Origin of the sequence: Porphyrobacter sp. TH134 (genome assembly GCF_002855495.1) — a bacterium.
Taxonomy (GTDB): Bacteria; Pseudomonadota; Alphaproteobacteria; order Sphingomonadales; family Sphingomonadaceae; genus Erythrobacter.
The window spans coordinates 54,670-110,339 of record NZ_PKRO01000008.1 but is presented as its reverse complement, the minus strand read 5'-3'; the positions used below and the strand labels follow the sequence as shown (position 1 = coordinate 110,339).

Below are 55,670 nucleotides of genomic sequence, written 5' to 3'. Positions count from 1 at the left end.
ATCCAGTCCAACAACTGATACTTGCTCCATCGTCACTCTCCTCTCCGACTGATCCGCAGAAATTATCCTGCGGGGTGGAGAGCCGTCCACGACATCAGTTGCAGACAGAATGCCGCCAATTTAGACAGACACATGCATTGGGCTAATCCACCAAAAATCGCATGGCTTTACGCCATCGTGGTCGTCACTGACCGGATAATCTCAATACTCTTTGGCTTTAATCCGGACGCTCGTTATGTCGGCATGGACATCGGCATAATCGGGCTAACAGTCGCGCTGCTCATTTCGGGCTCGCGGTTGGTCTGGTGCCTGTTGGCCGGCATGGCAATAATCGCCATGGGGTGGACAACCTTCCTTTTTGTTTTGGGCCGACTACCGCTGGATGAACTCAGCTTCGTTTCGATGGTTCAGATCACTTTAGGATACGGCGCTATAGGCCTGATCTTTCATTCTGGGATGCGGAAGTGGATTTGGCACGAAAGTCGCGAACCAATCGAGCAGGTGTGACGGCAGCTCTCCACCCACTTCCGGTCATCCCCGCGGCCCCACACTTATCCTGCAAGCGGACATCATAAGTCGGGCGCAGCCTAACCGTCCAATCGTCACCGCGGCGCTGGCCCCGCCAAACAAAAAGGCCGCCCCGTGAGGAGCAGCCTTTTCTCATCGCACTGCGCTGCCCCTAGAATTCAGCCTTCAGCCCGATCGCAAAGCTGGTGCCCACATCGAAGGTGTTGAGCTCGGCGCGGTTGCCGTTCACTTCCTGGAATTCGAAATTGTCGCGCCCGAAGATGTTGCGGGCCTCCAGCGACAATTCGAGCGGCAGACCGCCCAGCTTCACTTCCGAGCGCGCTACCAGATCGACCGTCAGGCCGGGGTTTTCGACCACATCGGGCAGGGCCCCGCCGCGCAGGGTCACCCGCTCGCTCGCGTAGTTGAACAGCACGGTGAACTGCTGCACCTTGTCGAGATCCTCGATCCCCAGCGACAGGTTGGCAACGTGATCCGACTGGCCCACCAGCGGCGCGCCATCGTCGAACAGCTGGCTCGCCAGCTGGCCGGTCGCCCCGGGGATCGGGGCCAGATCAGCTGCACCCACGCTGATTTCCGACTGGGTGTAGGTGTAGTTGGCGATGACGAGGAACTGCTTGGTTTCAAACAATCCGCCCCAATCAGCCAGATCGATGCCGTAAGACAGATCCAGCTCCGCGCCATACAACTGGGCCGAAGGCGCATTGGCATAGCTGGTTTCGATGATGCCCGGCGCGGTAATCAGGAAGTTTTCGATCGGGTTGTCGATTTCCTTGTAGAAACCCGCGAGGCTGACCTTTCTGGGGCCGCCCATATAATACTCTGCGCGCGCTTCGAGGTTGATGAGCTCGCTGTCCTGCAGGAACGGGTTGCCGCGGAAACGGCGGTTGCTTTCGGGATCGAAATAGGTCTGCTCCACCAGCTCGCGGAACTGCGGGCGGGCGATGGTCTGCGAGGCTGACAGGCGCAGCTGCAAATCATCGATCACCTCCCAGGTGACCGTGGCCGATGGCAGGAAATAGTCGTTGGCGATCCGTGTCGGGGTGGCAAGGTTGCCGCCGCCAAAGGTGAGGTCAGGGGCAGCGACCTGCAACCCGTCTTCATAGCGCAGGCCTGCTTCGATACTGATGCGGTCGGTCGGGCGGAAGCGGGCAAGGCCGTAGCCTGCATGCACCGTCAACGCGGCATCGAACACCGGGAAGGGCGTGGGATCGGAGACTGTGACGTTGAAGAACGGCACGCCGTCCGCATCGGTCGCCAGAACCGCACCGTTGATGATATTGCCCGGCCGGCGCAGGCCCAGCGCACGCACCAGCGTGGTAAACTCGGCCGACGAGCCGATCAGCGGGCGGATGATGAAGCTGAGCGACCGGCGGGTGGTGTCCGAATAGGCATAGCCTGCCGTCAGCGACAGCGTATCGGTGACATCGAAGGTGACGTCCGCGCCGCCGAACCACAATTCTTCGGTCAGGTCTTCAAAGCCGACCTGAATCCGCTCGGTCCCGCCAACCAGCGCGCCGACATCCACCACGAACTTGTCACCAAACGGGTCGCCCGGAATGTTGGTGCGGATATAGGGCACAATCGCGTTGTAGGGCGCTTCGCGGTCGGTGCGGGCATAGCCGCCGCGCAGATCGAGCTTGAAGGCATCGAACTTGAATTCGGCAACCAACTGCGAATCCATCAACTGGCGTTCGAACCAGCCGGTCTGCTGGGTCTGGAAGTCGAACGGGCGGGCCACATCGGTAAAGCTGTCGGTGCCGGTGGCGAGCCGCGCGGTCTTCAGGGTGTCGCGGATATACAGGTTGGTCCAGCGGATGGTGTGTTCACCAATGTCGAGGCCCAGGCCGATCAATCCGTTCACCAGCACCTTGTTGTCGGTGATGAAGTTTTGCGAATCGAACAGGATCTGGCCCGCCTGCGCATCGCCGAACTGCTGGCTGGTGACATTGCGGTTGCGCCAGGTGTTGGTGATCCCGGCGGTGGCGATCAGGCCGAGGTAGTTGCCATCGCCCACTTCGAACGAGGCGCCGCCGGTGATGTTGGCGGCAAAGTTCATCGGCAGCTCGTCATTCTTCTGCAAGGTGACGAGGTTCAGCGGCAGGATTTGCCCGGCCAGCTGGCGTTGCACATCGATAGGCGCATCGTTGACGCGCGTACCGCTGTCGATGATCCCTTGCAGCGCGGTGGGGAAATCGCGGTTGCCATTGTCGAAGCCGAAGGTGTCCCAGCGGCTGCCGAAATAGGTCAGGCCGTTCTGGAAGGTGGTCTCGGTGTCGCCGCTGCCGGTAAAGCCGATGGTGAGGAAATCCTCGGTCGGGATCGCCTTGGTGGTAAGGTTGATGACCCCGCCGCCGAACTCGCCGGGGAAGTTGGCCGAATAGGTCTTCTGCACCAGGGACGAGGCAATCACGCTGGTCGGGAAGATGTCGAGCGGGACGACGCGGCTCAAAGGCTCGGGGCTGGGGAGCGGCAGGCCGTTCAGCAGCGCGAGCGAGTAGCGATCACCCAGCCCGCGCACAAACACGCGGCCGCTGCCGACCAGCGACAGGCCGCTGACCCGCGCCAACGCGCCGGCGATATCGCCTTCGCCGGTGCGGGCGATGTCGGCTTCGGACAAGACGGTCAGCACCTGCCCGGAATTGCGCGCCGGATCGCGGTTGCGCCGTCCGGTCACGATAATCCCGCCGCCGGGGACCGAGACATCGGTCTCCTGCAAATCCTCGCCTTCGGCTTCTTCGGGAAGCGGATCGCCAGAGATGGCTTCGTCCTGCGGCGCATCCTGTGCGTGCAGCACTGAAGGCAGCGTCAGCGACGTGGTGAGAAGCAGCAGCCCTGCCAGGCGCGCGCTGTTGGGCATAGGTGAGGACCCCCTCATGAATTGTCCTGTCTGGATTCGAAAATGGGGGAGGCGCGGCGAAATTGCGGCGCCTCCCCCCGGTATCGGTGTCGGCGCGGACTTAGGCCGGGTAGACCGGCAGCGAGGTGCAGGCACCCGTCGCGCTGCCGAAGTTCTGGGTGGCCGAATTGCAGGTCCAGTTGCCGAAGATGGTGGTCAGCGCTGCGGCATTCTCGATCGCGCCGATGAAGGTGCGGGTCGGGAAGAAAGTTGAGCGCGGATTGGCGTTGAAGGCGGTCCGGGCGGTTTCGCCGGCGCCATTGACCACACCATTGGTCAGCGTGATGGCGAAAGCGAAGTTATTGTTGGTGCCGCCATTGATGCGGGCTGCTGCGTCAGCATTGGTCACGCCGCCGCCGCCGCCGCGGATCGGATCGGTCGCCGGGCAATCACCCACCACCGAATCCACGCCGATGATGGCGGCCAGGGTGGCAGGCTCATCGATCTGGAAGCAGTGGTTGGTGCCGGCATTGATGACGCCGTTGGTCAGGCCAAGCGCCGCGCCGCCGCGGGCCTGGATCACCTGCGGCGCGCCGTCGCGGGCCACGAAGGTGAAGTTGTTCACCTGGAAGCGGGTCTGCGGGATCGCATCCGACGGCGTCCGGTCGGCCACGTTGGGCGAATCGAGTTCGATCAGACGGTCGCCCGTGGTCGAACGCTGCACCGCGATCACAGTGTCGAGGTTGACGATCGCGCCGGTATCGACGTCGAGCGAATCGTCCGACGCGCCGATAATGGCCAGATTGCGGGCGTTGAACCCGCCGCCGAAGAATTCCACGCCGTCATCCGAGCTGTTGAACGAGACGAGGTTTTCAATCACCGTACCCGAACCCGCGCCGCCGGTGGTCAGCGACTGGAGTTCGTTGTTGGGCGCCAGTTCGAAGCCCGAAAAGCGGATCTGGTTGAAGCGGAACGAGCCGGAATTGTCGGTCGGGGCATTGCCGCCGAACGGAGTGGCAACCGCAGCGCCTTCAAGGCGGCCTTCGCAGGTCGGGTTGGCATTGGGCGCAGCGGCGGTGTTGAACACGCCGGTCGAACAATCGGACACCGGCGCACGGCCAAGCAGCACGACGCCGCCCCACTGCTGCTGGCTGTTGTCATTGGCCAGCCCGATGACATTGTCACGGCTGGTCCAGATGATCGGGCGATCGGCCGTGCCGTTCGACTGGATCGTGTTGCCGCGGTTCACGACAAGGTAGGAATCCTGCTGCGCGAACAGGATGACGCCCGGCTCGATCGTCAGGCTCACAGCCGATCCGGTGGTGCCGGCAAAGCCCCGGTCACTGCCCACTTCGACGCGGCCCGGAATTTCGTACACCAGACCGCGGATGTAGGGCAGGGTGTCCGTGCTGGTGAAGCGCGCGGGCAGGCGGCACACGCGATACGAGCCGGTCGGGCCGGTCAGCGTGCCGCCATCGGTCAGACCGCCGCTGGTGGCGATCGTGGGGCAGCCAGCCGCTGCGGTGACCTGCGCTTGGGTCGCGGTCGGCGAGGGCGAGGGGGCGGGCGTCGCAGGGGGATTGTTGATGATGATGTCGCCGCCAGTGCCCGGCGAGACGATTTCATCAGCGCCGCAGCCCGCAAGCGCGATCAGGCTGCTACCCAGAATCAGAGTGCGTTGAATGTTTTTCACGGGCGATGGTCCCCTCTTGAGCCGAGAATCGAGTTAGGCGCGTGGTTGATCGCGCTGAGGGGGCGCTAGGAGCCGGGCGTGACAGAATTCTTGCACCATTACAGCAATGTGTCAGTCGGATGATTATGACCGAAGAAAGACAAATATGACCATGTCGCTAGCGGCGGATTGTGGTGTCGCCCTGGTGAATGTGTCATACAAAAAACGATAAGAAACAGTGGTCTAGCCACTTAAATTACAAATAAATTACAATGTTTCAGTTTTGTTGCATTGACTACGGCTTCGGGTCATTATGCTTCCATCAAAACTGGGAGCCATGCCGATGTCCGTTACCGCTTTCGCCCTCGCGCTGATCGCCGCGACCCCGCTGGCAGGCATTCCTGCCCACGATACCGCCGCCGCTCAGCTTAACGCGCCTGACCTCGCCGTTCGGCCGCTGGCTGCGGGCCGTTCGGAGCAGGCACTGGCCGTGTTGCAGCAGGCCAGCGCGGCTGATCCGCAAGATCCGGCGGTACTTATCAACCTCGGCATTGCCTATGCGCAGGCCGGCGATGATGCCAAGGCGCGCGGCGCGTTCGAGGCGGCGTTGGCGTGCGACGAGGTGGTCGAGCTGGATACTGCCGATGGCACGGCCACCGATTCGCGCCGTCTTGCCCGCAAGGCGATCAAGATGCTGGAACGCGGCGAATTTCGCCCCTCGGTGCCGCGCGGCGAGCAGCTGACCCTGCGCGACTAACAGCCGCCAATCATACCGCCGCGGCCCAATCATCCGGCACACCTTCACACACGGGCGGATTGCACAGCGCAGTCCGCCCGTTGTCGTGCCGGCTGCACGCCTATCGCGCGGCGCGTTGTCGAAGCTGTAACAAGCCTGTCATTTAGGATAGACAAGGGGAAGCATCTGGAGGGCTGAGAGATGATTCTCGCCGCGGCTTGCCGCGTCATTATTGCTGTTGCTGCGGCCGCACTGACAACGCAGGCGAAGGCCGACGTGCTGGAATTGGGGGCTGACGGCGCGCGCTGGGTCACAGGCCCGTTGGCCGGTCAAAGCGCAGTGGCTGATCCAGCATCTGCAACCGAGGATGCTGCCTTCGATCTGGCCGGTTCCGGCGTGCCGGCGATGCCTGACCATATCATCGCCGATCCCGCCCGCCACGCCGCCGGGATCCCGCCGCGCTACGCCGCCAAGATCCACGAGCTGGCCGCGCGCTTCGACCTGTCGCCCAGCCTGCTGGAAGCGCTGGTGTGGCAGGAAAGCCGCTGGAACGAAAACGCCGTCTCGCCCGTCGGCGCGCAGGGGCTGGCGCAGTTGATGCCGGGCACCGCCCGCTATCTGGGCGTGAACCCCAAAGACCCCTTTGCCAATCTCGAAGGCGGGGCGCGCTATCTGCGCGAACAGCTCGACCGGTTCGGCGGCGATCTGGAAAAAGCGCTGGCGGCCTACAATGCCGGGCCGGGCCGGGTCGAACGGTCCGGCGGCATCCCCAATATCCGCGAGACAAGGCACTATGTTGCCGCCATCATGGGGCGGCTCGCCAACCATGCCCGCCCGCCCCTGCCATAGGTGCGCGGCGGCCACACATATGAAAGTCTGACACACACATGACGTCGCTGTTTCGCCTTCCCGCTCGTATCGTTGCTGCGCTGTCACTGGCGCTGACGCCTGCGGGCGCCTTCGCCCAAAGCGCTGATCCCGCCGGTTCGGGCCCCATCAACAACGCGCTGCTGTGGCTCCAGGGCACGCTGCTCGGGACCGTGGCGACCACGGTTGCGGTGATGGCGGTGGCCGCCATCGGCTTCATGATGCTGACGGGCCGGATGAACTGGCGCTTTGGCGCGACGGTCATCATCGGCGTGTTCATCCTGTTCGGCGCGACCACGATCGTTGCCGGCATCCAGTCTGCGGCAGGCTGAGCCGGGCGATGAGCGCGCTGATCCGCAATCCCGTGCACCGCGCGCTCACCCGCCCGCAGATGTTTGCGGGGGTGACGATGAACTTTTTCATCATCAACCTGATGGTGACGACGATCGCCTTTCTGATCCTGAAAAGCTGGTGGATCCTGCCGGTGCCAGTGGTGATGCACGCAGTCGGCTACTTCGCGTCGCTGCGCGAACCGCGCGTGTTCGACCTGTGGATCACCAAAGTCAGCAAGTGCCCGCGGGTGCCCAATTTCAAGCGCTGGGGGTGCAATTCCTATGCCCCGTAAATGGATCGGCGCCGCTGCGTGGAGCGCGAAGGAAGCCCGCGTCGGCGACCGTTTGCCCTATGCACGGCTGGTGGACGAAAACACCGTGCTGCTGCGCGATGGCAGCGTGATGAGCGCCATTCAGGTGCCGGGCCTATTGTTCGAGACCGAAGATAGCGACGCGCTCAACGCCCATGCCGCCACGCGTGAGGTGATGCTGCGCAGCACGCTCGATGCGCGCTTCGTGATGTATCACCACGTCATCCGCCGCCGGGTGGAAGTGGAGCTGGACGCTGAATTCCCCGATGCCTTGTCGCGGCATATCGATGCGCGCTGGAAGCAGCGGCTCGCGGGCGGATCGCTGTTCATCAACGACCAGTTCGTCACCCTGATCCGCCGCCCCGCGCGCGGCAAGACGGGCCTGCCGGAGCGGTTTTCCAAGTTCTTCTCACGGGCAGGCGCGGACGAGCTGGAAGCCGACCCCAAGGATATCCGCAGTCTGCGCGCCGCGATCACCGGCCTTGTCGCCAGCTTGCAGAATTACGGCGCGGCGGTGCTGGGGGACTATCAGGCGCCCGGCGCCAGCGGCACCAATTCGGAAATGCTCGAGCTGCTCTCGGCGCTCTACAATGGCGAAATGCGGCCCGTCCGCCGGCCTTCGGACGACACCGACATCGGCCACATGCTTCCCTATCGCCGCGCCTCTTTCGGCCTCGACGCGATGGAACTGCGCGGGTCAGCCGCGCCGGATTTTGCCGCGATCCTTGGCCTTAAGGATTACCCCGAGGCGACCTCGCCCGGCCTGCTCGACAACCTTTTGCGCTTGCCGTTCGAAATGGTGGTGACCGAAAGCTACGCCCCGAACGAGCGCACCACGGCCAAGGAACGCATCGACCTTGCGCTGCGCCGTTCGCGCTCGGTCGATGAAGAGGCTGCGGCCGAACGCGCCGAGATGATGGCCGCCCGTGATGCGCTGGGCAACGGGGCGGTGGGCTTTGGCGATCATCACCTGACCGTGCTGGTGCGCGAAACCACGCTCCCGCGGCTTGACGACGCCATGGCGTCCTGCGCGGCGGCACTCGCTGATACCGGCGCGATTGCGGTGCGCGAGGACACCAATCTCGAACCCGCGTTCTGGGCGCAGTTCCCCGGCAACGAGGAATATATCGTCCGCCGCGCGCTGATCTCGTCCGCCAACATGGCGGGCTTCGGCAGCTTTCATGGCTTTGCGCTGGGGCAGGCGAGCGGCAATCACTGGGGCGATGCGGTGACGCTGCTGGAGACGACCAGCGCGACGCCGTTCTTCTTCAACTTCCACCACGGCGACCTCGGCAATTTCAGCGTCATCGGGCCATCGGGTTCGGGCAAGACCGTGGTGATGAACTTCCTCGCCGCGCAGGCGCAAAAGTTCAAACCGCGCACCATCCTGTTCGACAAGGATCGCGGCGCAGAGCTGTTCATTCGCGGGATCGGCGGGCGGTACAGCCGCATCGCGCCGGGCGATCCGACCGGGTTCAATCCGCTGAGCCTGCCCGATACCCCCGCCAACCGCGCCTTCCTGCGTGACTGGCTGGCTGTGCTGCTCAAGGCCGATGGGCCGGAGGAATTCTCGACCATCAGCGCGGCGGTCGACGCGACATACGCCAATGACCCGTCCTTGCGCCGGTTGCGGCATTTCAAGGAGCTGCTGGCGGGCGCGCGCCGCCCGCAGCCGGGCGACCTGGCCGACCGGCTGGCCGCATGGATCGGGGGCGGCGAGCATGCCTGGCTGTTCGACAATGAACGCGACCGGCTGGACCTTGGGACACGCGTGCTCGGTTTCGACATGACCGCGCTGCTCGAAAACCCGCGCCTGCGCACGCCGACGATGATGTACCTGTTCCACCGCATCGACGAGCGGCTGGACGGGCAGCCGACCATGATCCTGATCGATGAAGGCTGGAAGGCGCTGGATGACGAGGTCTTCGCCGCGCGTATCCGCGACTGGCTGAAAACGCTTCGCAAGCGCAACGCGCTGGTAGGCTTTGCGACACAATCGGCGCGCGATGCCTTGGACAGCAAGATTTCCACCGCGCTGGTCGAACAGACCGCCACAATGGTGTTCATGCCCAACAGCCGCGCCCGGCCCGAGGATTATTGCGACGGATTTGGCCTGACCGACCACGAATTTGCGCTGATCCGCTCGCTGCCCGCGCACAGCCGCTGCTTCCTCGTGCGGCAACCCGATGCCAGCGTCGTCGTGCGGCTCGACCTGTCGGGCGCGCCCGAGGTGCTGACCATCCTGTCGGGCCGCGAGAGTGCAGTTCGCAGGCTCGATCTGCTGCGCGAAGCGGTGGGTGATGCGCCTTCCGCATGGTTTCCGGCGCTCACCGGCAAGCCGTGGCCCGATGGCCAGGTTGATGAAGACGGCCAAGCCATCTGGCAGGCGGCCGAATGACCACCGCCTGCGACATGGCCGCCCAGTCGATGGGCACCGGAGTTTCGGCGGCGCTGAGCGCGGTCGACTGCATTGCCAGCGGCGTTAGCGAACAAGCCTTCAACCGGTTGTTCGGCACCGAAGGGCAGCTGGCTTTCGCGCTGACGGTGCTGTTGGGGCTGTATGTCGCAGGCTTCGGCATCTCGCTGATGATGGGGCGGTCCAACCTCGGCGTGCGGGCCTTGCTGCCCAAGATGATGACGCTGGGGCTGATCCTGACCTTTGCCACCAGTTTTGTCGCGTTTTCGACCATCTTCTACAATATCTTCATCGGCGGCCCCGATCAGATTGCGGGCATCCTGACCGGTGTTCGCGGCGAAAGCGCCACCGCCGTGTTTGCGCAGAAGCTCGACGTGGTGTTCCTCGCGATCCAGAAGGCGAGCGGGGATACCAAGGATATCAGTGCGTTCTCGCCGCCTGGCATGATGTGGATCGGGGCGATGCTGCTGCTGCTCGGCACGGTCGGGCTGCTGGTGACGGCGCGGATCGCGCTGGCGCTGCTGCTGGCGCTGGGGCCGATTTTTGTGGTGCTGGCCTTGTTTGAAGGCACACGCGGCCTGTTCACCGGCTGGCTCAAGGGGCTGACGATGATGGCGCTGGCCCCGCTGTTCGCCGTGCTCGGCGGGTCGATCATGCTGGAGATGGCGGTGCCGGTGCTGGCGGCCTTGGTGGCAGTGCCTGGCCAGATCGATCAGCAGGCGGCGATGGCGTTCTTCCTGATCGGGGCGGTGCACATGGCCTTGATGCTGCTGTCGCTGAAAGTGGCGAGCACGATGGTGGCGGGCTGGCAAGTGTTCGGGCTGGTCCCTTCCAAGGAGCGTGGTCGCAGCGATTCCGGCCCGCGCAGCATCGCGGCCACGCCGCCGCTCGCCGCAGCGCCGCGCAGCACCAATATTGCGCCATCAAGCCCCGGTCTTGCGGCTCGCAGAACCGAGTTGGGCCCCGTCCAGACCGCGCTTGCTGCCAATGATACCGGGCCAGCGGGCAATGTTTCACGTGAAACCCGCATTTATGCGGCCGGCAGCGCGGGCGGGCAGGGCGCGCCGCTCAACCCAGCGACATCGCGCACCCGCGGCATCGGCAACCGCTTCCGCTCGGCCGGTGCGGCCAAGCCTGCGCCTGCCGCCAAGCCGGCGCCGCCTTCGGAGACCTACCAATGACCCGCCTTGTGCTGCTTGCAGCCCTTGCCCTCAACCTCGCTGTTCCGACGATGGCACAGGATAACCGCCTGCGAACGCTGGTCTTTGATGAAAATACTGTGGTTCGCATCGATGGCATGGTGAAGGTCCAGACCACCATCAAGTTTGCTCCGGACGAAGTGATCGAGAATGTCGCGATCGGCGATTCCGCCGCCTGGCAGGTGCAGCCCAACAAGGCGCAGTCGCTGTTGTTCGTGAAACCGCTGGAACCTGCGGCCCGCACCAATATGACGGTGGTGACCGACAAGCGCACTTATCTGTTCGATTTGGTCGCAAGTCCGCGCAATTCGGCGCTTTATGTGTTGCAGTTCCGCTATCCCGAGCTGGAAAAGGCCGCCGAGGAAGCCCGCCTCGCCGCGGCTGCCGAAGCGGAAGCGCAGGCCCTGCGCGCCGCCACCGCGCCCGAACAAAGCGCGTCTGCCACCGGCGGCGATGGCGTGACTGATCCGGCGCAGCTCAACTTTGCCTGGGCCAGCGCCGGAACGCGCGAATTGCTGCCGACCCGCGCTTATGACGATGGCGAGGCGGTGTTCCTCACTTGGCCGCAAGGGGCCGCGATCCCGGCGATCCTCGTCACCAATGATGATGGCGAGGAAGGCCCTGTCAATTTTACCGTGCGCGGGGCGACCGTGGTGGTCGACGGGGTGCCTTCGCAGCTGATCCTGCGGTCGGGCCGTGATACCGCCACGCTGACCAATACGGGGCCGATGAAGCCTGCCGCCCGCAGTGCCGGGCTTGATCCGAACACCCGCCAAAGGGAGACCAACTGATGCGTCTGGCCATGCGTTTGCCGCCCAGGAAGGGCGAGGGTGGTTCTGCCGAGGGCGATCCGCGTGAGCGCGAAAGCGCCGAAATCATCGATCTGGCCAGCCGCGCTGCGTTCCCCGCTGTCACTGACCGCAAGGCCAAGGGCGATGGGATGCAACTGGCCGCGGGTGTCGCGGTCGTCGGCCTGCTGGGCGCGGTGACGTTCTGGGCGATGAACGCCGCGCGCTCGCCCGAACCGCAAGGGATTGGTAACCCGGCGGTCGCCCCGCCGCAGGCTGCCGCGGCTGCTCCCGTCCAGCCCGTCGGTGATCCGGCGCAGCAGGCCGGCGCCGTGCCAGTGGCACCGCAGGCTGACCCGGCCCCGCTGCCGGTGCTGGCGAACAATCCCGCGATGATGACCATGCCATCGGCCAACCCCTATGCCAGCCCGCAGCTGGTCTTCGATGCGACCTCTGCGCGCAGCCTGCGCGTCGCCGAAGCGCCCGTCGGCGTGGCTCCGGGCACTCCCGGCGCCGAGGTGGCAGGCACTGGCGCTGCTGCTGCCTTCGCCAGCCGGGTCGGCGGGGTGGGCGGCGCGCCCGCGCAGGCCCGCGCGATGACCAACCCCTCGACCACGGTGACCGAAGGCACGCTGATCCCCGCGATCCTCGAAACCGCAATCAACACCGATGTGCCGGGCTATGTCCGCGCGGTGGTCAGCCAGGATGTGCGCAGCTTTGATGGCAAACGCGTGCTGGTGCCGCGGTCCTCGCGCCTGATCGGGCAGTATCAGGCCGGTGTGCAGCAGGGCCAGCGCCGTGCTTATGTGATCTGGACGCGGCTGATCCGGCCTGATGGCGTGTCGGTCAATCTCGCCTCGCCCGCGGTCGGGTTTGACGGGGCGACGGGGCTGGAAGGCGACGTCAACAGCCACTTCTTCAAGCGTTTCGGTTCGGGCCTGCTCCTGTCGGTGGTGGGCGGATTGGGGGCGCTGGCGACCGGCGGCGTGGGCGGCGTGATCGTGGCGGGCGGCGCGCAGGGCGCGGCCAATTCGGCGGTGCAATCGCAAGGCCAGATCAGCCCCACCATCCGCGTGCGCATGGGCGAACCCATCCGCGTCTTCACCGCCCGCGACCTTGATTTCAGCACGGTCGGCAATTGAAGCGATGAGCGCGGACGTTCACCGGCTGGGCGCTGCTGAGACCGAAGGCAGCGCGCCGCTGTCTGCTGAGCGCAGCGTGTATCTCGACGCCTATCTCGCCCCGTTCCGCCGCTGGCTGGAGCGCGATACGGTGACCGAAATCATGGTCAACGCGCCGGGCGAGGTCTGGATTGAAGATGCCGCCCATCCGGGGATGCAGCGCATTGAAACGCCCGAGATTGACGACCGGCTGGTGCAGCGCCTGGCCGAACAGGTCGCGCGCGTCAGCCATCAGGGGATCAACCGCGAACACCCCTTGCTGGGCGCCACCCTGCCCGACGGGGCGCGCGTGCAGTTTTGCGGGCCGCCCGCCTCGCGCCGCCATTGGGTGATGGCGATCCGCCGCCACCGCCGGCTTGATCTGCCCTTGGACGCCTATGACACAGGGCCGCTTGCCGGCGAGATGCAGTTTGATCTGCCCGATCCGCAGGCGCAGCCCATCGCCTTTCTGCGCGCGGCGATCCGCGCGCGGCGCACGATCCTGATTTCGGGCGGCACCAGCACCGGCAAGACCACCTTTCTCAACGCCATGCTCGGCGAAATCCCGCCGCAAGAACGCGTGGTGCTGGTTGAGGATACGCCTGAGCTGAAATTTCCCGGCGACAACGCGGTCGGCTTGGTCGCGGTCAAGGGCGAGCTGGGCGAGGCCAAGGTCACCGCCAACGAACTGCTGCAAGCCGCCCTGCGCCTGCGGCCTGACCGGATCGTGCTGGGCGAATTGCGCGGCGCTGAAAGCGTCAGCTTCCTGCGGGCGATCAACACCGGCCATCCCGGCAGCTTTTCGACCATCCACGCCAATTCCCTGCGCGGCGCGCTCGAACAGCTATCGCTGATGGTGATGCAGACCGGCATCGGCCTCACCCGCAGTGACACGATTGCCTATGCGGCATCCGTGATCGATGTGATCGTGCAGCTGGGCCGCGATGCCAATGGCAAGCGCGGCATCACCAGCATCGCCGAAAGCCGTGATCTGGTGTGAACTGTCCAGCCTGACATTGATGTGACAAGCCCACCTTCCTGATTTACACCGCTCGCTCAACCGAACATGGCGCGCACGGGCAACGCGCCCAAGTGCAGGCGCGAAGCGGGACAGGACAGCAATGAGTACGTCACCGATTGGCAGCGAGGAGGCTCCCGCATCACCTGCGGGCGCGGTGCAAATGGCCGAGCTTGCCCACGACGAATCCCCCTATTTCAACCGCGAACTCTCGTGGCTGCAATTCAACCAGCGCGTGCTGGCCGAGGCGTGCAATTCGGCCTACCCGCTGCTGGAACGGCTGCGGTTTCTGTCGATTTCGGGCAGCAATCTTGATGAATTCATGATGATCCGTGTTGCCGGGCTGGTGGGTCAGGTGCAGCGCGGGCTGGAAACCCCGTCGATCGACGGGCGCAGCCCCACCCAGCAATTGGCCGCGATCCGCGCCAAGCTGGTAGAACTCAGCGCGATCCAGCAGACCATCTGGCGTTCGGTGCAGGAAGGCCTGGCGGGCGCCGATATTCACATCGCTGACGAACAGCGGGTCAGCCCGGCCGCGCACAAGTGGCTGAAGGCCTATTTCCTCAACGAAATCCTGCCGATCATCACGCCGCAGGCGCTTGATCCGGCGCACCCGTTCCCCTTCGTGCAGAACGAAGGCATGGGCCTGTTGTTCACGCTGACCCGCAATGCCACGCGCGAACAGCTGATCGAAATGGTGCTGATCCCCAGCGCGCTCCCCCGGTTTGTGCGGGTGCCAGACGCCGTGACGCTGGATAGCGGGGCGCTGTATATTTCGATCGCGCGGCTGATCCAGCGCTATGCGGGTGAGCTGTTTCCCGGTTTTACCATTCAGGGCGACGGCCTGTTCCGGGTGCTGCGCGACAGCGACATCGAAATCGAGGAAGAGGCCGAAGATCTGGTGCGCACCTTCCGCAGCGCGATCCAGCGCCGCCGCCGGGGGCAGGTGATCCAGCTGGAAATCGAGGAGGATTTCGATCCCGCTGCCGAAGCCCTGCTGCTCGAACAGCTTGGCATCAACGAGGCGGCTGTTATCAAGACCGACGGCATGATCGGGATCGACGGTCTTGCCGAAATCGTGCGCGAGGACCGTCCCGATCTGAAGTTCGATGCCTATTCGCCGCGCTTTCCCGAACGCGTGCGCGAGCATGATGGCGATGCTTTCTCCGCGATCCGCGAGAAGGACATCATCATCCACCACCCTTACGAAAGCTTCGAGGTCGTCGTCGATTTCGTGCGGCAGGCTGCGGCGGACCCGGACGTGGTGGCGATCAAGCAGATGCTCTACCGGGCCGGGTCACAAAGCGCGGTCATCAATGCCCTGATCGAAGCGGCCGAGGCGGGCAAATCGGTGACCGCGGTGGTCGAGCTGAAAGCCCGGTTCGATGAGGAGCAAAACCTCAAATGGGCGAGCAAGCTCGAACGCGCGGGCGTGCAGGTGATCTACGGCTTCACCGACTGGAAGACCCATGCGAAGGTTGCCATGGTGGTGCGGCGCGAAGGTGATGGCTTTCGCACCTATTGCCACTTTGGCACCGGCAATTATCACCCGGTCACGGCCAAGGTTTACACTGATCTCAGCTTCTTTACCGCCGATCCCAAGCTGGGGCGCGATGTCGCCAAGATGTTCAACTTTGTCACCGGCTATGTCGAACCCCACGCCTTGGAACGGATCCACATCGCCCCGTTCGACCTGCGCGAGGAAATCTACACCCGCATCGATACCGAAATCGCCCATGCACAGGCCGGAAAGCCTGCGGCGATCTGGATGAAGTGCAATCAGCTGACCGATGAAGGCGTGATCGACCGGCTATACGCTGCCAGCAATGCCGGCGTGCAGGTGGAACTGGTGGTGCGCGGCATCTGCTGCCTGCGTCCCGGGATCGAAGGCATGTCGGAGAATATCCGGGTCAAGTCTGTGATCGGCCGCTTTCTGGAACACAGCCGCATCTATGCTTTTGCCAATGGCCATAGTCTGCCCAGCGCCCATGCCGCGGTGTTTATCGCGTCGGCTGACATGATGAGCCGCAATCTTGATCGCCGGGTCGAAGCCTTGATCCCTATACTCAACCGCACGGTGCACGATCAGGTGCTTCAGCAGGTGCTGCTCGCCAATATGCTGGATACCGAACAAAGCTGGTGGCTGCATCCCGACGGCAGCTATTCGCGCGTGGTGGCGCAGGGCAAGCCGTTTAACTGCCACCGCTATTTCATGACCAACCCGTCATTGTCCGGGCGCGGCGGCGCGCTGGAGGCAGGGGCGGTGCCCAAGCTGTCGTTGCGGCGGGGGGCGGCGGCATGATCTGGCGCTGGCGGCGGGAAAACCGCGAGGCGGCACTGGGCAGCGGCGCGCCCAACCGTGCGATCATCGATATCGGTTCCAACACGGTGCGTCTGGTCGTCTACGGCGGTACGATGCGCGCGCCAACCGTGCTGCTGAACGAAAAAGTGACCGCCAAGCTCGGGCGAGAAATTGCCGCGACCGGCAGGCTGGCAGACGAAGCGGTGGCGCTGGCGCTGCGGGGCCTGAAGCGGTTTGCGCTGCTGCTGACCGATCTGGGGGTCAGGGATGTCGAAACCGTGGCGACCGCTGCGGTGCGCGACGCTGCCAACGCGCCGGAGTTTCTTGCGCAGCTGACCGAGATCGGCCTGACGCCGCGGGTGATTTCGGGCGAGGAAGAAGCGCTGCTGAGCGCCCACGGCGTGATCGGCGCCTTCCCTGATGCGCGCGGGATTGTGGCGGACCTTGGCGGCGGCAGTCTTGAATTGGTGCGGGTGGCCAATCGCACGGCGGACAGCGCCAGCTCCTTGCCACTGGGCACACTGCGCCTGCCTGACCACCGCAAGGGTGGCCGCGCGGACATGCGCAAAAGCCTCGACAAGGCGATCCGCAAGGACGGATGGGATCTGTCGGGCAATCTACCGGCGGAAAACGGCGCGCTCTATCTGGTGGGCGGCACCTGGCGGGCGATGGCGGTGTACGCGATGGCCGCGCGCGGCTGGCCGCTCAGCGATCCGCATGGCTTTGCCATTGATCTGGAAAGCGCGCAGGCCCTCACAGCCGCTCTGTCGGCGAGCGAAAGCGATACGTTGAAGGGGCGCGAGCGGATTTCGTCGATGCGCGCTGAAAAGCTGCCCGATGCCGCGGTGCTGCTTCAGGCGTTGCTGGCGCGGTTGGCGCCCGAAAAGGTGGTGTTTTCGTCATGGGGTCTGCGCGAAGGGCTGCTGTATGACCGGCTCCCCGATCACACCCGGGCGCAAGACCCGCTGCTGGCAGGGGTAGCGGTCTTCGCCAGCCAGCGCGGGGCCGAACCGACGCTGTCAACGCGGATGGCGGCCTGGACGCTCGATGCCGCGCCTGCGCGTCAGCACGGGAGCGAGCGGCTGCGGTTGGCAGCGACGATGCTGGCGCTCGCGGCAATGCAGATCGAGCCCAACATCCGCCAGCCGCAGGCGATCAACTGGGCGCTGCACAAGCGCTGGATTGGGGTCGACGGTATGGGCCGGGCGATGCTGGCGGCGGCGATTGCCGCCAATGGCAACCAGCTGAGCCTGCCTGCCGAAGTGCGCGCGCTGGCGAGCGAGGAGGCGATTGAGGAAGCGGTGCGCTGGGGCCTTGCGCTCAGGTTGGCGCGCAGGCTCGGCGCACAGTCGCGCCGGTCGCTCGAAGTCAGCCGGCTGGTGGTGGACGATGGCGCGCTGGTGCTACGCCTTGCGACAAGCCACGCCGCCCTGTTCGGCCAGCCGACCGAAAAGGACATGAAGCTGCTCGCCGGCAGGCTTGGCCTTGGTTGGCGGGTCGAAATCGTGCCCGAAAGCGAGCTTTAGCTGGCCGTCTGCCCGGTTTTGGCAAAGGGTGAGAAATTGGTGTCGATATCGAACAGATCGACCCCTTCGGCCGCCTTCAGCTTGCCCACGACCACATAGGTCACCGGGGTCAGCACCGCTTCCCATACCACTTTCAGCGCCCAGTTGGTGACCATCACGGTCAGCACCGCGTCGGTCGTCCAGATGCCGTAAAAGGCCACCGGGTAGAAGATCAGGCTGTCGACGCCTTGCCCCACAAAGGTCGAGCCGATGGTGCGGGTCCACAAGGCGCGGCCCTTGGTCCACACCTTCATCTTGGCCATGACGAAGGAATTGACGAATTCGCCCGCCCAGAAGGCGGTGATCGAGGCGACGACGATGCGCCAGGTGCTGCCGAACACGCTTTCGTAGGTGCCCTGACAGATCGCGCCGCCGGAGATTGCCGCATCGGCAGTGGCGGTAACCGGGCGCGGGCCGCCAAAGCCGCTCGCTGCGCATTCCCATCCTGCAAAGGGGGGCAGGGCGGTGACGACAAAGGACATGAAGGCCAGAAACAGCATCGCCGCCGTCCCCACCCAGATCACCCGGCGCGCCTTGGCAAAGCCGTAGATTTCGGTCAGCACGTCGCCGATCACATAGCCCAGCGGGAAGAACAGGATGCCAGCGCCGTAGATGAAGGTGCCATCAGCCGCCGGCCACCAGCCTTCGGGCCAGAACGGCACATCGACATAGGTCAGCTTGGCCGCACCGATGATGTTCGACAGCAGCAGGATCGCCACAAACGCTGCCATGACCAGATCATAATAGCGGAACGTCACCGGCGGGCGGCTGGTGGCGACGATGCCGTCGGTCGGATCGCGGTCGAAAGCGGCGGCTGGATCAGCGGGAGAGGTTTTTTCCATCGCTCGTCCGGTTAGCGCGATTTGCCTGTCCGGCAAAGCGCGCTATTGGCGAGGACGGCGCGCGCCCGTAGCTCATCTGGATAGAGCGCGAGACTTCTAATCTTGAGGCAGCAGGTTCGAGTCCTGCCGGGCGCGCCAGTTCTTGCAAGGTTCAGCTGGTGGGCGCCATGCTCTGCGCGAAGCGGTGACGGCCCCGACAAGATTGTCGGGCCCGCGCCGTCTCCACCCTGAAAGGGGCTACCGGCGCGCACGATAAAGGGAATATGCGAGCATGAAACGGCAGGGATTTGACACGATTGCGCTCGGTTTTGCAGCGTTTGTGACGGGAATTGCCCTGACCGGCCCTGCCATGGCCGCGCCCGATCCCGGCAAGAAAGCCTGCGTGCAGGAAGCGCGCAAGCTGTGTCCGGCCGAGATGAAATCGCTCAGCCGCAAGAAGGTTGAAGCCTGCATGATCAGAAATATCGACAGGACATCGCCCACCTGCAAATCGGCGATGCTCAAGATCAAGGCCGAGCGGGAAGCCGCCGCGCGGCGACAGTCGTCCGGTCAGGCCGCCGCTTCGCAATAGGCGGCGTTCTCTGCCCGGATGCGAACCCACAGCATCGCCGCATTCAGGACGGAATAGAGCGCCGCTACCCAGACCAGCCCGAAGATCAGCGGCAGCACCGCGATTTCAGCGATGACAACGAAATAGTTGGGATGCCGCATGATGCGGAACGGGCCGCCGGTAATCAGCGGTTCGCCCTTGGGAACGATAATGCGGGTCGTCCAGCGCCGCCCCAGCGTGACCAGCACCCAGACGCGCATGGCCTGCAAACCGGCAAAGACGGCCAGTAGGGGCAGATTGACCGGCGCGCCGCCGACCGTGGCCCATAAGACGGCCAGCCACGAAGCGTGCATCAGCACCATGACCGGATAATGCGACCGCCCGTATTCAATTGCGCCGCGCGCCAGCAGCGCTTTGGTGTTGCTGCGCGCGATAACCAGTTCGGACAGGCGCTGAAGCGTGACGAACAGCATGATGGCATAGGGCAGGGTCATGCCGCGCTCCGCAAGGTGAGTGTGCTGGCGGTAAAGCCCGGCCCAAGTGCGGTCATGACCGACAAGGGCGGCATCCCCTGCTTGCGCACCCGGTCGAGCACGAACAGGGCAGTGGGCGCGGACATGTTGCCGTGTTGGCGCAAAACCTCGCGCTCGTCATTGAGGCTGCCTTGCGGCAAGGCGAGCGCGGCTTCGATCGCGTCCACAACCTTGGCGCCGCCGGGGTGGCAGATGAAGCGATCCACTTCGCCGATCTGCACATCCTGCGGGGTCAGCATCGCTTCCACCGCGCCGCGAAACTCCCGCCGCGCGAAGGCGGGAATGGCGCGGTTGAGGATGACGCCCAGTCCGGCAGGCTCCATCTGCCAACCCATGATGTCGAGGGTATCGGGCCAGGTTTTCTCGGCGCTGCCGACAATCTGCGCGAACCCTTGTGCGCCCGGCCGGATCACGCAGGCTGCCGCGCCGTCACCGAACAGCGCGGTCGAGACGATATCCGCCTTGCCGACGTTTTCGGTTCGGAGCGCAAGGCTGCACAATTCGACCGTTACAAACAGCACCGTGGCGCCCTTGTCCGCCCGGGCAAGCTTCGCGGCCAGCCCCAGTCCCGATACGCCGCCCGCACAGCCCAGGCCAAACACCGGGACGCGCGAGACATCGCTACGGAATGCCATCCGGCCCATCGCGCGCGCTTCTAGGCTGGGCGTGGCAATACCGGTGGACGAAACGGTAACGATGACGTCCACGTCACTCGCAGCAATGCCGGCTTCGGCCAGTGCCGTCTGCGCCGCTTCGACAAACAGGTCGAGCGCCACTTCAAGGTAGACTTCGGTGCGTTCGGCGATGCCGCGCGGCTGCGTGTACCAGGCAACCGGGCGAGCCAGTTGGCGCATATCGATCCCGGCATTGGCGTAGATTGACCGCAGCCTGCCGAAATCATCAAAAGCGCCGCCCAGCAGCTGTTCGGCGACCTGCGCCCCGGTTGTCTGATCGAGAATATGGGGCGGTGTCGCCGTAGCGAGCGAGTGGATGCTGACCGGTATCATGAAGGGAGCCTCACATCGGCCAACCGGCCGGCAATCTGGTTTGGGTTATTCAAGCGATGGCTCCGCCAAAGGATCGTTCCGGTAAGCTACGGCACCGGTCCGCGCGCGGTTTCCAGTTTCTTTTAGTCAATGGCCCGGTCTTCGGCTACCTGCCATCGGATGAACGGCAACGAAATACCCGAAGCCAGTCTGCGAACCTGGGCCGGTTTCAGTTTCATGTGCATCGGCATGTTCATGGCGATCCTCGATATTCAGATCGTCGCGACATCCCTGCCGACAATCCAGAGCGCGCTCAATATCGGCACGGACCAGATGATCTGGATCCAGACCGCCTATCTCACAGCCGAAATTGTGGCGATCCCGCTGACCGGGTTCCTGACGGCCCGATTGGGGATGCGCTGGCTGTTCGTGTCGGCTGTCACCGTGTTCACCATTGCGTCGGTCGGCTGTTCGGAAAGCCAGACCTTTGCTGCGCTGATTGCCTGGCGGATTGTGCAGGGGTTTGCGGGGGGCACCTTGATACCGGCGGTGTTTTCGGCCGTGTTCCTGCTGTTTCCGCTGCGGTCGCAAGGCATTGCCACAACCATTGCCGGGGTCGCGGCGGTGTTCGCGCCGACTGTCGGCCCCATCGTGGGCGGCTGGATTACCGAAACCTATTCGTGGCACTGGCTGTTCCGGATCAACATCGTGCCGGGCATTCTGGCAGCGGTCGGAGCGGCAGTGACGCTGCGCACAGCGCTGAGCAACAGGCGCGTCGCCCGGTCGGTCGATGCTGCGGCGCTTGCCCTTCTGGCAGCGGGGCTGACCGCGCTCCAGATCGGGCTGAAAGATGCGCCGACCGAAGGCTGGCTCTCGCCCGGGGTGGCCGCGCTGCTGGCGGGGTTTGCGGTTTGCGCTGTGGGGTTCGTTTGGCGCACGGTCCGGTCATCGGCTCCGCTGGTGGAATTGCAGTGCTTCAAGGATCGCAACTTTGCCATCGGCTGCGCGCTGAGCTTCATCCTTGGCGTGGGGCTGTTCGGTTCGACCTATCTGATGCCGTTTTTTCTGGGCCTGGTGCGCGAACATGATGCGCTTCGGATTGGCGAGATCATGCTGGTCACCGGGATCGCCCAGCTGATTGCCGCGCCCGTCGCCGTCTATCTTGAGCAGCGCGTTGGCGCGCGCAGCCTGACCGTATTCGGCTTCGTGCTGTTTGCCGCCGGCCTGTTCATGAGCACAGAGCAGACCGCCGATACCGACTTTGCCGAGATGGTCTTGCCGCAGATCTTGCGGGGCGTTGCCACCATGTTTTGCCTGCTGCCGCCGACACGCATGGCGCTGGGCCGCCTGTCGCCTGAACTGGTGGCGGATGGCAGCGGGTTGTTCAACCTGATGCGCAACCTTGGCGGAGCCATCGGACTTGCGCTCATCGACACCACGATCTTCAGCCGCGCGGCAACCTATGGTGCCGCAATCGTTGACGAGCTTAAGGCGGGCAACATCCAGACGGCGGTCCGGATCGGCATTCCGCGCGATGCCTTTATCGAACAGCTTGGCATGCCGGTCGATGAATTCACCGAAGAGATGATACGCCCGCTGGTGGAACGGCAGGCTCTGGTCCAAGCGATCAATGATGCATGGCTGCTGATCGGGGTGCTGACGGTGATGGCTGTGCTGCTGGTCTTTTTTGTGCGCTCTGAGCAGGTCAAGGACGAGGGCGGCGATGTTTCACCGCCATAGCCCCATCAAGGGCGCGGCAGGGGTGCGGATGCGCGTCTGGCGGGCACGCAGCGGTGCTGCGTCCCGCCAGAGCAGCGCCGGCCTATCCCCACAGCTTGGCTGACAGTTCAGGCAGGGCAGCAGCGTAGCGCGCGACATCTTCCATCTTGCCGGTGCTGACCCGCGAAAACCCGTTGAGGCTGCCATAGGCCCCGCGGATCGAAATACCCGAAGCGGCCATCGCATCACGCAGGGCATTGGCATCGGGCACCTTCACGAACACGAAATTGGTCTGTGAAGGCAGCGCCGTCAGCCCCGCCTTGGCCACGGCGCCCGTAATCATCTCACGCGCTTCCAGCACTGCAGCGCGCGACTGGTCGAGAAAGGGCGTGTCGTTATAGCTGGCAATGGCTGCCGCCAGCCCGCCCAGATTGCCGCCAAAGCTCATCTGGTGCGACCGGATCTTCCCAGCATTCTCCTCGCTGGCGATGGCATAGCCGACGCGCAAGCCAGCCATGCCATAGATCTTCGAGAAGGTGCGGCACACGATCACGTCGGCGCCTGCCTTGACCAGATCGATGGTCGAGTTGTCGTCGGGCCGGTCGGTAAGTTCATTGTAAGCCTCGTCCACCAGCACCGTCGCCTTGGGCGAGACCTGAGCGATGAAGGCCTTGAGTTCGGCCGGCGGGATCAGCATGCCGGTGGGGTTGTTGGGATTGCAGATGTGGACCATCGCCACGCTGTCATCCAGCGCGGCGGCCATGCCGGGCAGGTTGACGCTCATATCATCCATCAGCGGCACCCGCACTGCCTTGATGCCCTGGCGTTCGGCGTATTGGACTGTGGTATCCCAGAACAGGGCAGGGGCAAGGATCGATCCCTTGCGTCCCCATGCCAGCGCGGCGGCGCACAGCACTTCGGTCGAACCTTCACCGATGACCACCTGCGCAGGGGTCACGCCATTGCGCTCGGCAATCATCGCCGTCAGCTTGGCATGGCCGCGATCATTGTAATAGCAGCCCATCTTGGCCGTTTCGCTGATGGCGCGCAGCGCGCTGGGAGCCGGGCCATAGGGATTTTCGTTACGGCTCAGCAGGGCCTGGCCGATCTTCGGCCCGAAATCAGGCTCAACCGCAGCCGCAGTGGTTGCAGCGCTCAGGCTGTGAAGGGGAAGGGCGCTCAATCCGGTGGCTACACCGGCTCCGGCTAGAAATGATCGGCGGTTGGTAAACATAGGGCTCGTCCTCTGGTTACGTGTGGAAGGCGTCAGAACCGGGTGATCATGATGACCCCGATCACGGCGAGATAAAGTCCGAAACAGGCGCGCAGGATGTTGCTGGGCAGATAGTGTGCGGCCGCGACGCCGAACGGCGCGAACAGAACCGATGTGGCAATCAGGGCGGCCGCGGCGGGCAAGTTGACATAGCCCAGCGATCCCCAGCCGATACCCGGCTCGCCAAAGCCGATAATCATGAAGCCGATGGTCGAAGGCAAAGCGATAATTGCGCCCATCCCGGCCGCCGTGCCGATCGCCCGGTGGATCGGCGCGCCGCAGACGGTCATCGTCACGGTCGTCACCGTGCCGCCGCCAATGCCGAGCAAGGTTGAAAACACGCCAAGCGCGCTGGCGATGCCGGCGCGCGGCAAGCCCGTCGGCAGTCCGGCAAACAGCGGCGCGCCTTTGCGCGCGGGCAACAGGAAATAGACGGCAAAACCCATCACTCCGGCGCCGAAGATCAGGGAGAGCTGCCGGCTCGATATCATCCCCGCCACCATCGTGCCGACAGCCGTGCCCAGCACCACCCAGATCGCCCAATCGCGCAGCAACTGGAAATCGACTGCGCCGCGTTTGGCATGGCTTTGGGTGGATCGCAGCGAGGTGAAGATAATCGAAGCAAGCGAAGTGCCGACTGCCACGTGGGCGATCTCTTCGGGCACGACTCCAACCAGGGGCAACAGAAAGATCAGCGCAGGCACAACGACAAAGCCGCCGCCAATGCCAAACAGTCCGCCTGCGAAGCCAGCAGCGGCGCCAGCGGCCAACAAGGCCGGGATCGCGATATATAACGAGGACAACATGCTCACGCAGCGAAGTGATAGGCCTGCCGCTCGATTATCCAAGCGGTTTGTTGCGCTGCACAAGCGTGTGATGTTACATAAAGACAGAAACGCTTTATAATTTGAAACTATATTCGTTTTATAAGCAATAAATGCTCGAAAAATTCTAACAAACGTTAATTACTTGGTGGTTTACGCGCAACTTTCGGAAAAACTACGTCATTTAACCACCATAGTATCAGATATTTATTGCGAATTGATGTCGCGGCCATGTTAATGTTGCAGTGCAATAACAACAACAAGGGGCCCTCCATGCGACTTCGTCACCTTCTTTTTGCATCACTTGCTTTGCCTGTGTCGCCCGTTCTCGCACAGGATGAAATGTCCGATCCTGATGCCGAAGTGACCGAACCAGGCCAATCGATTGTCGTAACCGGAACCCGCCGGACGGATCGCACCGTGCTGGAAAGCTCCGCGCCGGTCGATGTGTTCTCGGCAGACGATTTCCGCGCGCAGCCCGCCCCGCAATTGCAGACCATCCTGCAAACCCTTGTCCCCTCCTTCAACCAGCAGCGCAACCTGCTCGGTGACGCCTCGGCCTTCATCCGCCCGCCGACGTTGCGCGGCCTGCCGTCTGACCAGATTCTCGTGCTTCTCAACGGGAAGCGCGTGCACCGCTCGGCCTTGGTGCAGCTTCAGGGCGGCGCGCTGAATGCCGGTGCACAGGGCGCAGACCTTTCGCAGATCTCCAGCGCCGCTGTTGGCCGGGTCGAAGTGCTGCGCGATGGGGCGGCCGCGCAATACGGGTCGGACGCAATTGCCGGCGTGATCAATATCGGCCTGCGCCGCGACACCGGCTACGAAGTCACCGCGCGCTATGGCCAGTCCTATGCCGGTGACGGTGAGGACACGCAGCTGACCGCATTTTACGGCACCGAGCTTGGTGACGATGGCGGCTTCTTCAACACGACCTTCGAGTTCATTGATCAGAATGTCTTCGACCGTTCGGTCGAGCGCCCGGCGATCGCGCCGCTTCTGGCGCTGGGGATCACGCCGGACCGGCCGACCGGCAACCGCCTCGGCGGGCCCGAAAACCGCGCCTACCGCGCCACCATCAACACCGAAATTCCGGCCGGCGACACGATCTTCTATGCCTTTGCCAATTACGGTTATCAGCGGCAGGGCAACGACTTCAATTACCGCTCGCCCCGTTCGGTGACGCACCTGCCGATCCCCGGCCGCCCCGGCACGAACTCCACCGGCCGCGCCGTGCCCATCAATTACCTCACCCAAATCGGTTTCGACGCGCAGGGACGCCCGCAATGGGATCTCAACGGGGCGACCTTCGACATTTTCAACGACAGCCGCTTTCCCGAACTGGCCAACGGCTTCATCCCCTTCTTTGAACAGACCAACGAAGACATCGGCATCGTCGGCGGTCTGAAGGGCGATGTTTCAGGCATCAATTACGACTTTTCCTTGATGTACGGCGTCAATCAGGTCCGCTATTTCATGAGCGACACGATCAATGCCTCGCTAGGCCCCAACACGCCGACCGATTTCTACATGGGCAAGTTCGTCCAGCGCGAATTCAACTTCAACGGCGACTTCAATACCGAGGCCGAGATCGGCTTTGCCGAACCCTTGTTCATCGCCTGGGGCGTTGAAGTGCGGCGTGAGGCGTTCGAGGTCGGTCTGGGCGATACGCCTTCGTGGCAGATTGGTCCCTACGCCTCGCAGCGCCTGTTCCAGTGCACGCTGGCGGGCGCTCCTGTGGCGTGTTCAACCCCCGGTGCTTCAGCCCCGACCTTCGTGCGCACGCAGGTTGCCCTGCCGGGTTCCAACGGCTTCCAAGGCTTCGGACCTGCGTCGGTCATCGAAGGCGGTCGCAACAACTATTCGGGCTACATCGATTTCGAAGCGACGCCGGTCGCCGGGCTCGATGTGGGGATTGCGGCGCGGTATGATTATTTCGACGACTTTGGCGACACCTTCAATGGCAAGATCTCGGCCCGCTGGGAGATTGCCGAAGCGATCGCGGTGCGCGGCACAGCCTCGACCGGCTTCCGCGCGCCGACGCCGGGCCAGCAGTTCACGCAGAACCTGACCACCGGTTTCCCCTTCGGTTCGACCACGCCGCTCGGCACGCTGGTGGCGCGTCCTGATAGCGAAATCGGCCAGTTCTATCTTGCCGAATCGCTGACACCGGAAAAATCGCTCAGCTTCTCGGGCGGGGTGGTGATCCAGCCGGGCGGCGGGTTCAATGTCACAATCGATTATTACAACATCAAGGTCACCGACCGGATCGGCATCTCGGGCGCGATCAACCCCAACGCCATCAACCCCAACGGGTCGACGGATGCGCAATTCCTGCTTTCGCAGGGGGTGGCCGAAGCGGCCGAATTGGGCTCGGTGCGGTACTTCACCAATGCCTTCGATACCCGCACGCAGGGCTTCGACGTGGTTGTCTCGCATGAGGCCGACACTGGGCTCGGGCGGTTCAATTCGAGTCTTGCGGTCAATTACAACGCAACCAAGGTCACCGACCGCAAGGTTATCAACGGCACGCTGGCGAGCGGGCGCGTCCTGTCGAACTTCCAGCCGGTGGACGATGTGCGCGTCGGAAATATCGAGGAATCGAACCCGGCCTGGCGCGCGGTGCTTTCGACCACCTACACGCAAGGGATGGTCGGTGCCGTCGCACGGGTGAATTACTACGGCAGCTTCACCAGCTTCTTCGATCCGATCACCACGGGCATCGGCGCAACGCCGAATGCTGGCGGCATCGATACGCTGGCCGAGGCGCAGGCACTGTATCCGGTGCCGTTTGCCAAGAAGTTCGATGCGCAGGCGAGCTTCGACATCGAGGTGGGCCTGACCTTCGCGGAAAAGTACCGCGTTGCGGTGGGGGCACAGAACCTGTTCGACACCTTCCCCGAGCGTGAGACCCGCAACATTTTCGCCGGAACGGGCGGGGCGGCCAACGGGTCGATCTACAACGATGGTTCCCCGATCGGCTGGATGGGCGGGTTCTGGTACGCGCGGGTTACCGCAAGCTTCTGATCCGCAATCTTTCAACGCGCGGGGTCGGCATCTGGCTGGCCCCGCGCTTTTGATTCCCGGGCGCGCTACAGCCGCTTGCGCATCGGGATCAGCGGTACATCGGCGTGATACACCCGCGGGCCGGCAGCGTGATAGCCGCAGCGGCGATAAAGCGGCTCTCCGGCCAGAGTGCTCATCAACTCGGTTTCGCGAAACCCGGCGGCGCGGGCTGCTGCTTCGGCGGCGGTGATGATCGCCAGGCCTACGCCGCGCCGGACGAAGGCGGGGTCTGTGTACATCGCTCTGATCCGGGCCGGTTCGGTCAGCGGATCAAGCGGTTCAGGGTTGATGAGTTCGCCTGCGCCATCGCCGCCAAACAACGTGCGGCGCCAGCTCCACCCGCCGCACCCGGCAATCTGGCCATCAGCCACCGCGCAGAAATAGGTCTGGTCGCGCAGCAATTGGCTATCGATGCTCATGAACACGCGGCTGGCGGCGATTTCGGCCGGTGACAGAAAGTCGCGCTGCAAATCAGCCACCGACCGCTCGATCAACCGCGCCATCGCGGGCACATCATCGCTGGTCGCAATCCGGATTGATACATCCATATGTCTGTCTGAAGCCCGCCCGTCACCCATGCGCGATGATAGCCGATGAACGGGGATCTTGCCACTGCAAGCGTGTGCCCGGTTGTGGCTGCGGGCCGGGTATCAGCCTGCCTGCGGAGGTGGCTCCAAGCCCGCAGACGCATCGGCCAACCGCCCGTCCTGCATGATCAGAACCCGGTCGGCGGCGGCAATCGTTTCCTTGCGGTGGGCGATCACGATCCGGGTAATGCCCATCTGCGCGATCGCGCTGTTGACCGCTGCTTCATGGCCTGCATCAAGATGCGCGGTGCCTTCGTCCATCAGCAGGATTTTGGGCCTGCGATACAGCGCGCGGGCCAGCAGCACGCGCTGCTTCTGCCCGCCGGAAAGGGTCGATCCCATGTCGCCGATCAGGGATTCGTACTGCATCGGCATGCGCATGATGTCTTCATGGATCGAAGCGGCAGCGGCGGCTGCAACCACCAGCTGCATGTCGACGCTTTCGTCGAACAGGGCGATGTTGTCGGTCAGCGACCCGGCAAACAGGCTATCTTCCTGCAACACCGCCGCAATCTGGCGGTGGAAGCTTTTGTAGCCGAACCGGTGCAGCGGGATACCGTCGATCAGCACGTCGCCGCTGTGGGGTTCAGCCAGGCCCAGCATGATCTTCAGCAAGGTCGACTTCCCGCCGCCCGATGGCCCGGTGATCGCGACATGCTCGCCCGCCTCGATCACCAGATTGACCCCTTGCAGGACAAACGGATCGCTGGAGGAATAGCGATAGTGAATGTCGCGCAGTTCGATCTTGCCGACCAGATCGGTCGCCGCATCAGGAGCGGTGGTGAAGCTGCGATCCTCTTCGGACAAGGCAATGTCGGACAAGCGATCCAGATGCAGCCCGAGCATCTTGAACCCGATCGTCTGATCGATCAGCGCCGCCGATTTCGTGATGAACTGGTTCTTGTAGGCCATGTAGGCAAACACCATGCCGATGCTGAAGCCGGCTCCATCGATCACGAAACCGATGGCCAGCCAGATGGTGATGATGTTTTCGAGCCCGAAGATCAGCATGTTGGCGCTCGATTGCCAGATACCGATCCGCGACAGGCGGACATCGGCGTTGACCGAATCCGTCAGGCGGGTCTGCCAGAAGGCATGGCGCAGCGTCTCGCGCCCGAACAGCCGCAAGGTCACCATGCCGCGCAGGGTCTCGATCAGGGTCGATTGTTCCTTGCCCCCGGTGATGATGGTCGCTTCCTCGGCCTCGCGCTGGAACGAGAAGCTGATGAACCGGGCTGCGGCGTAAAGGGCAAAGGCGATCAGCGCGACCATGGCCAGCAAGGCGCTGTAATAGAACATCACCGCCAGCGTGAAGATCGCCATCACGCCGTCCACCAGTGCCGCAACGGCGCCCTGGGTCAGCAGGTTCTGGATCGGCGCGATCGACTGAAATCGCGACAGAATATCGCCCGTGTGGCGCTTTTCGAACCATTCGATCGGCAGCCGGAACATGCGCCGGGCGACATTGGTGGCCAGGGCAAAGCCCACACTGGCCCCGGCATTCATCAGCACGAAAGAGCGCAGCAGGCTGGCCACCACATTGATGAGCGTGAACAGGCCAAAGCCCAAGGCCAGCACTGTCAGCAAATCATTGTCGAGCGCGGGCAGCGCATTATCGATGGCGACTTGCATGTAATAAGGGCTGGCGAGCACGAAGGCCTGCAACACCAGGCTCAAAAGCAGCACCTGCGCCAGTGCGCGCTTGAGGCCGGTCATGCTCTGCCACAATTGCGAGATGCGCAGCCGTTCGCGCAGCGATTGCGCGGTGAAGTCATTGCTCCGCCGCAGTTCCAGCGCGACACCGGTGAAATGGTCGGAGACCTCGGCCAGCGGCATCCAGGTTGACCGCCCGTCCGGATTATGGATCAGCGCCTTACCGTTCTTCACTGCCTCGATCACGACATAGTGATTGAGATCCCAGTGCAGCACGGCGGGCATGTGCAGATTGCCCAGCTCCTCCAGCGGCAGCTTGACCGCGCGCGGGGTCAGCCCGATCTGATCGGCCAGATTGATCAACGCCCGAAGCGGCGCCCCCCGCATCGATGGCGAATAGCGGCGGCGCATCGTGGCCAGATCGATGTCGAGCCCGTGGTAATTGGCGACCATCGTCAGGCTTGCGAGGCCACATTCGGCCATTTCGGTCTGGCGGATCAAACGGACGCGGCTGCGGGTCAGAAAGCCGAGATCAAGCTCCATGTCAGCGCTTCCGTACAGCAAAGAGGGGTTCGAACAGCCATTCGATCAGGGACTGCTTTTCGGTGATGATGCGGGCGGTCAGGGTCATGCCCGGCACCAGTCGTTCCGTGCGCCCGAACGCGATGATCCGCGGATCGGCAATATCGACGACCACCGGATAGGCCGATACCACCGAGCCATTGGGCAAGGTCTGGCTGACCGGGCTGCTGGCGACCGTGATGATGGTGCCCTTGATCGTGCCGAACCGCTGATAGGGGAAGGCATCGATCGCGAGGCGCACCTCTTGCCCGCGTTTGACGAAGCCGATCGCCTGGGTGGGCACCAGCAATTCGGCGCGCAGCCTGGCGTTGCTGGGAATGATCGCCATGATCTGGGTTTGCGCGCCGACCCGCTGGCCGCTGCGCATCGTTAGCGCGGTGACGGTGCCAGCCAGCGGCGCTGTCAGCGCGTAGGATCGCGCACCGGCGTTACCGGCAGCCTGCTGGGCGACTTGCGCGCGGGCGGCGGCGATGTTGGCGGTTTCGCTTTGGGCCTGCGCACTGATGCTCGCCGCATTGCTCGACAATTGCGACAAGGTCGCGCGGCGCGCGGTGAGCGACTGCTGCAATTGCGACAATTGCTGCTGGCGAGACAGCAAGGTATCCTCGCGCGCCTGAAGATCGGCACGGCTGATGAACCCGCGCTCGGCGACGCCTTGTGCCTTTTCAAGATCGGACCGGGCCGAGGCGACAAGGCTTTGTTGCAGGACAATCTGGGATTGCAGTTGCTCGATTTCGGCGCGCAGGCCGCTGGCTTGGGTCAGCAGCTGGCCTTGCTGGGCGGCCGCCACGCGGGCGGCGGCTGCTTGCTGCGCCAGAAGGCTCGCGTCCTGCTGCGCGATGGCCTGTTCCGTGAGGGCAGCCGCTGACAGGCCCGAGGCGCTGTCTTCTTCGGCGCGGATCGCAACCAGCGTTGTCCCTTTGGCCACCTGTTCGCCATCATTGACCATAATCTCGTCAATCGTGCCGGGACGGGTTGGAATGATGGCGGCAATGCCCTTGTCGGGCACAATCGCGCCCGTGACGGTCTCCACGCGCGAATAGGTGGCGAGCGACAGGAAGGTGATGGCAACGGCCAGACTGCCGAAAATCAGCAGCCCGATCACTTGCCATGCCAGTGGCACCGCAATCGAAACGCTGCCGGAAAGACGATCTTTCTTCTGCTGGAAAACCTCGGCCCGGAACAATTGCGTCATGCGCTGGTGCGACCTCCTGGTTGCGCGCGTCATCAAGCCTTGTTCGACCGCGCGGTCGCACCCTATGCCTAATGCAAGAGTGAGCGAATAGTGCATTTGCGCTAAATGGCCGCCCCCTTTGGACAAAAGGGGCGGCCCAGATATTGCGGCGTGCGATCAGGTCAGAGGCTTCCAGGCAACAAGTGCGATTGCGGTTAAGACTGCACTGACCACCACTGCGTAGTAAAGCAGCTTGGGGCTGATCTCAGTCTCGCGCCAACCCTGCCGGAAACCTTTGAAAAAGTGCCTGATCAATCGATGATCTCCGCCGCGAGCGCTGCGGTCGCACCGGCAACGCCGACCGCTACACCGGCTTGCACCGCACCAGAAACCGTAGCTGCTGCTGCACCAGCCTTCACGCCGGCCCAGAACGCCACAACCACCAGCGGCAGAGGGCCGCCTGCGATTTCATCAATCTGCCTGCTGTCGAGTTCGATAATGTTCATTGCCACAGCTCCTTAATCAATCAGGTCAAGTTTGCCATCAAGGGCATAGTCGACAGCCAGTGCGACGGCAGCGACGCCTGCAGCTGCAGCGATGCCTGCGCCGCCAGCAGCGGCACCGCGAACCGCAACAGACCCTACAAAGCGGCCAATGGCAGCTGCGGTTTCGATGCCGCCTGCACCGCCAACATATTCGATCTCGGCCGCCGAGAGCTGTGTAACGCCACGATCAGTATGTGATGTCATTCCAATTTCTCCCTCAAAATCGCCGGTGCGGGCAACCGGCAGATTCCTGCCCGCGTTCGCAAGCGCAGCCTAGCGCTCGCGAATTCGTCATTGGCCGCCACCGGCCGTCTTTTCAGCGACGGACCGGTATGGCGGCAGCTTCATGTGCGATGTCAGCCTGCGGAAACCTCGGCCTGAAGGACTTCGCTGGCCGCCGTCGTGGCGACCACAACAGCGCCGAGCGGCAGGGCGCCGACAGGGATGCCGCCAGCGACAGCTTCCAGTTCGATTTCGTTCAGATTGGTCATGTTGGTTCTCCTTTATGTCATTGATTGGCTTGAGGACGGACCGGCATCCGCCTTGCTTCGATGGTTGTTCAAGAAACGCTGTTACGGGAACAGATCGACCTTGATCGGACCGCCCCACAATTCAGGGCGGCCAAGCAAGCGCGGCATCCCGTGGTCGGTGCAGGTCGTGCCATCGGGGCTTTGAGTGACGCCGCCTGCGACCAGATCGATATCGGCAGCGGTCATGGTGGTGATCGAGAAGGTCATCGGTAATGCTCCCTTGCTTGGCTCCGGAAAGCCGAGTCAGGCCCCGGACATGAACCGGAGCCGCGTGACGCGGCGTTTCCGATGGTGACGGTGCGGCCGCCGGATTGCAGGTGCCAGTGTTGCGCTGGCTTGCCGATCATCGCTCAGGGGGAAAATTCTACAATAGGTGCAGTGGCCTAGCAGGGTTGGCCTAGCTTCATCATGCTACTACAGATGGGCTAGCGGAGCCGCGACAGGGCGCCTGATCCTCATATCCGCCCCGGTCCGACCTACTTAGCTGATATGTGCTATTGGACGGCGCCCTTGCTCGGGTGCATGGTGATACAGTGTTCTAGGAGGTTTGTCTTTGCCCGCTCAACAACAAACCCAGCCTGCGAAGGTGAGCCGGATCATCGTGGTCGATGATCACCCCATTTTCAGGGATGGCATCACAGCGATTCTCAACCAGATGGATTCTGGCTTCGAAATCGAACAGGCCGGAACCTACGAGGAATTGCTGGAGCTTGCCGCTAAAGGACGCAGCCCTTCGCTGTTCCTGCTCGACCTGCGGTTTCCGGGGATGGACATTGAGGTGGCCGTGCCGCTGCTGCGCAAGCGTTACCCGCTCGCGTCGATCATTGTCATCTCGATGGCGGACGACAAACGCTCAACCGATCATGTCATGAAGGTCGGTGTGGATGGCTTCATCAGCAAGGCCGCCACCCCCAAGCAGATCAGGGATGGCATTGCCGCAGTGCTGGCGGGCGAATTCGTGAATGTGAGCGAGGCGGGGGGCGTTTCGATGACCCGGTCGGTCTCGCAGTTTTCAAACCTCACCCCGCGCCAGTTCGATGTGCTGATCGGCATCGCACAGGGCCGGTCCAACAAGCAGATTGCCAAGGACTTGGGTATCTCGCCGTTCACGGTCCGTATCCATGTTTCGGCGTTGCTGCGGGAACTGCATGTCGACACCCGGACGGCTGCCGCAGCGCTGGCGACAAAATATGGCGTTCACTGACAAAGGGGTCACCACGGTGACCCCTTTGCCCAATTCGCTTAAAGTCCCGGAATAGTCGTGGTTTCGGTGCTGCGCCAGGGCGGGTTAAAGCTGGGAAATGTATTCATCAGCCAAGGCCACAGGTTACCGCCCGAAACATGCATGATTTCGTCGGCCTTGAGCGTTTCAATCTTCGTTTGCTGTGTCACGACCTGTCTCCCATTGCGATTTATCGACCCGAATCTCTGGTACGACGCGCGCACCATGCAGGCCATTTTCCAAAGACACACTAGTTCGCATGCACTATGCGGACCGGATCGCCATAAGCGCTGATCGCAGCTCGGCGGCACGCAGCGGCTTGGACAGCACGATCGCAGGCGTGTCTGTCAGGCTGGCTTCGATCTGATCGGCATGATGGCCGGAAATCACGACCAGGTGGGTTTTCGATGCGTTGATCTGGCGAAGCAGACTGCTGTTCGCCGCAAGGTTTTCGCCATTGCCGAAGTCGAAGTCGCTCAGCAGCATATCGCAATCGGGCAGGATTTCGGGCGGCAATTGCGACCCATCGACCACGCAGCCCCAGCCTTCAAGCAGGCGCTGGGTCGAGGCCAGGGTTTCGGCATGGTCATCGATGACGAACACTTTGACCCCGGCCAGCGGCAGGACAAGGTTAGGCAAAGGCAGCGCGGCCTCGTTGGATACCCGCAGACGTTTCAGGTTGCCAATCGAGGCCACAGTGCCGCGCGATTGTTCCGATTGCAGGGCAAACTGGAGGCCCAGCATGCTGGCCAGCCGGCTGACGATGGCAAGCCCAAGCCCTTTATTGTCTGAACGCAGGTCCGACCGGCGCGAAGATCGGAAGAATTCTTTCCGCACGTGCTCAAGATCGCTGGGAGAAATCCCGCGGCCATTATCAATCACCAGCACGGTGACCGCGGTGCCCCGGCGGCGGCATCCGACAAGGACCCGCTTGCCCGGCGAATACCGGATCGCGTTGGCGACCAGATTCTGAAGCATGGTCGCCAGCAACGCCCGATCGGTTTCCACCACCACCGTTGAGGGGACAAGCCGCAGGTCCACATTCTGCTGTTCGGCCGCCAAAGCGTTCTGACTGTCGAGTTCGGCAAACAGGTCGCTGATCCGGACCGGAGCGATCTCTGCCTTGAGAGCGCCGCTTTCGATCGCAGCAATATCGAGCAGCGCGCGAAACATCCGGCTCGCGTTGTCGACCGACCACGATATCTTGGCCACGATTTGCGCCTGTTCGCTCGACAGGTCGGTGTCCTTGAGACGGTCGGTCAGCAACCCGATGGCGTGGATGGGCTGGCGCAGATCGTGGCTGGCCTGCGCCAGAAACCGCGATTTTGTTTCCGACGCGGTCCGGTATTCCTGAACCAGCGACCGGCCGCGCTGGAACAGCTTGTTGGCGCCAAGCAACAGCAACAGCCCAAGGCCTTGCGAGGTCTGCTGGAAAACAAGCAGCGGTTCGAGCGCCAGAGGGCTGAGGAGGATGGCAAGAAAGGTCGCGGCCGCAATCAGTCGGCCATAGGGACGGCGCAGGACCAGCCAAAGAATGCTGGCCGCCATGGCAAGCGCGAACGCGGGCACCCAGCCCAGAAACAGGCCCGGGCCATTCCTGACCGTTTCCGCCGCCATGATGGCGAGCGCTGCGGTTGGTGTATAGGAATTGTTGGGCGTGACCGCGGTGTCGCGCCCAACCACGCGGGTGAAGCTGATCACGACCTGCCGGTCTTTGAAAACAGCGGGATTGACCTTGCCGCTCAGGACATCGCCAGCGCTGTAAGCAGGGATTGTGCTGGGATTATAGCTGACGTCGATATCGATGATGGCATCGCGCGGTTTGGCGGCCGGCGCTGCCAGGATCGCGGCGACTGTCGGGAAAACCCCTTCATCGGTCTTCACCGAAGTCAGCGCGTAGATGGGCGCGCCAAATGCGAAGGGTTTGAAAATCATGGCCGCCGGGACGACAAGGCCGGTCAGGGCAGCGGGGATCTGTGTGGAACGCTGGGCAAATGCGCCCGTGCCGCCGGCCGTGAGCGTTTGCATGGCGGCATCACGGGGAGATAGCTCGATGACCCAGACGGCAGGCTTTGGCAAATCTGCCAAGGCTTCGCGCAATTGGGTCGCGGCTGCGGGCGAACTGAATTTGAAGTACTGCCGGTTGATGATGATCTGGCGCGGCGATTGTGCGCCGATTGTCGTGAGCAAGCCCGAAAGATCGGCTTCCGACCATGTCCGCGTAGGAAGGCCGCGCTCGGTTTCCTCGTCAATCGCGATAATTACCGCATCTCCGCGGTAATCCTTGGGTTCAAAGACGGCGGTGACTGCGCGCTGGACCCAGTCGTAAGGTTCAAACGGTACGAGAACCACCAATAATATGGTGATGACAAGCAGATAGTACCATTCTGCCCTTTCCGGAGACCGTGCATAGGCGGGCATCTGCGTCCAATTTGTGCCGATGGTTGTCACCTTGCTGCTCTGCTTGAAAGGGGCGTTGCAATCTGGAGCGTGTCATTGCTGCGGTCTGGATCGGTACAAGGTTTAAGCGGATCCGGCGCTGTGGCAATCGATTGTTGAAGCGTGGCTTCAAGCGATCGTTTTGCCCGCCGGCAAAACGCGCAGAGCATCATGGGGCTTGGCGCTCGGCCATCGTAGCGGCGCTGCGGGCGGTGCTGGTCATGCCCGCCAAGAGCGAGGGAACCGCAGTCCACCTCGCTCTTGGCGGCGCGGCATCAGGCGTGAAATGTTCCGTCGATGCGGCGCAGCACCGGGCTTGGCCCGTCAAGCAACGCTTTGGGCAGCAGGGCTGCGGGCATGTCCTGATAGCTCACGGGACGCAGAAAGCGGTCGATGGCCAGCGTGCCGACCGACGTGCTGCGCCCGTCGGATGTCGCGGGGAAAGGGCCGCCGTGGACCATCGCGTGGGTCACTTCGACCCCGGTGGGCCAGGCATTGGCAATGATCCGGCCCGCGCGCGCTTCAAGGATTGGCAGCAAGTCACGGGCCTCTGCATAATCGTCCGCCGCCATGTGCAATGTGGCGGTCAATTGGCCTTCCATCTCTTCAAGGATCGCGGCGACCTCAGCCAGATCGGCGCAGGTCACGATGATCGAAGAAGGGCCGAACACCTCGTCGGCCAGTGCCCGATTGGCGCGGAAGTCGGCGCCGCTGACGGTGTAGACATGCGCCTGCCCGCAAGCCTGCGTGCCTTGTGCACCAGTGCCCACCAATGCGGCCCCGGGCTGCGCGGCGATCACCGCAATGCCCTTGGTAAAGGCGTTCTGGATCCCGGAGGTCAGCATGGTTTGCGCAGGAATGCTTCCAAGCGCGGCGCCAACCCCGGCAACAAAGCGACTGGTCGCCTCGCTCTTAACGGCCAACAGGATACCGGGATTGGTGCAAAACTGCCCGGCACCCAGCGCCAGCGAGCCGACATAGGCGGCGGCCAATTCGTCAGCCGCCTCGGCCATGCGTGCAGGCATCACCACCACCGGGTTGACGCTGCTCATTTCGGCATAGACCGGGATAGGGACGGGCCGTGCCGCAGCGTGGTTCATCAGGGCAAGGCCGCCTGCGCGCGAACCTGTAAAGCCGACCGCAGTGATGCGCGGGTCTTTCACCAAGGTCTCGCCGAGCGAGTGCCCAGTACCGTTCAGCAGCGAGAACACGCCCTCGGGCAGCCCCGCCTCGCGGATGGCGGCAAGGATGGCGCCCGCGACCAGTTCGGACGTGCCGGGGTGGGCCGGGTGGCCTTTGACGACGACGCAGCACCCGGCGGCCAGGGCAGACGCCGTGTCGCCCCCCGCGACCGAGAAGGCGAGCGGGAAATTGCTCGCGCCGAACACCGCCACCGGGCCCAGCGGCAAGCGGCGCATCCGCAGGTCAGGCTTGGGCGGGGTGCGGTCGCGGATTGCGTGATCGATCCGCAGGCCTTGCCAGGCGCCATTTTCGACCTCGTCGGCGAACAGCCGCAGCTGGCCCACCGTGCGGCCACGTTCGCCATTCAGCCGCGCTTCGGGCAGGCCGCTTTCGGCCATCGCGCGCTGCGTGAGGGTATCGCCAAGCGCGTCGATCTTGTCCGCCATCAATCGCAGGAAGGCGGCGCGCTGTGACAGGGGCATGGCGGCGAAAGTCGGCTGGGCCGCTGCCGCTGCCGCGCAGGCGTCGGCAATGTCTGCCGCGCTCGCTTCGGCAAAAGCAGGATCAACCGATGCGCCGCCTGCCGCTGTCACTGCGGTAAAGGTCGCCGCCCCGCCGCGCCATTCGCCCGCGACCAGATTGTTGCCCGTCAACATGCCCATTCCTCTCAAAAAGCCCAAAGCCGAATTGTGAATAAAAGGCGGCTTGCCATCGTCCGCATTCCGTGAAAGGTAGCGCTACCATAAACGACATGGGTTGCAACACGCAAACCCGGGGGAGAGGGATCTTGGAGACACAGCGCGAAGGCGCCAACATGGTGCTGATTTCGGCAATCGTGGCGGTTGCGACCATCGGCGGATTGCTGTTCGGCTATGACAGCGGCGCGGTTAATGGCACGCAGCCGGGGTTGAAAGCGGCCTTTGGGCTGGGCGTGGGCGGATTGGGCTTTACCGTCAGTTCGTTGCTGATCGGCTGTTTTGTCGGAGCCTTTTTTGCTGGCACGCTGGCGGACCAGATGGGCCGCCGCAACGTGATGCGGATTGCGGCCGTCCTGTTTCTGATCGGTGCGCTGATCCAGGGGCTGACCGCCAACCACCTGTTGTTCGTACTGGCGCGCATCGCTGGCGGCATGGCGGTGGGCGCGGCGAGCGTGCTGTCGCCCGCCTATATCGCCGAGGTCGCCCCTGCCAATATCCGCGGGCGGATGACCACGGTGCAGCAGATCATGATCATCACGGGCCTGACGCTCGCGTTTCTTGTGAATTATGCCCTTGCGGCAGCCGCCGGGGATTCCACCGCAGCCTTCTGGGGCGGGATTGCCGCGTGGCGCTGGATGTATCTGATGCAGGCCGTGCCGGCCGCAATCTTTCTTGCCGCGCTGTTCTTCATCCCGGAAAGCCCGCGTTACCTGATAGGCAGGGGCCGCCATGAACAGGCCTCCAAGGTGCTGACCGATCTGTTCGGGGCCGAGGAAGCGGCGACCAAGCTTGCCGAAATCCGGGCGAGCTTTTCGGAAAATCACAATCCGCGCCTCGCCGATGTGCTGGCGCCTGCGGGCACCAAAAGCCTGTTGGGGATGCGGCCGATCGTGTGGGTCGGGATCATGCTGGCGGTGTTCCAGCAGCTCGTCGGGATCAACGTGATCTTCTATTACGGCGCGACGCTGTGGCAGCTGGCGGGTTTCACCGAAAGCGACTCGCTGCTCATCAACATCGTGTCCGGCGCGGTGTCGATTGCGGCCTGTTTTGTCACAATCGCAGTGATCGACAAGGTCGGGCGCAAACCGCTGCTGCTGATCGGTTCGGCAGGCATGGCGGTAACGTTGTTCGTGATGGTTTTTGTGTTCAGCCAAGGGGGATTGGACGCCAGCGGCAACCTTGTCCTGTCGGCCGGGCTCGGGACCACGGCGGTGATCGCGGCGAACCTGTACGTGATCTTCTTCAACGTCAGCTGGGGCCCGGTGATGTGGGTGATGCTGGCCGAAATGTTCCCCAACCAGATCCGCGGTTCCGCGCTGGCGGTGGCGGGTTTCTTCCAGTGGTTTGCAAACTTCCTGATCGCGCAATCCTTCCCGCTGATGGCGGCGGGGATCGGGCTGGCGGCCAGCTACAGCTTCTATGCCGTTTGCGCCGTCATCAGCTTCTTCCTCGTCCAGCGGTTCATTGTCGAGACCAAGGGCAAGGAACTGGAGGAGATGGTCGGCTGAGCCTGCCCATGTTAGCGAGGATACCATGAACGACAGTGCCCCAAAGCCGGTCCGTGTCGTCGTCCTTGGCGGCGGCACGGCGGGCTGGATGACAGCTGCGGGGGTTGCCAAGCTGCTCCCCGGCCTTGCCTCTGTGCAGCTGGTCGAAAGCGAGGAGATCGGCATTGTCGGGGTGGGCGAGGCGACGCTGCCGCACATCCGCGGCTTTGTCGAAAAGCTTGGGATCGACGAGGCGGCCTTCATGAAGGCCACCCACGCGACCTTCAAGCTGGGGATCGATTTCCGCGATTTCGGGCGGATCGGCGAAAGCTATATCCACCCCTTCGGCTCCTTTGGCGAGGAAGTGGGCGGCGTCGGCTTTCACCACTATTGGCTGGAACTGGCGCGGCACGGCAAGGCGCGCGAGATTGGCGATTATTCGCTCGCGGTGGCGGCGGCCAAGGCCAACCGCTTCCGCCCGCCTTCCGCCGATGACAGCCTTGGGTCGACCTATGGCTATGCCTATCAGTTCGATGCGACGCTATTCGGCCCGTTCATGCGCGAATTTGCGCGCGGTATCGGGGTTGAACGGCACGAAGGCCGGGTGGTCACGGTCGAGCGCGATCCCGCCAGCGGCGATGTCACCGCGCTGGTGCTGGCGGACGGGCGGCGGATCGAAGGCGATCTGTTCATTGACTGCTCCGGCTTCCGTTCGATCCTGCTCGGGCAGGAATTGGAGGTGCCGTGGGAAGACTGGACGCACTGGCTGCCCTGTGACCGCGCCGCCGCGATGCCCTGCACCCATGCGACCGAAGACCTGCGCCCCTACACCACCGCCACGGCCATGCCGGCTGGCTGGCGCTGGCAAATCCCGCTCCAGCACCGCATGGGCAATGGCTATGTCTTTTCATCCGCGCATATTTCGGAAGAACAGGCCTGCGATGCCATCCGCGCGTGCGCCGAAGGCGCCCCGCTGGCGGAACCCCGCATCCTGAAGTTCCGTCCCGGCCGCCGTGCGCGGTCCTGGAGCCACAATGTCATCGGCGTCGGGTTGGCGAGCGGGTTTCTGGAACCGCTTGAATCCACCTCGATCTATCTGGCGCAGATGGCGATCACCTATCTGATCGAGCTGTTTCCGGCAGCAGCCGGTGCCATCGACCCGCGCGACCGGGACGAGTTCAACCGGCTGGTCGACATGGAATATGACCGGGTGCGCGATTTCCTGATCCTCCACTATCACGCCACCACACGCGATGATTCCGAGTTCTGGAACCATGTCCGCACGATGCGCGTGCCCGATAGCTTGGCTGACAAGCTGGAGCTGTGGCGCAGGGCAGGGCGGATCGAGAAATATTCCGACGGCCTGTTCTACGATGCCAGCTGGATCGCAGTCTATGTCGGCCAAGGCCTGCTGCCCGAAGTGCATGACCCGCGCGCCGCGATGATCGCGCCCGATGCGCTCGCCCGCGCGACCGAGCGGTTGCGGATGGCCGTGACAGGCGAGGTTGCCGCCATGCCCGGTCACCGCGATTATCTGCGCGGCGAAGCGGCAAGGCTGGCCGACGCGGCGTGAGTTTTCCGCGCGAACCTTTGCGGCGGATCGTCGTGGTGGGCGGCGGGCAGCTCGGCGTGCTTGCCGCGATTGCGCTGCGCCGCAGCCTGCCGGGGTGCGAGGTGATCGTCATCGGCGGGCAACCGGGCCCTGCATCCTTTGCCGATTGGTCGCCAACAGCGATGCCGTTTACCAACAAGCTGCATGACCGGCTGGGCATTGCCGAGGCTGACATTATCGCCAAGGCTGGCGGGTCTTACCGGCTTGTCACGCGGCTGTCGGGATGGGGCGGGGCGGGGCAGGGCAGCGTCGTCGCTTATGGGGATGCGCTGGATCCTGCGCTCAGGACCGCCCTCGCCCGCGATCGCGCGCGCGCGGCAGGCGCCCATGCACCCGCGCCGGCCAGTCTTGCGCAGGTGCTGGCCGAAGCGGGCCGGTTCGCGCCGCCGCCGCCTGGCGAGCCTTCGCCTCTGGCGGCGGTTGATTATGCCCTGCGCTGGCATCCGCCGGCCTACCGGGCGCTGCTGATCGCTGCGGCTCAGGCGCTGGGCATCGGCTATGTCGAGGGTGTGATCGACCGGATCGAACTGGTGGATGGGGATGACAATATCGCCGCCATCGGGATCGCCGGACAGGGCCTGATCGCCGCCGATCTGTTTGTCGATTGCAGCGGCCCGCAAGCCGCCGTGCTGGCCGGGCACCCGCACTTTGTCTTTACCGACTGGTCAGACAGCCTGCCAACCCGCCATATCTATTGCGCTGCGCCGGCCGCGCCGGTCATCGCCTTGGAAGACCGGGTGACGCTGACCAGCGCCGGTTGGGTGACCGAAGTGGCCGGGCGGGATGGGCGGCATATTACGCTGGGCACGCCCGCAGCATTGCCACGCGCTGCTGCTGAGGCGTTGCTGGGCGCGCCTGTGCAAGCCGCGATTGCCTTGACGCCGGGCTGCGCGGCCGAGCCGTGGATCGGCAATGTCGTCGCGCTTGGCGATGCGGCGGCGCGGTTCGAGCCGCTGGGCCCGCTGCATCTTGATCTCGCCCACCGCCAATTGGCGCTGCTGCTGGAAATGTTGCCGGGCCGGGCGATGGCACCGCTTGAACGCGCCGAATATAATCGCCGGTCGGGCCTGATGATGGAAGGGGTGCGCGAGGTGCTGGCGATGCACTTTGCAAGCCCCGAAGCCCAGCGCGTGTTCGGTTCGTGCGCATTGCCGGGGCGGGTCGCTGCCGTGATCGATCAGTTTGAGCGGCGCGGTCGCATTCCCTTCCGCGAAGAATTGCCGTTGCTGGGGCAGGAACAGTTTGCCCTGCTGGTGGCACTTGGCTGGACACCCGGCCTGTCGCCCGCAGCCAAAGCCGCCGATCCCGCCGCCGAAACCAGTGCCCGCGCCGCATTCGAAGCCAATGCGCGCGCCGCGCTCGCCTTTGCGCCGTCTTACGGGCCATGGCTGGCGAGCGCGGCTGCCGTTAGCCCAGCGCCTTCCGGATAGCGCCGCGCATCTGCGCGAACCGTTCGGGGGAGGCGGGGCCGAGAATACCCTTCACGTGATCTGGCAGATGCGCCGCAGGATCATCTGAAAAGACATAATATTCGAGAATTCCGCGCCACACGGCACGCTGATCATCCGGCAGATGCCGGAAGGCGAGCAATGCGTAAAGCAGCCCGTCATAGGGGCTAGCGATCCCCTCGGGCTGGCCTGGCGCCCACCAGTAATTGACCAGAATGCTGACCGGATCGAGCGATTCCACTCCGTGCCACCAGCCATAGGGAATGTAGATCGCGTCCCCTGCCTCCAGCGTTGCCACGCTGGCATGGCAGGCGGCTTCGGCGAAGCGTGGGAAGCGCTCCAGATCGGGCGCCAGCGGATCGACCATGCTGACCGGGATGCCCGCCGGGGTCAGCTCGAACGGGCCGGGATAGAGCCCGGTGATCTGTTCGGGCGGATACAATGTAAAGCGCCGCCGCCCTGCCACGCAGCAGGCGACATTTTCCTTGGCGTCGTAATGCACGCCGACACGGATGCGATTGCCGATCCAGATGCGCGCCGCCACGTCCGGCAGCAGCGGCAGCCGGTTGTCGCGGGCAAAGGCGGGAAGCAGGCTGGCGATGTCCTCTGATTGCACCGCCATCGCTGGCGGATCGGGCATGGCCGCCGCGCCCAGCAGATCGTCGAGAAAGGTCTCCAGCCGTCCGCTGCCGCGCACGAAGTTCAGCCGGGTGAGATCGGGGGTGTAGAAAAACCGACCCTTCTCGCTCGGCGCCGCAGCAATCGCGCCGACCGGACGGGTGGCAGGTTCTCGCCTCAGGTACGCCGCAATGGGGCCATCGCCCGCGCGCGCGGCGGCAACAGCAGGCCAATCGGCCACCTGTCCGCGCAGCACCACCGGGCGTAGCGCCGCACGCAAGGCTTCAAACTGTTCCAGACCAACCGGCCCGGCAATTTCGGCCATCGGCACAGGCTGGGGCAGCGTGGTCATGCGGTCAGATATTCCGCAGCGGCAATCGCGCCGCCGTTGGCCCGCAGGAAATCATCCTGCGACGGCAGCTGGCTCACGGTCTGCGCGATCACATCGCGAATATGGGCGAGCCGTTTGCGGGTCTCGCCCTCGTCCAGCATCCATGCCGCGGGGTGATAGGTCTGCGGCTGCACCCCCTGGCTCAGCATCACCGACAACCAGCTATCTTCGGTGAACAATTCGTTGTTGTCGCGGATGATCCGGCCGGACGAACGGAACAGCTCCAGCTTTTCAGCGAGGCCATCAGGCGGGGGCAGATGACGGCAATAGCGCCAGAATTCCGAATCATCGCGCTCACTCGCGCGGTAATGAAGCACCAGAAAGTCGCGGATATTGACATATTCGCGCACGGATTCGCGGTTGAAGCGTTCGGTTTCGGCGGGGGAAAAGCCCGTGTCGGGAAACAGCGCCAGCAGCCGCGCAATGCCCGACTGCACCAGATGGATCGAGGTTGATTCGAGCGGTTCGAGAAAGCCCGCCGCAAGGCCCAGCGCCACCACATTCTTGTCCCACACCCGTTCGCGGTGCCCGGCCTTGAAGGCAATCTGGTTGGGATCGGCCAGCGGCTTGCCATCAAGATTGGCCAGCAGCAGATCGGTCGCCGCCGTCCGGTCGATATGGGCTGATGAGAACACGTGCCCATTGCCGATCCGGTGTTGCAGCGGGATCCGCCATTGCCATCCGGCGGTGCGCGCGGTTGACCGGGTCAGCGGTTCGTTGCGGCCGCCAATTTCGCAGGGCACGGCCACCGCCGAATCGCAGGGCAGCCACTTGCTCCAGTCGGTGAACGGCACGCCCAACGCCTGCCCCAGCAGTAAGGAGCGAAATCCCGAGCAATCGATGAACAATTCGCCGCCGAACTCGCGGCCATCATCAAGCAGCACAGAGGTAACAAACCCAGTCTCACCGTCCCGGCGAACGTCGGTGATCCGCCCTTCGACCCGCACCGCACCAGCGCTTTCCGCAAAGCGACGCAGAAAGCGCGCATAGCGGCCCGCATCGAACTGGAACGCATAGGACAGCTTGGACATCGGCGATTTGGGATTGTCGGGGCGGGGCCAGGCGAACCGGCCCGATTTGCCCGCCATCGCGGCAATCGAATAATCGTCGATCCGCGAGGTATCGCCAGCCTGCTGACCGCGTAGCCAGATGTGCTGGAATTCGATCCCTAGCATGTCGATCCCGAAGCTGCCGAAGGGATGGACATAGGCATGGCCTGGTCGCAGCCAGTCGACGAATTCGATGCCCAGTTTGTAGGTCGCGCGGGTCTCGCGCATGAATTGCATTTCATCGAGGCCCAGCAAGCGGTTGAAGCCGATGATCTGCGGGATGGTCGCCTCGCCAACGCCGACGGTGCCGATCGCCTCGCTTTCGATGAGCGTGACCGACAGGCCCGGCATCGCGCCGAGCACCCGGACGAGCGCTGCCGCTGTCATCCAGCCAGCGGTGCCCCCGCCGACGATGACAATCTTGGTAACAGGCGCGCGCGCGCTCACGCGTTGACCGCCCGTGGCGGCGCAACCTGCACCCCATCATCATGCCAGCTGCCCGATTGGCGCAGAAATGCCTCGTGTACGGGCAGTTTGGCCGCCGTCTCGCGGTAAGCCTCGCGCATTTGCGCCATCGCAGCGGCGACCTTGGCCTCGTCCAGCGTATCGGCAATCGGATCATGCGCTTCGGGCCAGATATTCTGCCCCAGCATGACAGCAATCCAGCTTGGCAGCGAGAACAGCTCGGCATTGTCGCGCAGCACCCGCCCGCGGTGTTGCCACAGGGCCATCTTGCGCGTGAGGCTGTCTGGCACATCCATGTGCTTCACATACCGCCAGAATTCGGAATCCTCGCGCGCTGTCGCCTTGTAGTGGAGGATGACGAAATTCCGCACATCTTCAAACACATCGCGCATGCCGCGGTTGTATTCATCGCGTTCGATCGGGCTGATCGGCATGTCCGGGAACAGAGCAAACAGGCGGGCGATACCGTTCTGGACGAGGTGGATCGAGGTCGATTCGAGGGGCTCGATAAAGCCCGAGGCAAGGCCCAGCGCCACGACATTGTGGTTCCAGGCCTTGCGCCGCATGCCGGTGAGGAAGCGCAAGCCGCGCGGCTCAGCCAGTGGCTCGCTTTCGAGGTTGGCGAGCAGGATATCGCGGGCGCTCTCCTCGTCCATGAAGGCGCTCGAATAGACATGGCCATTGCCGGTGCGGTGCTGGAGCGGAATGCGCCATTGCCATCCGGCGGTGTGCGCGGTGGCGCGGGTGAAGGGGTCAGGCGGGCCGGGTGTCCGGCTCGGCACCGCCAGCGCGCGGTCCATCGGCAGCCAGCGCGACCAATCCTCGTACCCCGTTTCCAGTGCCTCTTCGATCAGCAGGCCCCGGAAACCCGAGCAATCGATGAACAGATCGCCGGGAATGATGGTGCCATTGTCCAGCGTCAGGCTGGCGACATCGCCGGATTCGCCGTCGCGGGTGACATGGACGATTGTGCCTTCGACCCGGCAGATGCCCTGGCGTTCGGCGAGGCGGCGCAGATAGGCAGCATAAAGCCCGGCATCGAAATGGTAGGCATAGGCCAGCTCTTTCACCAGCGATTGTGCGCCGGCGGCTGGCCGGGCGAATCGGCCGCTGCGGGCCGCCGCTGCGCTCATCGAATAATCGCCAATTGCCCCCACCGCTCCGCCGCGGGCCTGTTCGCGCAGGTACAGCTGGTGAAACGGGATGCCGTGGAAATCCTGTCCGAAATTGCCGAAAGGATGAATATAGCGATCACCGATCCGGCCCCAGTTCACAAACTCGATGCCGAGTTTGTAGGTGCCGCGCGTTTCCCGCAGAAATTCAGCCTCGGTAATATCGAGCATCGCGTTGAAGCTGCGGATCGGCGGGATCGTCGCTTCGCCAACACCAACCGTGCCGATGGCATCGGATTCGATCAGCGTGATGGTGCGCCGGCCGTCGTTGAAGAACCGCGAAAGCGCGGCGGCAGCCATCCATCCGGCGGTGCCGCCACCAACCACAACGACCCGCGCAAGGCGATCTGCGTTACCGATACCATTGCTCCTCATCCTGCTCCCCTCATGCTACCCAATCACCGCATTGTTGGCAAATTGCCACAGTATCCCTGCAAAAATGCGAAGACCTATTGTCAAGCGTGCCGGCCATCGATAAGCCATCGTCCCACAAGAGAGCAAGCTATCTAGCAATAAATGATAGCGCTAACATGGGGAGGGATCTTATGCGCACTTCGATGCAGCACCGCGCCGTTCGGGCCGGGGGGCAGGGTTCATGGTACAAAAACGCATTGCGGGCCGGGGCATCGGCATTGGTTGTCGGCTGCGCGATCAGCGCCAGCAGCGCGATGGCGCAGGACGAACCCCAGCCGGAGCCTGAAGTTGCCGATACGGCCACGGTCGAAGAACCGACCAGCGAAATCATCGTCAGCGGTTTGCGCCAGTCGCTCGCCAACGCTCAGAACATCAAGCGCGATGCCGACACCTTCGTCGACGCCATTACCGCACAAGATATCGGCGCGCTGCCCGATCGGTCTGTCACCGAAGCGCTCCAGCGCGTTCCGGGCGTCGCCATCAACCGCTTTTCCGGTTCGAACGATCCTGACCGGTTCTCGGTCGAAGGTTCGGGCGTCGTCGTGCGCGGGCTCAATTTCGTCCGTTCCGAATTCAATGGCCGTTCGGCCTTTGCTGCGGGCGTCGGTGGTCAGGCGCTGAACTTTGCCGACGTGCCGGCCGAATTGCTGGGTTCGGTCATCATCTCCAAAAACGCCACCGCCGAAACCATCGAAGGCGGCCTTGCGGGGACGGTAAACCTCAATACCCGCAAGCCTTTCGACAATAACGGGCTGAAGATGGCGTTTGGTGCCGAAGCAAACTACGGCGATTTCCGCAAGGAATGGACGCCGACGATCTCGGGCCTGATCAGCAACACGTGGGATACGGACAAGGGCCGTTTCGGCCTGCTGCTGAGCGGCTCCTATTCCGAAATCAAGAGCCGGGCTGATGGCTTGCAGGTGACCAACTACCAGACCCGTGATGGCGCCTTGGTCAACATCGCCAATGCCGACGGCGTACTGGTCTGCCGCAACCCCCTGCCTGGGTCGACCGACACCACGACACTGCCGGGTGCGGGCGCTGCTTGCGGCAACCTCGGAACCCCCGGGGCCGATGGCTTTGCCGATTATGCCGGCTCGCGCGTGGCGCCGGTAGGCGGGCAGTTCCGCACACAGGAATATGATCGCGAACGCCTGGGTTTTGCCGCCTCTGCGCAGTTTGAATCGATCGATGGGAAGACTCTCATCACGGCTGAATATATCCGTTCGGATTCAACCAACCGGTCGGGTGAATACACCTACGAAACCGCGCCCGATCAGTCGGAATACACCACCTATCCGATCGGCTGTTTGCAGAATGCCGATGGCCCGGCGCGGATCAATCCCGATGGCACGCTCGGCGACCCGACTTCGCGGGCGCAATGTCCTGTCGGCGGGTTCACCGATTACGTTTACGATGAAGGCGGTCTGTTCCAGTCGGGCTATATCGTCAACACCAACAATGGCTGGCGCGGTGATCCGGCGCTGACGCCCTTCGTGCCGATCGGCGGTCAGCAGCAATCGCTCGCGCGGCGGCAGACCATCGATGAAGTCCTGAACCAGGACTTTTCGCTGAACATGCGCACCGAACTGACCGATCGTCTGACGATCGAGCTCGACGGACAATATGCAACCTCGCGCAAGGAAAACCTCGATTTCAGCGTCTTCGGCTCGCTGTTTGCCGACCAGGAGCTCGATATTTCGGGCGACCTGCCAGAGGTGATCGCACGCAAGCCGCAGTTCCTGGGTTACAACTGGTCAACACCGGGCGAAGCTTTGGCCGGGGCGACTGAAGAGCAGTATTTCAACGATCCGCGCTTCCAGTTCTGGCGCGCGGCGATGGATCACATCGAGGACAGCGAGGGCAAGCAATACGCCTTCCAGGCTGACCTTACCTATGAATTTGATGATGATGCCTTCCTGCGCCGCGCCAAGTTCGGCGCCCGCTATCAGGATCGCGAACAGACGGTGCGTTACACCACCTACAACTGGGGCATGCTGAGCGAAGTGTGGTCAGGTTCGCGTCCGACCAATTTCGCCGATACGCCTGCCGAATTGTCGGAACGCTACGAGTTTCCGAACTTCTTCCGCGGTCAGGCCGGTGGCCCTCCCGGTGGGTTCTACTACACCGGCGATCTTGTCGGCGACTACGAAGGCGCGATTGCCGATTTCCAATCGGTCCAGGAAATCTCCCGCGGTCTGGGCAGTTCACCGACCTGGGTGCCGCTGGCCGGACGGCAGGGTGCCATTTCCGGTACGCCCTTCCTGAGGGAGGATATCCAGCCGTTGGCGCAGCAAGATTCGGCTGCCTATTTGCAGCTGGAATTCGGCGCGGACAACGTGTTCGGATCCGCGATGCGCCTGTCCGGCAATGTCGGGGTTCGTTACGTCAACACCAAAATCCGTTCCGAAGGGGTGCTCGGGATTCCGAGCCGGCAGGCGCTGAGTATCCTCCAGCCGTATTTCTCCGAACGCGATCCTGTGACCGGCGAAATCCTCCTTGATGCCGACGGCGATCCTTTGAACCCGGGCCGCTGCGAACCGGGTGTGCCGATCGGTGCCCCTCCCGGGACGCCACCTTCTGTTCCGGGCGGGGTCTGCACCCTTACTCCGGCAGCCTACGCCGAACTTCAGACTTTCGCCGGGAACGGGACGCTCGACAATGGCGGCATTCGCGATGTTGCCGATGTGAACTATGATTTCTGGCTGCCCAGCTTCAATCTCAAACTCGGGGTTGCCGAAGATGTGATTGTCCGGCTCGCCGCATCGAAGGTCATGACCCGGCCAGACAACGCCAACATCCGCAACTTCCTGACCATCGGGCTGGAAGGCGCCGACTTGACAGCGCAGGCGGGCAATCCCTTCCTGCGGCCGGCGACCGCATGGCAGTTTGATGCCAGCGTGGAATGGTATTTCGACACGGTCGGATCCTTGACGTTCAATGCCTTCTACAAGAACATCAAGGACTTCTTCTTCCAGAGCATCAGCAATCGCCAGATCACCAATAATGGCATCACCAAAGATGTGCTGGTGCGTGGTCCGGCAAACTTCGACGAGAACGGCAAGATCAAGGGGTTCGAGGTCGCTTACCAGCAAACCTATGATTTCCTGCCCAAACCGCTCGATGGCCTGGGGGTCGCAGCCAATTACACCTACATCAAGAGCGAAGGCCTGCCGAACAGCTTCCTTAACACGGGCGAGCCGGTTTCAGAATCCACGGTCCCGCCGGGCAACCTGCCGCTGGAACAGCTGTCAAAGCACAACGTCAACGCGACGGTGTTCTACGAAAAGGGGCCGATTTCGGTGCGCGCTGCCTATAGCTGGCGCTCGCGCTTCTTGCTGACACCGGCTGATGTGATCTTCCCGTTCTATTCGATCTTCAACGAATCGACGGGGCAGCTGGACGGATCGATCTTCTTCAATCTGAACAAGAATATCCGGATCGGTGTGCAGGGCGTAAACCTTCTGAACGAGGTCACGCGCACGACGCAGGCCTATACCGGCGATCCGGGCGTGCTGGCACCGCGCTCGTTCTTCATGAACGACCGGCGGTATTCGCTGATCGTGCGGGGCAACTTCTAGGCCTCGCCTCAACTCGCTCTCCCTGAGCGAAAGCCCCCCGGCCCGCGCCGGGGGGCTTTTTGTTGTCCGCAATCGGTGCGGCGAAGTCCAGTTCACGCGCAAAAAAAAGGCCCGGGACCTATGCCCGGGCCGCAGGGGAACTGTCGGCGAGAGGATCAGCCGGCAGCGGTTATCACGGTGGCAAGCGCATTGCGCAGCGGCTTGGCGCGGTATTGGGAATCGTAAGGGGTGCCGCGCACCTCCTGCCCGTCAGCGCGGCGTGCCTGATCGAAGCCTTGCAGCCAGTTGAACCTGTCCACCATGCCCCAGGCCAGCACATCATCGAGATGCGCGCTGTAATCATACATCACCTCGAAATAGCGCCGCGCAAAGTCGGCGACCTTCTCGTCGCGCTGAGCGATATTGGCGGGCAGCGCCTTGTCCTTCACATCGAATTCGGTGATCAGCAGGCGGTAACCCATGCCGGTCACCTCATCGAGGAACCGGCGCCATTCGCGCTCGGCATAGGGGCCGACGCCGGTGGCCGGATCGATCGCGAACATCTCGATATGCGACTGGATGCCCAGCGCATCGACCGGGGTGCCGCGCTTCTTCAGCCCTTCCAGCAGGCGCAGCACATCGGCGCAGTGCTTCAGGTGCTGCGGCTCCCAGCTCATGTAGTCATTATAGACCAGCTGCGCGTCCGGAAGTTCGGCCCGCGCGGTGTGGAAGGCGAGGTCGATCACCGCTTCGGGGCTACCCATCGCGCGGCTCATGCTGGTCTGGATCGGGGCGTTGCGGTCATGATCGATCGCCTCGTTCACCACATCGTAGCTGGTGATGATGCCCTTGTAGCGCTGCGTGACGGTGCGGATATGTTCGGTCAGCAGCCGCTCGGCCTCGCGCACCGGGTTCGCGCCGTAATCATAGGTGTTGAGCCAGCCGGGGAACCACTGGGGGCGGTGCCACAGCAGCGTGTGCCCGCGCACCGCGAGCGCGTTTTCCTGCGCCCATCGCACGATCTCGTCCATCCGGTCGAAGGTGTAGGCCGTGGGTGAGGGGCGCAGCGCCTGCCACTTCATCTCGTTTTCCGGGACCACCAGACCGCACTCGCCCTTGATGATCGCGGTATAGGCCGCGTTCTGGATCGATCCTGCCGCGGGGTTGCCGGGGGAGGACGCGATGGCGCTGCCGAACTTGCGGCCCCCTTTGGCAGCGAGGGCATGGAGGCCGGGCTGCGGCACGCCGGCGGGGCCAGCGGCGGGCGGCGGCGCGCTGATGGGCGCGGGCGCGGTTCCGGCCGATGCGCCGCCACAGCCGATCAGCGGCATCGCAGCCATTCCGGCAAGCGCGGCGCGGCGCGAAAGGGTGAAATCCTTATCCATATCAGATGATCTCCACATCGAGCGGGGTGAGGCTGGCCGAGCTGTTTCCGGCCCATAGCCGCACAGGGCCGGGCGGGTTGGTTTCGGCAAGATTTTCGTCCCAGATCGCCAGTTGGCGGGCAGGGATGGTGAAGGTGAGTGTGCGGCTTTCCCCCGGCGCCAGCGTCACACGCTGGAAGCCCTTCAATTCAAGCACCGGGCGGCTGACGGCAAGGCTAGTGCGGGTGATGTAGAGCTGCACCACCTCATCGCCCGCGCGGCTGCCGGTATTGGTGACGGTGACTTGCGCCGTAATGTTCTCGTCGCGGGCGAAGCGCGTCGTGGCGGTACGCGGGGCGGAGATGGCGAAGCTGGTGTAGCTGAGGCCGTGGCCGAAGGCGAACAGCGGGGCCTTGTCATCGAACAGGTAGCCGCGCCGTGCGCTGGGCTTGTGGTTGTAGAACAGCGGGATCTGCCCTGCGTTGCGCACCACGCTGACCGGCAGCTTGGCGCCCGGATTGATGTCCCCCAGCAGCGCTTCGGCAACGGCTTGGCCACCTTCCTGCCCCGGATACCAGCATTCCAGCATCGCATCGGCTTTGGCGATCACATTGGGCCAGCTGGGCGGGCGGCCATTGTAAGCGGCAACGATTAGCGGCTTGCCCAGCGCGGCGAGCGCATCGACCAGCGCGTTCTGTTCGCCCAGAATGTCGATGCTGGTGCGGTCGCCGAGGTGGTTTTTCGCAAAGCCTTCGCGGCTGGTCTGCTCTGTATCACCGATGGCGAGGATGATGGTGTCGGCGGTGCGCGCCACCTCCACGGCCTCGGCAATCAGCTTGAGGTTGGCGGCGCGGTCAGCCAGTGTCACTTCGTCCGCCGATCGATCCTCGCTGGTGGTGATGAACACGCCTTGGGCGGTGACGAAATCGGCATCCGGCGCGGCGGCGCGCAGGCCCTCGATCAGGCTGATGGTCTGCTTGGGCACGCTCGAATAGCCGCCCAGCCGCGCGATGGCGTGGTTCGGCCCGATCACCGCGACCCGGCCCATCTTTGCCCGGTCGAGCGGCAGCGCGCCCTTATTGGTGAGCAGGCACACGCCCTTGCGCGCCGCCTCCAGCGCCAGCGCGCGGGCTTCGACGTTGCCGGTGATCCGCTCCGCGAGAGCAGCATCGCCATAGGGGTTCTCGAACAGCCCGCAGCGGAACTTGAACGCGAGCATCCGCGCACAGGCGGTGTGCACCAGCGCCTGCGGAACGCGGCCCGCGCGCACGGCTTCGGTCAAGGTGGCGAAGGCCTGGCCTTCGGGCAATTCGCTGTCGACCCCGGCGCGCAAGGCCTGATGCGCTGCATCCTCCAGATCGCGCGCGACATGGTGGAGCGTTGCGAGTTCATGCACCCCGCCATAGTCGCTGGCGATGATCCCGTCGAAGCCCCACTCGCCGCGCAGCACATCGCCCAGCAGCCAGGTGTTGCCATGCGAGGGCACGCCGTCGATCTCGTTATAACTCGGCATCACTGCGCCGACCGAGCAGCGGCGCACGACCTCGCGGAAGGGGGGGAAGAAGTTTTCGCGCAGTTCGCGCTCGGAAATCTGGGCGGGCGCGACATTGTTGCCGCTTTCGGGCTGACCGTGGCCGGTCATGTGCTTCAACGTGGCGAAGACCTTGCCATCGGCGAGACGCTCGAACTTGCCGGGCCCTTGCAGGCCTTCGACGGCCGCGACCGCCATTTCGGCAGCCAGATATGGGTCTTCGCCCCAGGTCTCCTCAATCCGTCCCCAGCGCGGATCGCGCACGATATCGACCACCGGGGAGAGAACCAGCGGTACCCCGCGCGCGCGGGTTTCGCGGGCAATGACGGACTGCACGCGGTGCATCAGATCGGTGTCGAAACTGCCCGCCAGCGCAATCGCCTGCGGGAACATGGTCGCATCGGTGGCCATGTAGCCGTGGAGCGATTCTTCATGCAGCAGCACCGGAATGCCGAGGCGGGTGTCCTCCAGCGCCCAGCGTTGCAGGGCGTTGATGAAAGCCACCGTTTCGGCCGGCGTGCGCCAGCGCGCTGCCGTGCCGCCGGCTGCACCGGTGATGCCGGGCACGCCGCGCTTATCGCTCGGGCGGGTGACGTGGCCGATTCCGTCGGGGAAGGCGGCGCTGGCCTTGGCCGCGTCAAACGCCAGCCCGTCGATCATATCCGCCTTTGCCGCCCAGGCCGTCCGGATTTGCGCGACTTTTTCTTCCAGCGTCATGCGCGCCATCAGGTCGGCGACCCGCAGCGGGATGGGGGCGGCGGCATCCTTGTACACCGCGCGCCCTTGCGCGAGCGCCGAAGGGGCGGCCGCCAGCGCCAGCACGGCAAGGCTGCCTCCCGCCATCAATCGTAGCGCATGACGGCGGGAGAGGCTCACTCGGTCACCGTCAGCGTTGCGCTTTGCACCTCCGCCGAATTGGCGCCGGTCATGATTGTGAAGGTACCAGGTTCGGTCACCTGCTTCATATCCGCATTCCACATCGCAAAGGCGCGCGGTTCGATGGTGATCGCCACATTGCGGGTTTCGCCGGGGGCCAGCGTCACGCGGCTGAAGCCGACCAGCTCCTTCACCGGCCGGGTGACCGAGCTGACATCGTCGCGCAGATACACCTGCACCACTTCGTCGCCCGCGCGCTTGCCGGTGTTGGTGACCGGCACGGTGACCGTGACGCCTTGCCCAGCCTTGATACTGCTGGCCGAAAGCTGCGGTGCGCTAAGCGTGAAGGTCGTGTAGCTGAGCCCGAACCCGAAGGGATACAGCGGGGCGGTTGTGTCAAACAGATAGCCGCGCCGTGCGCTCGGCTTGTGGTTGTAGAACATCGGCAGCTGGCCCGCGTTGCGCGCGACCGAGACGGGCAGCTTGCCGCCCGGATTGATGGTGCCCAGAAGCGCATCGGCAATCGCGGTGCCCTGCTGTTCGCCCGCGTACCATGTTTCGAGCACCGCGTCGGCTTCTGCCGCGATGGTCGGATAGCTCGGCGGACGGCCATTGACGAGCACCGCGACTACCGGCTTGCCCAGCGCCTTCAGCGCGGTGAACAATTCGTTCTGCTCGCCCACCAGATCGAGGCTGGTGCGGTCGCCAAGGTGCCCCGCCGCCCACCCTTCGCGGCTGGTTTTCTCGGTGTCGCCGATGAACAGCACGATGGTGTCGGCGGTCTTGGCGATCTCGACCGCTTCGGCGATGCGCCGCAGGTTTTCGTCGCGGTCGCCAAGTTCAACGGGATCATCCCACCAGTCGCTATCGCCCTTGACGATTTCGACGCCCAGCGCGTGGACGATGTTGGCGCGGTCACCCACCGCCGCGCGAATGCCGGCAAGCGGCGTGACGTTCGCGCGCGGTTCGCCGTAATAGCCGCCGAGGCGCGCGACATCGGCATTGGGGCCGATGACCGCGATGGTCGGCTTCTTACCGCCGCCGTCAGCAGGCAGAGCCAGCGGCAGCGCGCCATTGTTCTTGAGCAGCACCAGCGATTTTTCCGCCGCCTTTCGCGCCAGCGCGACGCCTTCTGCGCCGTTGCTGGTTTTCGCCTTGGCCAGATCGGGCCAGGGATTGTCGAACAATCCGGCGTTGAACTTGGTGGTCAGCAACCGGCGCACGGCGTTGTCGATCGCGGCCTCAGGCACGCGGCCTTCGCGCACGCTGCTTGCCAGATCCTTGAAGCCCGCACCTTCGGGCAGATCGACATCGACGCCGGCGAGCAGCGCAATTTCGCCCGCACCGGCATTGTCGGGGGCGATGTGGTGGAGGCGCGCCATGTCCTCGATGGCGTAATAGTCCGAAACCACCGCGCCGCGGTAACCCCACTCGCCGCGCAGCACGCTATCCAGCAGCCACTTGTTGGCGTGGCTGGGCAACCCGTCGATCTCGTTGTAGCTGGCCATCACGGCGTCGATCTTGGTGCGTTTGACCACCTGTTCGAAC

At 63.7% G+C, this 55,670-nt stretch carries 43 protein-coding genes and 1 tRNA gene (1 of these 44 running past the window's edge); 21 read left to right on the top strand and 23 right to left on the bottom strand.

Features of this window, described 5'->3' with window-relative positions:
- The first annotated feature begins 132 nt into the window (after positions 1–132).
- A complete protein-coding gene (locus C0V72_RS05860; protein ID WP_101792279.1) occupies positions 133–507 on the top strand; it encodes a hypothetical protein in 375 nt (124 codons plus the stop codon).
- A 172-nt stretch (positions 508–679) separates the two neighbouring features.
- Here the strand turns inward: C0V72_RS05860 and C0V72_RS05855 are convergent, their stop codons facing one another.
- The gene (locus C0V72_RS05855; protein WP_101792278.1) at positions 680–3,388 is read right to left on the bottom strand and encodes a TonB-dependent receptor domain-containing protein; all 2,709 of its coding nucleotides are present in this window, start codon (positions 3,386–3,388) and stop codon (positions 680–682) included.
- A 100-nt stretch (positions 3,389–3,488) separates the two neighbouring features.
- Positions 3,489–5,060: a hypothetical protein gene (locus tag C0V72_RS05850; protein WP_101792277.1), complete on the bottom strand. Its 1,572-nt coding sequence runs from the start codon at positions 5,058–5,060 to the stop codon at positions 3,489–3,491.
- A 322-nt stretch (positions 5,061–5,382) separates the two neighbouring features.
- Here C0V72_RS05850 and C0V72_RS05845 point away from each other — a divergent pair, with 322 nt between their 5' ends.
- The 11 genes from C0V72_RS05845 (at position 5,383) to C0V72_RS05795 (ending at position 17,694) form a co-directional block, all read left to right on the top strand.
- The gene (locus tag C0V72_RS05845) at positions 5,383–5,796 is read left to right on the top strand and encodes a tetratricopeptide repeat protein (RefSeq protein WP_172438926.1); all 414 of its coding nucleotides are present in this window, start codon (positions 5,383–5,385) and stop codon (positions 5,794–5,796) included.
- A 180-nt stretch (positions 5,797–5,976) separates the two neighbouring features.
- Positions 5,977–6,624 (top strand): lytic transglycosylase domain-containing protein, encoded by a 648-nt coding sequence (locus C0V72_RS05840; RefSeq protein WP_101792275.1) that lies wholly within the window; start codon positions 5,977–5,979, stop codon positions 6,622–6,624.
- 38 nt (positions 6,625–6,662) lie between these two features.
- Positions 6,663–6,974: a TrbC/VirB2 family protein gene (locus C0V72_RS05835; protein ID WP_101792274.1), complete on the top strand. Its 312-nt coding sequence runs from the start codon at positions 6,663–6,665 to the stop codon at positions 6,972–6,974.
- Between the two features lie 8 nt (positions 6,975–6,982).
- A complete protein-coding gene (locus tag C0V72_RS05830; protein ID WP_101792273.1) occupies positions 6,983–7,267 on the top strand; it encodes a type IV secretion system protein VirB3 in 285 nt (94 codons plus the stop codon).
- The gene (locus C0V72_RS05825) at positions 7,257–9,683 is read left to right on the top strand and encodes a VirB4 family type IV secretion/conjugal transfer ATPase (RefSeq protein WP_101792272.1); all 2,427 of its coding nucleotides are present in this window, start codon (positions 7,257–7,259) and stop codon (positions 9,681–9,683) included. The genes C0V72_RS05830 and C0V72_RS05825 overlap by 11 nt, the downstream gene beginning before the upstream one ends.
- A complete protein-coding gene (locus C0V72_RS05820; protein ID WP_101792271.1) occupies positions 9,680–10,882 on the top strand; it encodes a type IV secretion system protein in 1,203 nt (400 codons plus the stop codon). The genes C0V72_RS05825 and C0V72_RS05820 overlap by 4 nt, the downstream gene beginning before the upstream one ends.
- Positions 10,879–11,691 carry a TrbG/VirB9 family P-type conjugative transfer protein gene (locus C0V72_RS05815; protein WP_101792270.1) on the top strand — a complete coding sequence of 271 codons (813 nt, stop codon included), beginning with the start codon at positions 10,879–10,881 and terminating at the stop codon, positions 11,689–11,691. The genes C0V72_RS05820 and C0V72_RS05815 overlap by 4 nt, the downstream gene beginning before the upstream one ends.
- Positions 11,691–12,830 (top strand): TrbI/VirB10 family protein, encoded by a 1,140-nt coding sequence (locus tag C0V72_RS05810; protein ID WP_233999800.1) that lies wholly within the window; start codon positions 11,691–11,693, stop codon positions 12,828–12,830. The genes C0V72_RS05815 and C0V72_RS05810 overlap by 1 nt, the downstream gene beginning before the upstream one ends.
- 4 nt (positions 12,831–12,834) lie before the next feature.
- Positions 12,835–13,848 (top strand): P-type DNA transfer ATPase VirB11, encoded by a 1,014-nt coding sequence (gene virB11 / locus C0V72_RS05805; protein WP_101792269.1) that lies wholly within the window; start codon positions 12,835–12,837, stop codon positions 13,846–13,848.
- A gap of 121 nt (positions 13,849–13,969) precedes the next feature.
- Positions 13,970–16,168, top strand: coding sequence for an RNA degradosome polyphosphate kinase (locus tag C0V72_RS05800; protein WP_101792268.1), 2,199 nt, complete (start codon positions 13,970–13,972; stop codon positions 16,166–16,168).
- Positions 16,165–17,694, top strand: a complete 1,530-nt coding sequence (locus tag C0V72_RS05795) for a Ppx/GppA family phosphatase (RefSeq protein WP_101792267.1) — start codon at positions 16,165–16,167, stop codon at positions 17,692–17,694. Before C0V72_RS05800 ends, C0V72_RS05795 begins: the two co-directional genes overlap by 4 nt.
- On the opposite strand, the gene C0V72_RS05790 is transcribed toward C0V72_RS05795, so the two are convergent.
- A complete protein-coding gene (locus tag C0V72_RS05790; RefSeq protein ID WP_101792266.1) occupies positions 17,691–18,575 on the bottom strand; it encodes a queuosine precursor transporter in 885 nt (294 codons plus the stop codon). The two genes, C0V72_RS05795 and C0V72_RS05790, sit on opposite strands and share 4 nt — an antisense overlap.
- 61 nt (positions 18,576–18,636) lie before the next feature.
- On the opposite strand from C0V72_RS05790, the gene C0V72_RS05785 reads away from it, so the two are divergent.
- A tRNA-Arg gene (locus tag C0V72_RS05785) sits at positions 18,637–18,713 on the top strand.
- 211 nt (positions 18,714–18,924) lie between these two features.
- Positions 18,925–19,146 carry a hypothetical protein gene (locus tag C0V72_RS05780; RefSeq protein ID WP_233999799.1) on the top strand — a complete coding sequence of 74 codons (222 nt, stop codon included), beginning with the start codon at positions 18,925–18,927 and terminating at the stop codon, positions 19,144–19,146.
- Here the strand turns inward: C0V72_RS05780 and C0V72_RS05775 are convergent.
- A complete protein-coding gene (locus tag C0V72_RS05775) occupies positions 19,125–19,619 on the bottom strand; it encodes an isoprenylcysteine carboxyl methyltransferase family protein (RefSeq protein WP_101792265.1) in 495 nt (164 codons plus the stop codon). The genes C0V72_RS05780 and C0V72_RS05775 overlap by 22 nt on opposite strands.
- Positions 19,616–20,665, bottom strand: a complete 1,050-nt coding sequence (locus tag C0V72_RS05770) for a type III polyketide synthase (protein ID WP_101792264.1) — start codon at positions 20,663–20,665, stop codon at positions 19,616–19,618. Before C0V72_RS05770 ends, C0V72_RS05775 begins: the two co-directional genes overlap by 4 nt.
- Positions 20,666–20,824: 159 nt before the next feature.
- Between C0V72_RS05770 and C0V72_RS05765 the strand changes: the two genes are divergently transcribed.
- On the top strand, positions 20,825–22,384 hold the full coding sequence (locus tag C0V72_RS05765) for a DHA2 family efflux MFS transporter permease subunit (protein WP_101792263.1): 1,560 nt from the start codon (positions 20,825–20,827) through the stop codon (positions 22,382–22,384).
- An 82-nt stretch (positions 22,385–22,466) separates the two neighbouring features.
- Here the strand turns inward: C0V72_RS05765 and C0V72_RS05760 are convergent, their stop codons facing one another.
- Together C0V72_RS05760 and C0V72_RS05755 are read right to left on the bottom strand one after the other, a co-directional pair.
- Positions 22,467–23,546, bottom strand: coding sequence for a pyridoxal phosphate-dependent aminotransferase (locus tag C0V72_RS05760; protein ID WP_233999798.1), 1,080 nt, complete (start codon positions 23,544–23,546; stop codon positions 22,467–22,469).
- Positions 23,547–23,629: 83 nt separating this feature from the next.
- A complete protein-coding gene (locus tag C0V72_RS05755; RefSeq protein ID WP_101792293.1) occupies positions 23,630–24,442 on the bottom strand; it encodes a sulfite exporter TauE/SafE family protein in 813 nt (270 codons plus the stop codon).
- A gap of 360 nt (positions 24,443–24,802) precedes the next feature.
- Between C0V72_RS05755 and C0V72_RS05750 the strand changes: the two genes are divergently transcribed.
- Complete coding sequence (locus tag C0V72_RS05750; RefSeq protein ID WP_233999797.1) at positions 24,803–27,484, top strand: TonB-dependent receptor plug domain-containing protein; 2,682 nt, start codon at positions 24,803–24,805, stop codon at positions 27,482–27,484.
- Positions 27,485–27,549: 65 nt separating this feature from the next.
- Here C0V72_RS05750 and C0V72_RS05745 read toward each other — a convergent pair whose 3' ends face one another.
- The 7 genes from C0V72_RS05745 to C0V72_RS16365 form a co-directional block, all read right to left on the bottom strand.
- Positions 27,550–28,071 carry a GNAT family N-acetyltransferase gene (locus tag C0V72_RS05745; RefSeq protein ID WP_101792261.1) on the bottom strand — a complete coding sequence of 174 codons (522 nt, stop codon included), beginning with the start codon at positions 28,069–28,071 and terminating at the stop codon, positions 27,550–27,552.
- A gap of 102 nt (positions 28,072–28,173) precedes the next feature.
- Positions 28,174–30,306 (bottom strand): peptidase domain-containing ABC transporter, encoded by a 2,133-nt coding sequence (locus C0V72_RS05740; RefSeq protein WP_101792260.1) that lies wholly within the window; start codon positions 30,304–30,306, stop codon positions 28,174–28,176.
- Between the two features lies 1 nt (position 30,307).
- Entirely contained in the window at positions 30,308–31,540 is a 1,233-nt protein-coding gene (locus C0V72_RS05735) for an HlyD family secretion protein (protein WP_172438925.1), read from the bottom strand.
- Between the two features lie 290 nt (positions 31,541–31,830).
- Positions 31,831–32,025 (bottom strand): hypothetical protein, encoded by a 195-nt coding sequence (locus tag C0V72_RS05730; protein ID WP_101792259.1) that lies wholly within the window; start codon positions 32,023–32,025, stop codon positions 31,831–31,833.
- 12 nt (positions 32,026–32,037) lie between these two features.
- The gene (locus tag C0V72_RS05725; RefSeq protein WP_101792258.1) at positions 32,038–32,268 is read right to left on the bottom strand and encodes a hypothetical protein; all 231 of its coding nucleotides are present in this window, start codon (positions 32,266–32,268) and stop codon (positions 32,038–32,040) included.
- 152 nt (positions 32,269–32,420) lie between these two features.
- Positions 32,421–32,555, bottom strand: a complete 135-nt coding sequence (locus C0V72_RS16720; RefSeq protein ID WP_267893427.1) for a hypothetical protein — start codon at positions 32,553–32,555, stop codon at positions 32,421–32,423.
- A gap of 81 nt (positions 32,556–32,636) precedes the next feature.
- Positions 32,637–32,801, bottom strand: coding sequence for a hypothetical protein (locus C0V72_RS16365; RefSeq protein ID WP_172438924.1), 165 nt, complete (start codon positions 32,799–32,801; stop codon positions 32,637–32,639).
- Between the two features lie 379 nt (positions 32,802–33,180).
- Between C0V72_RS16365 and C0V72_RS05720 the strand changes: the two genes are divergently transcribed.
- Positions 33,181–33,798: a response regulator gene (locus C0V72_RS05720; RefSeq protein WP_172438923.1), complete on the top strand. Its 618-nt coding sequence runs from the start codon at positions 33,181–33,183 to the stop codon at positions 33,796–33,798.
- A 38-nt stretch (positions 33,799–33,836) separates the two neighbouring features.
- Here C0V72_RS05720 and C0V72_RS16360 read toward each other — a convergent pair whose 3' ends face one another.
- From C0V72_RS16360 to C0V72_RS05710, 3 genes are all read right to left on the bottom strand, one after another.
- Entirely contained in the window at positions 33,837–33,986 is a 150-nt protein-coding gene (locus C0V72_RS16360) for a hypothetical protein (protein ID WP_172438922.1), read from the bottom strand.
- Positions 33,987–34,080: 94 nt separating this feature from the next.
- Positions 34,081–36,267, bottom strand: coding sequence for an ATP-binding protein (locus tag C0V72_RS05715; protein WP_101792256.1), 2,187 nt, complete (start codon positions 36,265–36,267; stop codon positions 34,081–34,083).
- A 263-nt stretch (positions 36,268–36,530) separates the two neighbouring features.
- Complete coding sequence (locus tag C0V72_RS05710; protein WP_101792290.1) at positions 36,531–38,093, bottom strand: aldehyde dehydrogenase (NADP(+)); 1,563 nt, start codon at positions 38,091–38,093, stop codon at positions 36,531–36,533.
- 128 nt (positions 38,094–38,221) lie between these two features.
- Here C0V72_RS05710 and C0V72_RS05705 point away from each other — a divergent pair, with 128 nt between their 5' ends.
- Genes C0V72_RS05705 through C0V72_RS05695 form a run of 3 tightly spaced genes read left to right on the top strand, consistent with a single transcriptional unit; the run spans position 38,222 to position 42,664 of the window.
- Positions 38,222–39,643 carry a sugar porter family MFS transporter gene (locus C0V72_RS05705; RefSeq protein WP_442792556.1) on the top strand — a complete coding sequence of 474 codons (1,422 nt, stop codon included), beginning with the start codon at positions 38,222–38,224 and terminating at the stop codon, positions 39,641–39,643.
- A 25-nt stretch (positions 39,644–39,668) separates the two neighbouring features.
- Positions 39,669–41,195: a tryptophan halogenase family protein gene (locus C0V72_RS05700; RefSeq protein ID WP_101792254.1), complete on the top strand. Its 1,527-nt coding sequence runs from the start codon at positions 39,669–39,671 to the stop codon at positions 41,193–41,195.
- Positions 41,192–42,664 (top strand): tryptophan 7-halogenase, encoded by a 1,473-nt coding sequence (locus C0V72_RS05695; RefSeq protein WP_101792253.1) that lies wholly within the window; start codon positions 41,192–41,194, stop codon positions 42,662–42,664. Before C0V72_RS05700 ends, C0V72_RS05695 begins: the two co-directional genes overlap by 4 nt.
- Here C0V72_RS05695 and C0V72_RS05690 read toward each other — a convergent pair.
- Genes C0V72_RS05690 through C0V72_RS05680 form a run of 3 tightly spaced genes read right to left on the bottom strand, consistent with a single transcriptional unit; the run spans position 42,642 to position 46,752 of the window.
- A complete protein-coding gene (locus C0V72_RS05690; RefSeq protein WP_101792252.1) occupies positions 42,642–43,652 on the bottom strand; it encodes a cupin-like domain-containing protein in 1,011 nt (336 codons plus the stop codon). The genes C0V72_RS05695 and C0V72_RS05690 overlap by 23 nt on opposite strands.
- Positions 43,649–45,187: a tryptophan halogenase family protein gene (locus tag C0V72_RS05685; protein WP_267893426.1), complete on the bottom strand. Its 1,539-nt coding sequence runs from the start codon at positions 45,185–45,187 to the stop codon at positions 43,649–43,651. Before C0V72_RS05685 ends, C0V72_RS05690 begins: the two co-directional genes overlap by 4 nt.
- Positions 45,184–46,752, bottom strand: a complete 1,569-nt coding sequence (locus C0V72_RS05680) for a tryptophan halogenase family protein (RefSeq protein WP_101792251.1) — start codon at positions 46,750–46,752, stop codon at positions 45,184–45,186. The genes C0V72_RS05685 and C0V72_RS05680 overlap by 4 nt, the downstream gene beginning before the upstream one ends.
- Before the next feature lie 170 nt (positions 46,753–46,922).
- Between C0V72_RS05680 and C0V72_RS05675 the strand changes: the two genes are divergently transcribed.
- Positions 46,923–50,372 (top strand): TonB-dependent receptor, encoded by a 3,450-nt coding sequence (locus C0V72_RS05675; protein WP_233999796.1) that lies wholly within the window; start codon positions 46,923–46,925, stop codon positions 50,370–50,372.
- 155 nt (positions 50,373–50,527) lie between these two features.
- Here C0V72_RS05675 and C0V72_RS05670 read toward each other — a convergent pair whose 3' ends face one another.
- The 3 genes in view from C0V72_RS05670 to C0V72_RS05660 are tightly spaced (at most 29 nt apart) and all read right to left on the bottom strand, a layout consistent with a single transcriptional unit that may run on beyond the window.
- Positions 50,528–51,736, bottom strand: a complete 1,209-nt coding sequence (locus C0V72_RS05670) for an endo-1,4-beta-xylanase (protein ID WP_233999795.1) — start codon at positions 51,734–51,736, stop codon at positions 50,528–50,530.
- A 1-nt stretch (position 51,737) separates the two neighbouring features.
- The gene (locus tag C0V72_RS05665; protein ID WP_101792250.1) at positions 51,738–54,089 is read right to left on the bottom strand and encodes a glycoside hydrolase family 3 N-terminal domain-containing protein; all 2,352 of its coding nucleotides are present in this window, start codon (positions 54,087–54,089) and stop codon (positions 51,738–51,740) included.
- A gap of 29 nt (positions 54,090–54,118) precedes the next feature.
- Positions 54,119–55,670, bottom strand: the 3' portion of a protein-coding gene (locus C0V72_RS05660) for a glycoside hydrolase family 3 N-terminal domain-containing protein (protein ID WP_101792249.1). The gene runs 857 nt beyond the window's last position; only the last 1,552 of its 2,409 coding nucleotides appear in the window; its start codon lies beyond the right edge, outside the window; it ends in the stop codon at positions 54,119–54,121.

Bases quoted from the DNA above. Each gene is read 5' to 3' on its own strand.
- C0V72_RS05740 (WP_101792260.1), bottom strand. From the start codon at position 30,306: ATGGAGCTTGATCTCGGCTTTCTGACCCGCAGCCGCGTCCGTTTGATC.
- C0V72_RS05820 (WP_101792271.1), top strand. From the start codon at position 9,680: ATGACCACCGCCTGCGACATGGCCGCCCAGTCGATGGGCACCGGAGTT.
- C0V72_RS05790 (WP_101792266.1), bottom strand. From the start codon at position 18,575: ATGGAAAAAACCTCTCCCGCTGATCCAGCCGCCGCTTTCGACCGCGAT.
- C0V72_RS05840 (WP_101792275.1), top strand. From the start codon at position 5,977: ATGATTCTCGCCGCGGCTTGCCGCGTCATTATTGCTGTTGCTGCGGCC.
- C0V72_RS05680 (WP_101792251.1), bottom strand. From the start codon at position 46,752: ATGAGGAGCAATGGTATCGGTAACGCAGATCGCCTTGCGCGGGTCGTT.
- C0V72_RS05830 (WP_101792273.1), top strand. From the start codon at position 6,983: ATGAGCGCGCTGATCCGCAATCCCGTGCACCGCGCGCTCACCCGCCCG.
- C0V72_RS05845 (WP_172438926.1), top strand. From the start codon at position 5,383: ATGTCCGTTACCGCTTTCGCCCTCGCGCTGATCGCCGCGACCCCGCTG.
- C0V72_RS05810 (WP_233999800.1), top strand. From the start codon at position 11,691: ATGCGTCTGGCCATGCGTTTGCCGCCCAGGAAGGGCGAGGGTGGTTCT.
- C0V72_RS05670 (WP_233999795.1), bottom strand. From the start codon at position 51,736: ATGGATAAGGATTTCACCCTTTCGCGCCGCGCCGCGCTTGCCGGAATG.
- C0V72_RS05750 (WP_233999797.1), top strand. From the start codon at position 24,803: ATGTCCGATCCTGATGCCGAAGTGACCGAACCAGGCCAATCGATTGTC.
- virB11 (WP_101792269.1), top strand. From the start codon at position 12,835: ATGAGCGCGGACGTTCACCGGCTGGGCGCTGCTGAGACCGAAGGCAGC.
- C0V72_RS05765 (WP_101792263.1), top strand. From the start codon at position 20,825: ATGAACGGCAACGAAATACCCGAAGCCAGTCTGCGAACCTGGGCCGGT.
- C0V72_RS05710 (WP_101792290.1), bottom strand. From the start codon at position 38,093: ATGTTGACGGGCAACAATCTGGTCGCGGGCGAATGGCGCGGCGGGGCG.
- C0V72_RS05825 (WP_101792272.1), top strand. From the start codon at position 7,257: ATGCCCCGTAAATGGATCGGCGCCGCTGCGTGGAGCGCGAAGGAAGCC.
- C0V72_RS05725 (WP_101792258.1), bottom strand. From the start codon at position 32,268: ATGACATCACATACTGATCGTGGCGTTACACAGCTCTCGGCGGCCGAG.
- C0V72_RS05800 (WP_101792268.1), top strand. From the start codon at position 13,970: ATGAGTACGTCACCGATTGGCAGCGAGGAGGCTCCCGCATCACCTGCG.
- C0V72_RS05815 (WP_101792270.1), top strand. From the start codon at position 10,879: ATGACCCGCCTTGTGCTGCTTGCAGCCCTTGCCCTCAACCTCGCTGTT.
- C0V72_RS05700 (WP_101792254.1), top strand. From the start codon at position 39,669: ATGAACGACAGTGCCCCAAAGCCGGTCCGTGTCGTCGTCCTTGGCGGC.
- C0V72_RS05735 (WP_172438925.1), bottom strand. From the start codon at position 31,540: ATGACGCAATTGTTCCGGGCCGAGGTTTTCCAGCAGAAGAAAGATCGT.
- C0V72_RS05780 (WP_233999799.1), top strand. From the start codon at position 18,925: ATGGCCGCGCCCGATCCCGGCAAGAAAGCCTGCGTGCAGGAAGCGCGC.
- C0V72_RS05675 (WP_233999796.1), top strand. From the start codon at position 46,923: ATGCGCACTTCGATGCAGCACCGCGCCGTTCGGGCCGGGGGGCAGGGT.
- C0V72_RS05795 (WP_101792267.1), top strand. From the start codon at position 16,165: ATGATCTGGCGCTGGCGGCGGGAAAACCGCGAGGCGGCACTGGGCAGC.
- C0V72_RS05770 (WP_101792264.1), bottom strand. From the start codon at position 20,665: ATGATACCGGTCAGCATCCACTCGCTCGCTACGGCGACACCGCCCCAT.
- C0V72_RS05860 (WP_101792279.1), top strand. From the start codon at position 133: ATGCATTGGGCTAATCCACCAAAAATCGCATGGCTTTACGCCATCGTG.
- C0V72_RS16365 (WP_172438924.1), bottom strand. From the start codon at position 32,801: ATGACCTTCTCGATCACCACCATGACCGCTGCCGATATCGATCTGGTC.
- C0V72_RS05665 (WP_101792250.1), bottom strand. From the start codon at position 54,089: ATGGCGGGAGGCAGCCTTGCCGTGCTGGCGCTGGCGGCCGCCCCTTCG.
- C0V72_RS05835 (WP_101792274.1), top strand. From the start codon at position 6,663: ATGACGTCGCTGTTTCGCCTTCCCGCTCGTATCGTTGCTGCGCTGTCA.
- C0V72_RS05855 (WP_101792278.1), bottom strand. From the start codon at position 3,388: ATGCCCAACAGCGCGCGCCTGGCAGGGCTGCTGCTTCTCACCACGTCG.
- C0V72_RS05690 (WP_101792252.1), bottom strand. From the start codon at position 43,652: ATGACCACGCTGCCCCAGCCTGTGCCGATGGCCGAAATTGCCGGGCCG.
- C0V72_RS05775 (WP_101792265.1), bottom strand. From the start codon at position 19,619: ATGACCCTGCCCTATGCCATCATGCTGTTCGTCACGCTTCAGCGCCTG.
- C0V72_RS16720 (WP_267893427.1), bottom strand. From the start codon at position 32,555: ATGACCAATCTGAACGAAATCGAACTGGAAGCTGTCGCTGGCGGCATC.
- C0V72_RS05745 (WP_101792261.1), bottom strand. From the start codon at position 28,071: ATGGATGTATCAATCCGGATTGCGACCAGCGATGATGTGCCCGCGATG.
- C0V72_RS05755 (WP_101792293.1), bottom strand. From the start codon at position 24,442: ATGTTGTCCTCGTTATATATCGCGATCCCGGCCTTGTTGGCCGCTGGC.
- C0V72_RS05730 (WP_101792259.1), bottom strand. From the start codon at position 32,025: ATGAACATTATCGAACTCGACAGCAGGCAGATTGATGAAATCGCAGGC.